The 56,645-nt window shown below is 64.7% G+C and carries 51 protein-coding genes (2 of these 51 cut by a window edge); 25 read left to right on the top strand and 26 right to left on the bottom strand.

What is annotated here, in order from left to right; genetic code table 11:
• Nucleotides 1–329, bottom strand: the start of a protein-coding gene (locus tag ABGN05_RS29335; RefSeq protein ID WP_367957586.1) for a hypothetical protein. It extends 349 nt beyond the left edge of the window; the window shows 329 of its 678 coding nt (coding positions 1–329); the start codon lies at nt 327–329; its stop codon lies beyond the left edge, outside the window.
• 166 nt (nt 330–495) lie between these two features.
• Between ABGN05_RS29335 and ABGN05_RS29330 the strand changes: the two genes are divergently transcribed.
• From ABGN05_RS29330 to ABGN05_RS29315, 4 genes are all read left to right on the top strand, one after another.
• Nucleotides 496–744, top strand: coding sequence for a DUF982 domain-containing protein (locus ABGN05_RS29330; protein ID WP_367957585.1), 249 nt, complete (start codon nt 496–498; stop codon nt 742–744).
• A gap of 298 nt (nt 745–1,042) precedes the next feature.
• Nucleotides 1,043–1,870 (top strand): type I methionyl aminopeptidase, encoded by an 828-nt coding sequence (gene map / locus ABGN05_RS29325; protein WP_367957584.1) that lies wholly within the window; start codon nt 1,043–1,045, stop codon nt 1,868–1,870.
• A gap of 36 nt (nt 1,871–1,906) precedes the next feature.
• Nucleotides 1,907–2,674 (top strand): RadC family protein, encoded by a 768-nt coding sequence (gene radC / locus ABGN05_RS29320; RefSeq protein ID WP_373695996.1) that lies wholly within the window; start codon nt 1,907–1,909, stop codon nt 2,672–2,674.
• Nucleotides 2,675–2,819: 145 nt separating this feature from the next.
• Nucleotides 2,820–3,545, top strand: a complete 726-nt coding sequence (locus ABGN05_RS29315) for a class I SAM-dependent methyltransferase (protein WP_367957583.1) — start codon at nt 2,820–2,822, stop codon at nt 3,543–3,545.
• Between the two features lie 22 nt (nt 3,546–3,567).
• Here the strand turns inward: ABGN05_RS29315 and ABGN05_RS29310 are convergent, their stop codons facing one another.
• The 6 genes from ABGN05_RS29310 to ABGN05_RS29285 all read right to left on the bottom strand — a co-directional run bounded on the left by ABGN05_RS29310 (nt 3,568) and on the right by ABGN05_RS29285 (nt 10,279).
• Nucleotides 3,568–3,960 (bottom strand): SUF system Fe-S cluster assembly protein, encoded by a 393-nt coding sequence (locus ABGN05_RS29310; protein WP_367957582.1) that lies wholly within the window; start codon nt 3,958–3,960, stop codon nt 3,568–3,570.
• A 5-nt stretch (nt 3,961–3,965) separates the two neighbouring features.
• Nucleotides 3,966–5,201 carry a cysteine desulfurase gene (locus tag ABGN05_RS29305; protein ID WP_367957581.1) on the bottom strand — a complete coding sequence of 412 codons (1,236 nt, stop codon included), beginning with the start codon at nt 5,199–5,201 and terminating at the stop codon, nt 3,966–3,968.
• Nucleotides 5,202–5,246: 45 nt separating this feature from the next.
• Nucleotides 5,247–6,512: a Fe-S cluster assembly protein SufD gene (sufD, locus tag ABGN05_RS29300; protein WP_367957580.1), complete on the bottom strand. Its 1,266-nt coding sequence runs from the start codon at nt 6,510–6,512 to the stop codon at nt 5,247–5,249.
• Between the two features lie 9 nt (nt 6,513–6,521).
• Nucleotides 6,522–7,277 carry a Fe-S cluster assembly ATPase SufC gene (sufC, locus tag ABGN05_RS29295; protein WP_367957579.1) on the bottom strand — a complete coding sequence of 252 codons (756 nt, stop codon included), beginning with the start codon at nt 7,275–7,277 and terminating at the stop codon, nt 6,522–6,524.
• A gap of 156 nt (nt 7,278–7,433) precedes the next feature.
• The gene (gene sufB, locus ABGN05_RS29290) at nt 7,434–8,957 is read right to left on the bottom strand and encodes a Fe-S cluster assembly protein SufB (RefSeq protein WP_367957578.1); all 1,524 of its coding nucleotides are present in this window, start codon (nt 8,955–8,957) and stop codon (nt 7,434–7,436) included.
• A gap of 158 nt (nt 8,958–9,115) precedes the next feature.
• Nucleotides 9,116–10,279, bottom strand: a complete 1,164-nt coding sequence (locus tag ABGN05_RS29285; protein WP_367957577.1) for a cysteine desulfurase family protein — start codon at nt 10,277–10,279, stop codon at nt 9,116–9,118.
• Nucleotides 10,280–10,498: 219 nt separating this feature from the next.
• On the opposite strand from ABGN05_RS29285, the gene ABGN05_RS29280 reads away from it, so the two are divergent.
• Both ABGN05_RS29280 and ABGN05_RS29275 read left to right on the top strand, forming a co-directional pair.
• Nucleotides 10,499–11,173: an alpha/beta hydrolase gene (locus tag ABGN05_RS29280; RefSeq protein WP_367957576.1), complete on the top strand. Its 675-nt coding sequence runs from the start codon at nt 10,499–10,501 to the stop codon at nt 11,171–11,173.
• An 8-nt stretch (nt 11,174–11,181) separates the two neighbouring features.
• On the top strand, nt 11,182–11,823 hold the full coding sequence (locus tag ABGN05_RS29275; RefSeq protein ID WP_367957575.1) for an FMN-binding negative transcriptional regulator: 642 nt from the start codon (nt 11,182–11,184) through the stop codon (nt 11,821–11,823).
• Here the strand turns inward: ABGN05_RS29275 and ABGN05_RS29270 are convergent.
• On the bottom strand, nt 11,820–12,950 hold the full coding sequence (locus tag ABGN05_RS29270; RefSeq protein ID WP_367957574.1) for an anhydro-N-acetylmuramic acid kinase: 1,131 nt from the start codon (nt 12,948–12,950) through the stop codon (nt 11,820–11,822). The two genes, ABGN05_RS29275 and ABGN05_RS29270, sit on opposite strands and share 4 nt — an antisense overlap.
• A gap of 101 nt (nt 12,951–13,051) precedes the next feature.
• Here ABGN05_RS29270 and tyrS point away from each other — a divergent pair, with 101 nt between their 5' ends.
• Nucleotides 13,052–14,305, top strand: coding sequence for a tyrosine--tRNA ligase (gene tyrS, locus ABGN05_RS29265; RefSeq protein WP_367957573.1), 1,254 nt, complete (start codon nt 13,052–13,054; stop codon nt 14,303–14,305).
• 30 nt (nt 14,306–14,335) lie between these two features.
• Here tyrS and ABGN05_RS29260 read toward each other — a convergent pair whose 3' ends face one another.
• The gene (locus ABGN05_RS29260; RefSeq protein WP_367957572.1) at nt 14,336–17,731 is read right to left on the bottom strand and encodes a YhdP family protein; all 3,396 of its coding nucleotides are present in this window, start codon (nt 17,729–17,731) and stop codon (nt 14,336–14,338) included.
• Nucleotides 17,732–17,826: 95 nt separating this feature from the next.
• Between ABGN05_RS29260 and ABGN05_RS29255 the strand changes: the two genes are divergently transcribed.
• From ABGN05_RS29255 to ABGN05_RS29245, 3 genes are all read left to right on the top strand, one after another.
• Nucleotides 17,827–18,294 (top strand): peroxiredoxin, encoded by a 468-nt coding sequence (locus ABGN05_RS29255; protein WP_367957571.1) that lies wholly within the window; start codon nt 17,827–17,829, stop codon nt 18,292–18,294.
• A 14-nt stretch (nt 18,295–18,308) separates the two neighbouring features.
• Complete coding sequence (locus ABGN05_RS29250) at nt 18,309–19,136, top strand: ferritin-like domain-containing protein (RefSeq protein WP_367957570.1); 828 nt, start codon at nt 18,309–18,311, stop codon at nt 19,134–19,136.
• A 92-nt stretch (nt 19,137–19,228) separates the two neighbouring features.
• Entirely contained in the window at nt 19,229–20,503 is a 1,275-nt protein-coding gene (locus tag ABGN05_RS29245; RefSeq protein WP_367957569.1) for a M23 family metallopeptidase, read from the top strand.
• 25 nt (nt 20,504–20,528) lie between these two features.
• Here the strand turns inward: ABGN05_RS29245 and prfB are convergent.
• The 3 genes from prfB to ABGN05_RS29230 form a co-directional block, all read right to left on the bottom strand.
• Nucleotides 20,529–21,657, bottom strand: a protein-coding gene (gene prfB / locus ABGN05_RS29240) for a peptide chain release factor 2 (RefSeq protein ID WP_367957568.1) whose coding sequence is annotated in 2 segments (ribosomal slippage) — nt 20,529–21,590 and nt 21,592–21,657 — 1,128 coding nt in all. Because the reading frame shifts where the segments join, the coding sequence is not laid out codon by codon here.
• Between the two features lie 110 nt (nt 21,658–21,767).
• Nucleotides 21,768–24,218 carry a penicillin-binding protein 1A gene (locus ABGN05_RS29235; RefSeq protein WP_367957567.1) on the bottom strand — a complete coding sequence of 817 codons (2,451 nt, stop codon included), beginning with the start codon at nt 24,216–24,218 and terminating at the stop codon, nt 21,768–21,770.
• A 187-nt stretch (nt 24,219–24,405) separates the two neighbouring features.
• On the bottom strand, nt 24,406–25,668 hold the full coding sequence (locus ABGN05_RS29230; protein WP_373695995.1) for an N-acetylmuramoyl-L-alanine amidase: 1,263 nt from the start codon (nt 25,666–25,668) through the stop codon (nt 24,406–24,408).
• Between the two features lie 606 nt (nt 25,669–26,274).
• Between ABGN05_RS29230 and ABGN05_RS29225 the strand changes: the two genes are divergently transcribed.
• On the top strand, nt 26,275–29,241 hold the full coding sequence (locus ABGN05_RS29225) for an Rne/Rng family ribonuclease (RefSeq protein ID WP_367957566.1): 2,967 nt from the start codon (nt 26,275–26,277) through the stop codon (nt 29,239–29,241).
• An 86-nt stretch (nt 29,242–29,327) separates the two neighbouring features.
• Here ABGN05_RS29225 and ABGN05_RS29220 read toward each other — a convergent pair whose 3' ends face one another.
• A complete protein-coding gene (locus tag ABGN05_RS29220; protein ID WP_367957565.1) occupies nt 29,328–30,257 on the bottom strand; it encodes a glutaminase in 930 nt (309 codons plus the stop codon).
• Nucleotides 30,258–30,259: 2 nt separating this feature from the next.
• Nucleotides 30,260–31,414, bottom strand: coding sequence for a pyridoxal phosphate-dependent aminotransferase (locus ABGN05_RS29215; RefSeq protein ID WP_367957564.1), 1,155 nt, complete (start codon nt 31,412–31,414; stop codon nt 30,260–30,262).
• Between the two features lie 130 nt (nt 31,415–31,544).
• On the opposite strand from ABGN05_RS29215, the gene ABGN05_RS29210 reads away from it, so the two are divergent.
• From ABGN05_RS29210 to aat, 5 genes are all read left to right on the top strand, one after another.
• Nucleotides 31,545–32,948 (top strand): M48 family metalloprotease, encoded by a 1,404-nt coding sequence (locus tag ABGN05_RS29210; RefSeq protein WP_367957563.1) that lies wholly within the window; start codon nt 31,545–31,547, stop codon nt 32,946–32,948.
• A 28-nt stretch (nt 32,949–32,976) separates the two neighbouring features.
• Nucleotides 32,977–33,777: a DsbA family protein gene (locus tag ABGN05_RS29205; RefSeq protein WP_367957562.1), complete on the top strand. Its 801-nt coding sequence runs from the start codon at nt 32,977–32,979 to the stop codon at nt 33,775–33,777.
• Nucleotides 33,778–34,017: 240 nt separating this feature from the next.
• Nucleotides 34,018–34,479 carry an acetyl-CoA carboxylase biotin carboxyl carrier protein gene (gene accB / locus ABGN05_RS29200; RefSeq protein WP_367957561.1) on the top strand — a complete coding sequence of 154 codons (462 nt, stop codon included), beginning with the start codon at nt 34,018–34,020 and terminating at the stop codon, nt 34,477–34,479.
• A 7-nt stretch (nt 34,480–34,486) separates the two neighbouring features.
• Entirely contained in the window at nt 34,487–35,830 is a 1,344-nt protein-coding gene (gene accC / locus ABGN05_RS29195; RefSeq protein ID WP_367957560.1) for an acetyl-CoA carboxylase biotin carboxylase subunit, read from the top strand.
• 14 nt (nt 35,831–35,844) lie between these two features.
• Complete coding sequence (aat, locus tag ABGN05_RS29190) at nt 35,845–36,462, top strand: leucyl/phenylalanyl-tRNA--protein transferase (RefSeq protein ID WP_367957559.1); 618 nt, start codon at nt 35,845–35,847, stop codon at nt 36,460–36,462.
• A 4-nt stretch (nt 36,463–36,466) separates the two neighbouring features.
• Here the strand turns inward: aat and ABGN05_RS29185 are convergent, their stop codons facing one another.
• Both ABGN05_RS29185 and ABGN05_RS29180 read right to left on the bottom strand, forming a co-directional pair.
• Nucleotides 36,467–36,967 (bottom strand): DUF2155 domain-containing protein, encoded by a 501-nt coding sequence (locus ABGN05_RS29185; protein ID WP_367957558.1) that lies wholly within the window; start codon nt 36,965–36,967, stop codon nt 36,467–36,469.
• A 118-nt stretch (nt 36,968–37,085) separates the two neighbouring features.
• Nucleotides 37,086–37,484, bottom strand: coding sequence for an NADH:ubiquinone oxidoreductase subunit NDUFA12 (locus tag ABGN05_RS29180; RefSeq protein WP_367957557.1), 399 nt, complete (start codon nt 37,482–37,484; stop codon nt 37,086–37,088).
• Nucleotides 37,485–37,685: 201 nt separating this feature from the next.
• Between ABGN05_RS29180 and ABGN05_RS29175 the strand changes: the two genes are divergently transcribed.
• Complete coding sequence (locus tag ABGN05_RS29175) at nt 37,686–38,429, top strand: methyltransferase family protein (protein ID WP_367957556.1); 744 nt, start codon at nt 37,686–37,688, stop codon at nt 38,427–38,429.
• A 36-nt stretch (nt 38,430–38,465) separates the two neighbouring features.
• Here the strand turns inward: ABGN05_RS29175 and ABGN05_RS29170 are convergent, their stop codons facing one another.
• Nucleotides 38,466–38,939 carry a GNAT family N-acetyltransferase gene (locus ABGN05_RS29170; protein ID WP_367957555.1) on the bottom strand — a complete coding sequence of 158 codons (474 nt, stop codon included), beginning with the start codon at nt 38,937–38,939 and terminating at the stop codon, nt 38,466–38,468.
• Between the two features lie 304 nt (nt 38,940–39,243).
• Here ABGN05_RS29170 and ABGN05_RS29165 point away from each other — a divergent pair, with 304 nt between their 5' ends.
• On the top strand, nt 39,244–40,239 hold the full coding sequence (locus ABGN05_RS29165; RefSeq protein ID WP_367957554.1) for a DMT family transporter: 996 nt from the start codon (nt 39,244–39,246) through the stop codon (nt 40,237–40,239).
• Here ABGN05_RS29165 and ABGN05_RS29160 read toward each other — a convergent pair whose 3' ends face one another.
• Together ABGN05_RS29160 and gatB are read right to left on the bottom strand one after the other, a co-directional pair.
• Nucleotides 40,240–40,731 (bottom strand): GNAT family N-acetyltransferase, encoded by a 492-nt coding sequence (locus ABGN05_RS29160; protein ID WP_367957603.1) that lies wholly within the window; start codon nt 40,729–40,731, stop codon nt 40,240–40,242.
• 2 nt (nt 40,732–40,733) lie between these two features.
• The gene (gene gatB / locus ABGN05_RS29155) at nt 40,734–42,233 is read right to left on the bottom strand and encodes an Asp-tRNA(Asn)/Glu-tRNA(Gln) amidotransferase subunit GatB (protein ID WP_367957553.1); all 1,500 of its coding nucleotides are present in this window, start codon (nt 42,231–42,233) and stop codon (nt 40,734–40,736) included.
• A 151-nt stretch (nt 42,234–42,384) separates the two neighbouring features.
• On the opposite strand from gatB, the gene ABGN05_RS29150 reads away from it, so the two are divergent.
• Nucleotides 42,385–42,642, top strand: a complete 258-nt coding sequence (locus ABGN05_RS29150) for a DUF6455 family protein (RefSeq protein ID WP_367957552.1) — start codon at nt 42,385–42,387, stop codon at nt 42,640–42,642.
• Nucleotides 42,643–42,731: 89 nt separating this feature from the next.
• Here ABGN05_RS29150 and ABGN05_RS29145 read toward each other — a convergent pair whose 3' ends face one another.
• Together ABGN05_RS29145 and ABGN05_RS29140 are read right to left on the bottom strand one after the other, a co-directional pair.
• Nucleotides 42,732–43,163 carry a CBS domain-containing protein gene (locus tag ABGN05_RS29145; protein ID WP_367957551.1) on the bottom strand — a complete coding sequence of 144 codons (432 nt, stop codon included), beginning with the start codon at nt 43,161–43,163 and terminating at the stop codon, nt 42,732–42,734.
• Nucleotides 43,164–43,254: 91 nt separating this feature from the next.
• Entirely contained in the window at nt 43,255–43,998 is a 744-nt protein-coding gene (locus ABGN05_RS29140; protein WP_367957550.1) for a rhomboid family intramembrane serine protease, read from the bottom strand.
• Between the two features lie 377 nt (nt 43,999–44,375).
• Between ABGN05_RS29140 and ABGN05_RS29135 the strand changes: the two genes are divergently transcribed.
• The 3 genes from ABGN05_RS29135 (at nt 44,376) to ABGN05_RS29125 (ending at nt 46,647) form a co-directional block, all read left to right on the top strand.
• Nucleotides 44,376–45,008, top strand: a complete 633-nt coding sequence (locus ABGN05_RS29135; protein WP_367957549.1) for a PAS domain-containing protein — start codon at nt 44,376–44,378, stop codon at nt 45,006–45,008.
• Nucleotides 45,009–45,142: 134 nt separating this feature from the next.
• Nucleotides 45,143–45,763, top strand: a complete 621-nt coding sequence (locus ABGN05_RS29130; RefSeq protein WP_367957548.1) for a PilZ domain-containing protein — start codon at nt 45,143–45,145, stop codon at nt 45,761–45,763.
• A gap of 287 nt (nt 45,764–46,050) precedes the next feature.
• Nucleotides 46,051–46,647 (top strand): transglutaminase-like cysteine peptidase, encoded by a 597-nt coding sequence (locus ABGN05_RS29125; RefSeq protein WP_367957547.1) that lies wholly within the window; start codon nt 46,051–46,053, stop codon nt 46,645–46,647.
• 106 nt (nt 46,648–46,753) lie between these two features.
• Here the strand turns inward: ABGN05_RS29125 and ABGN05_RS29120 are convergent, their stop codons facing one another.
• On the bottom strand, nt 46,754–47,281 hold the full coding sequence (locus tag ABGN05_RS29120; protein ID WP_367957546.1) for a gamma carbonic anhydrase family protein: 528 nt from the start codon (nt 47,279–47,281) through the stop codon (nt 46,754–46,756).
• Nucleotides 47,282–47,309: 28 nt separating this feature from the next.
• Nucleotides 47,310–47,642, bottom strand: a complete 333-nt coding sequence (locus tag ABGN05_RS29115; RefSeq protein ID WP_367957545.1) for a DUF6949 family protein — start codon at nt 47,640–47,642, stop codon at nt 47,310–47,312.
• Between the two features lie 107 nt (nt 47,643–47,749).
• Here ABGN05_RS29115 and ABGN05_RS29110 point away from each other — a divergent pair, with 107 nt between their 5' ends.
• Entirely contained in the window at nt 47,750–48,481 is a 732-nt protein-coding gene (locus ABGN05_RS29110; protein ID WP_367957544.1) for a hypothetical protein, read from the top strand.
• Nucleotides 48,482–48,493: 12 nt separating this feature from the next.
• Here the strand turns inward: ABGN05_RS29110 and ABGN05_RS29105 are convergent, their stop codons facing one another.
• Both ABGN05_RS29105 and cysE read right to left on the bottom strand, forming a co-directional pair.
• A complete protein-coding gene (locus ABGN05_RS29105; RefSeq protein WP_367957543.1) occupies nt 48,494–48,703 on the bottom strand; it encodes a DUF3126 family protein in 210 nt (69 codons plus the stop codon).
• A gap of 128 nt (nt 48,704–48,831) precedes the next feature.
• Nucleotides 48,832–49,650 carry a serine O-acetyltransferase gene (gene cysE / locus ABGN05_RS29100; protein WP_367957542.1) on the bottom strand — a complete coding sequence of 273 codons (819 nt, stop codon included), beginning with the start codon at nt 49,648–49,650 and terminating at the stop codon, nt 48,832–48,834.
• Between the two features lie 103 nt (nt 49,651–49,753).
• Here cysE and ABGN05_RS29095 point away from each other — a divergent pair, with 103 nt between their 5' ends.
• Entirely contained in the window at nt 49,754–50,560 is an 807-nt protein-coding gene (locus tag ABGN05_RS29095; protein WP_367957541.1) for an enoyl-CoA hydratase-related protein, read from the top strand.
• 607 nt (nt 50,561–51,167) lie between these two features.
• The gene (locus tag ABGN05_RS29090; protein WP_367957540.1) at nt 51,168–54,989 is read left to right on the top strand and encodes a vitamin B12-dependent ribonucleotide reductase; all 3,822 of its coding nucleotides are present in this window, start codon (nt 51,168–51,170) and stop codon (nt 54,987–54,989) included.
• Nucleotides 54,990–55,375: 386 nt separating this feature from the next.
• On the opposite strand, the gene ABGN05_RS29085 is transcribed toward ABGN05_RS29090, so the two are convergent.
• A protein-coding gene (locus tag ABGN05_RS29085) for a sigma-54-dependent transcriptional regulator (RefSeq protein ID WP_373695997.1) crosses the window boundary here: on the bottom strand, nt 55,376–56,645 show its 3' portion. It continues 53 nt past the right edge of the window; only the last 1,270 of its 1,323 coding nucleotides appear in the window; the start codon falls outside the window, past its right edge; its stop codon occupies nt 55,376–55,378.

Here is a 56,645-nt window from a genome sequence, read left to right as displayed (position 1 = left end):
ACCGTCTCCAACTCTTCGTCCGTCCTCAGAAGGAACATCGAAGGCGCTTCCATCCAGACTTCGGGATAGGAAACGAGCATGCCGACCAGCATGTCGTAGCGCTTCAGGTATGTTTCGTCGAAGCGGAAATAGACGGCGACCGCGTATGTTTTCATTCGTCCAACCTTCATGGCTCCAATGGAAGAATGCCCCTCACGCGCCTCACTGATTCTGTTTTTTCCTACCTTACGTGCGGGAAGCGTGTCCGTCGATCCAATTGCGAGGAAATATAGACACTCTCTTTGACAGTTTTGTCTCGCTTTCGTGAATTCCTGTTTGCTGGAGAACATGGCGGGCACCAAGACAGCACCCCCACCGGACCCTATCGGGGCCGCATTCCGGCAACCATTTCTTCGGACTCTGCCCGCCCCGCGCAGGCGGCGGTTCCTGCTGGTGGATGGAACCGACAGGGCCGTTAAGCATTGTTAAGGCCAGACAGTCCAGCGGAGCACGCCCATGAACTCGAGAACCCAGTTTCCCAAGCCCATCTGGCTGAGCAAGGGCCTCCATGGACCGATCGTGGAAGTCGACACCGCCGAGCGCGCCGCCGAACTCCTCGAGACATGGCCGAACGGCCGCGGCAAATGGTACATAGCCGCCTCGCGGGCTTGCCGCGCGGCAAGCAGCGGCAAGGCCTCCCCGATCATGGCACGCGAAATGTTCGTGCAGGCCGCTCTGGAAGCACAGCTTCCCATGGCGCAGTAGAATACCTCCGACCCTCCAGTCGGCCGGCCCTGCGGATCTGACCGATCCCAGGGCCGGTTTTTTCTGAGAAAGAACCGAAGAAAGCGTCACGCAGCATTCCGGTTTCAACGACGGATCTGGCGGCAGCGGGAGAGATCCGGCCAGCCAGAGCATTTCCCCTGACGCGAAGTTCGGCGGTTTCAGCACGTTGCCGTTTCGCATCTGCGCACTTGATGCGCGGCCGCATCGATGCCAAATCTCTCCTATTCATCTCGCCTCCGCCCGGCTCCACGCCCGAGGAGGATCACTGGACGGAACAATGGTCACATATCAGGAAGCGGCTGTCGCACCGTTGAAGAACACAGGGCAGATCAGGCTCTACGACGAGGCAGCATTCGCCGGCATGCGCAAGGCATGCCAACTTACGGCGCGCGCCCTCGACGAGCTTGCATCGCTCGTGCAGCCCGGCACGACGACCGAGGAGATAGACCGCTTCGTCTTCCAGTTCGGCATGGACCACGGCGCCATTCCGGCAACGCTCAACTATCGCGGATATACGAAATCGTCCTGCACCTCGGTGAACCACGTCGTCTGCCATGGCATACCGGATGCGAAGCCTCTGCGCGAGGGAGACATCGTCAACATCGACGTCACTTACATCCTCGACGGCTGGCACGGCGATTCCTCGCGAATGTATCCCGTCGGCAAGATCAAGCGGGCGGCGGAACGGTTGCTCGAGGTCACGCACGAGGCCATGATGCGCGGCATCGCCGCCGTCGAGCCCGGCGAGCGGACCGGCTCGATCGGTGCCGCCATCCAGTCCTACGCCGAGGCCGAGCGCTGCTCGGTCGTACGAGACTTCTGCGGCCATGGCGTCGGGCTGCTCTTCCACGACGCGCCCAACATCCTTCACTATGGCAGCCGCAACGAAGGCGTGGAGATGCGGCCCGGCATGATCTTCACCATCGAGCCGATGATCAATCTCGGCCGGCCGCATGTGAAGGTGCTGTCCGACGGGTGGACCGCGGTCACGCGCGACCGTTCGCTGTCGGCCCAGTACGAGCACACAGTAGGAGTTACGGAGACCGGCTGCGAAATATTCACGCTGTCGCCCGGAGGGCTCGACCGACCGGGGCTGCCGAACTAATCTCGACGCACAACTGGGCGTCGAAACGCCCGGACCATGCGTGGGGACGGCATGTCGGGAGAGGACGAGGACGAGCGCGGGTTCTTCGCCGAGCGGGCGGGTAAGGTACCATCCAGGACCGCGACGGAGATAAAGCCTCACTATGCCGGACATCGCGAACGACTGCGCGAGCGCTTCCTGACAGGGGGCGCCGGGTCGCTCGCCGACTACGAACTGCTCGAACTCCTGCTCTTCCGGTCCATTCCCCGGGCGGACACCAAGCCGGTCGCGAAGGCGCTGATCGCGCGGTTCGGATCCTTCGCAGAGGTACTCGGCGCGCCGATCCACCTCCTGACGGAGACCAAGGGTGTCGGCCGTTCCGTCGCCTTCGAGATAAAGCTCGCCGCCGCCGCCGCAGAACGCATGCTGAAGGGCAGCATTCGCGGTCAGCAGGTCCTGTCATCCTGGGGTTCGGTCCTCGACTATTGCCGCACGGCAATGGCGTTCGAGCCACGCGAGCAGTTCCGCATCCTCTTCCTCGACAAGAAGAACGCGCTGATCGCCGACGAGGTTCAGCAGACCGGGACGGTGGATCACACGCCCGTCTATCCGAGGGAGGTGGTCCGGCGCGCGCTGGAACTGTCGGCCACCGCGATCATCCTGGTGCACAACCATCCGTCCGGGGACCCGACCCCTTCCCGCGCGGACATCGAGATGACCAAGACCATCATCGATTCCGCCAAGCCGCTCGGCATCTCGGTGCACGACCACATCATCATAGGCAAGAGCGGCCATGCCAGCCTCAAGGGACTGCAGCTCATCTGATCGACGACATCCCTCCCCCTGCCGCTGCAAGAGCAATTTGATTAAAATTATACTCAAATCCCAACATTAACTTTGTTTTAACCTTTCGGTAACCTTACCACATCCATTTACGTTAACGTGCGGTCAATTCAGAAGGGGAACCAACATGCCGCACGCAACGATCACCGAACAAGCCTTCCTCGCGCCTGCGAAAGCCGACCCTTACCGGAACACGAACAGTCTGGAATTCGGCTTCCGCGCCAAGCGCTTCCGACATGTCCAGCGCCTGATCGAGACGATTCTAAGCGAGCGTGGAACGGCCGATATCCTCGATCTCGGCGGAACCGAGACCTACTGGAAGATCGGCGAGGACTTCATCAAGGCAAACCGCCACCGGCTCCGCTTCACCATCGTCAATACAGAGGACCAGGAGATCGAGCAGCGGGACGTCTTCGGCTTCCACAAGGACAGCGCAACGAACCCTTCCCTCTTCGAAGGAAGACGGTTCGACCTCGTGCATTCCAATTCCGTCATCGAGCATGTCGGAAGCTGGCTGGATATGGTGGACTTCGCCGAAAACACCCGCCGCCTCGCGCCGCGCTACTACATGCAGACGCCGAACTTCTGGTTTCCCTACGAGCCACATTTCCGGACCGCGGGTTTCCAGTACCTGCCGGCGCGGGTGCGCGAACGGCTGATCATGCGGTATTCGCTGGGCTTCTTCCGGCGGATCGGAACGATCGAAGAAGCGCGCGACATCATCTACCACCACCACTTGCTCTCGACGCGGGAGATCCGCAAGCTCTTCCCGGACGCCACCGTGCGCCACGAAAAGGTCGCGGGGCTGAACAAGTCGATCATCGCGATAAGGGACGTGCCGGCGGGCCGCTGAGGCCCGGAAGCGGGAAGCGCCGTCAGTACCAGCCGACGGCGACCTGCGCCTCCTCGGACATGCGGTCGGGGGTCCAGGGCGGATCGAACACCATCGACACGTCGACGCCCGAGACGCCCTCGACGGCACCGACCGCGTTTTCCACCCAGCCCGGCATTTCGCCTGCCACCGGGCAGCCCGGAGCGGTGAGCGTCATGTCGATCTTCACGGACCGGTCGTCCTCGATGTCGATCTTGTAGATCAGGCCGAGTTCGTAGATGTCGGCCGGGATCTCGGGATCGTAAACGGTCTTCAACGCGCTGACGATGTCGTCGGTCAACCGCGCCAGCTCATTGGCGGGAAGGACAGACGAGGCTTCGATCGTATCGGCAGGCGCTTGGGCGCCGTCGCGATTCCTGATTGTGTCGTCGTTCATGATCCTCACCCGAAAAACGTTCGCGCCTTCTCGAGCGCCTCGGCCAGCACGTCGATCTCGGCCCTGGTGTTGTACATGCCGAAGGACGCCCTGCATGTGGAGGTGACGCCGAAGCGTTTCAACAGCGGCTGGGCGCAGTGGGTGCCCGCCCGCACCGCGACGCCCGAGCGGTCGATCACCATCGAGACGTCGTGGGCGTGGATGCCCGCGAGTTCGAAGGATACGATGGCGCCCTTACCCGGCGCGTTGCCGAATATGCGCATCGAATTGATGCCACGCAGGCGCTCGTGCGCGTAGTCGCGCAACGTCGCCTCGTGCGCGGCGATCGCCTCGCGCCCAACCGACTCCATGTACTCGAGCGCGGCCCCCAGGCCGATTGCCTGGACGATCGGCGGAGTGCCGGCCTCGAAGCGGTGCGGCGGGTGGTTGTAGGTGACGTACTCCGTGGAGACGTCCTCTATCATTTCGCCGCCACCTTGGAAGGGCCGCGTCACCTCCAGCATCTCCATCCTGCCATAGAGGATGCCGATGCCGGACGGGCCGTAGACCTTGTGCCCGGTGAAGACGTAGAAATCGCAGCCGAGATCCTGCACGTCGACCGGCAGGTGCACGGCGCCCTGGCTGCCGTCGACGAGAACCTTGATGCCGCGCTCATGCGCAATGCGGCAGATCTCCCTGATCGGCGTGACGGTGCCGAGCGCGTTCGACATATGCGTGATGGCGACAAGTTTCGTACGCTCCGTCAGGCACTTCTCGAACTCCTCGATATGGAAGACACCATCGTCGTCCACCGGCGCCCAGACAAGCTTTGCGCCTTGCCGTTCGCGGATGAAATGCCAGGGCACGATGTTGGAATGGTGCTCCATGATGGAAAGCACGATCTCGTCGCCCTCGCCGATGTTCGGCATGCCCCAGCCGTAGGCAATCGTATTGATTGCCTCGGTGGCGTTCTTGGTGAAGACGATCTCGTCCACGCTCGCGGCATTCAGGAAACGCCGCGTCGTCTCGCGCGCCTTCTCGTAGGCGTCCGTCGCGGCATTGGACAGGAAATGAAGACCGCGATGCACGTTGGCGTATTCGCTCGAATAGGCGCGCGAAATCGCGTCGATCACGACCTGCGGCTTCTGTGCGGATGCGCCATTGTCGAGATAGACGAGAGGCTTGCCGTAGACTTCACGGGACAGGATCGGGAAATCGCGGCGGATCGCCTCGACGTCGTAGGCGGACGTCATCTGGTCCATGTCGAGACCTCCCCGCCGTCGCGGTTCGCGCGCCCAGCCATCATCTCACCCGTGCGCCGCAAACCAGCCGTCGAGCCTGGCTTCAAGCGCCGCGACAATCGCCTCGTCATCCAGTTCCTCGATGATCTCGGCCACGAAGGCCTTGACCAGAAGCCCGCGCGCCTCCTTCTCCGGGACGCCGCGCGCCATCAGGTAGAACAGGTGGTTGCGGTCGATCTCTGTCACCGTGGCGCCATGGCCGCAGGCAACGTCGTCGGCGAAGATCTCCAGTTCCGGCTTGGCCGAGAACTCGCCGTCGTCCGACAGGAGAAGCGTGTTGCACGACATCTTGGCGTCGGTCTTCTGCGCTTGCCGGTCGACCCGGATCTGGCCCTGGAAGACACCGTGGGCGCGTCCGGTCACAACGTTGCGGATCACCTCGGTCGACGTGGTGCATGGCGCGGAATGATCGAGCACCAAGGTCACGTCGGTGTGACTGTCGCCGGAAAGCAGGTTGACGCCTCGCAGGCGAAACTCGGCGTCCTCGCCCTTCGCGTCGACCCTGATCTCCTGGCGCACCAGCTTACCGCCGGCGTTCATGACGAAGAGAGTCAGCTTGGCGCCCTTGCCGATCCAGGCATTGAACTGGCCGAAATGCGTGGCGCCTTCCGGCTGCTCCTGCAGGATGATCCAGACGATCTCGGCACCCTCGCCGACCACAAGATGGCTGACCGAGGAAACCAGCGCGTCTCCGCTGCCAGTCTGGCGCTCGACGATCGTAGCCCTGGCCCCGGCGCCAACCTTCACCGGCAGGCGGACATGCGCCTGGCCGCCGGCCTGCACGTTCTGAATCTCGATCGGGGCCGCGATCTCGGCACCTTCCGCGATGTCGAGGTGCCAGCCATCGGCAACGAAAGCCGCGTTGAGCGGTCCGATCACGTCGGCGGGGTCGCCGGTGGTCAATGCCTGTGCGAAACTGCCATCGACGAGCTTTTCCTCCAGCCGCACAACCTTCACGCCGGCTACCTTCGGTGCCTCGGCCGCGACCCCGTTCAGGACCGGCAGGACCGTCGAGCTTTCCAGCAGAGCCGGCAAGGGCTTTGCAAGGAGGCTCGGATCATAGGCCGGAACCTTCGTGAAAAGGCGGCGCAGGTCGGTGTAGTGCCACGCCTCGACGCGGCGCGTCGGCAGGCCGGCCTTCAGCCGTTCGATCGCGTCCTCGCGCTGGCGGATCACCGCCTCGTTGCCGGGCAGATCCGATGCCCGCTCCTCGAACGCCTCTATCAGCGCCGTCTCGGCGGGTGTTCTCTGAGGATTGGAATGAATGTTCATGACGACCACCTAAGCGGCCTCGCCGACGATCCCGGCGTAGCCGTTCTGTTCGAGTTGCAGCGCCAGATCCTTGTCGCCGGACTTTATCACCCTGCCCCTGGAGAGCACGTGGACGGAATCGGGGACGATGTATTCGAGCAGTCGCTGGTAGTGGGTGATGACGATCATCGCGCGGTCGGGCGAGCGCAGCGCATTCACACCGTCGGCCACGACCTTGAGCGCGTCGATGTCGAGGCCGGAATCGGTCTCGTCGAGCACGCAGAGCTTCGGCTCGAGCAGGGTCATCTGCAGGATTTCGGCACGCTTCTTCTCGCCGCCCGAGAAGCCGACGTTCAACGGCCGCTTGAGCATCGCCATGTCCATCTTGAGGCGGCCGGCGGCTTCGCGCACCTTCCTGAGGAGGTCCGGGATCTTCAGTTCCGGTTCGCCGCGCGCGCGGCGCTGCGCATTGAGCGCGACCTTGAGGAACTCCATCGTCGCCACGCCGGGAATCTCCAGCGGATACTGGAAGGCGAGGAAGATGCCCTTGGCGGCGCGCTCGGCCGGGTCCATTCCCAGAATCGATTCGCCATTGTAGAGGATGTCGCCCTCGGTGACCTCGTAGTCCTCGCGCCCGGCGAGGATGTAGGAGAGCGTGGACTTACCCGAACCGTTCGGCCCCATGATGGCCGCGACTTCGCCGCCTTTGACGGTGAGGTTCAACCCGCGGATGATCTCCGTGCCGGTCTCGGCGATGCGGGCGTGGAGGTTTCTGATTTCAAGCATTTCTTCGTTCTTTCGCGTCTTCGTTGCCGGTCGGCTGGGCCCGCGGCAGCGATCAAAAGCCGTCGCTGGGGTCAGGCATCGGCAACATCTTTCACCGTTACGGCCTTGGACTCCGGGTTCCGCTTCGCGGCCCCGGAATGACGTCCGCCGCTGCAATCACCCCACGCTTCCCTCCAGACTGATGCCGATCAGCTTCTGCGCCTCGACCGCGAACTCCATCGGAAGTTCCTGGATCACCTCGCGCACGAAACCGCCGACAATCAGCGCCACGGCCTCCTCCTCGGGAATGCCGCGCTGCATGACGTAGAACAGCTGGTCCTCGGAGATCTTCGACGTCGTCGCCTCGTGCTCGAACTGCGCGGTGGCATTCTTGGCCTCGATGTAGGGCACGGTATGCGCGCCGCAGTCGTTGCCGATCAGAAGCGAGTCGCACTGCGTGAAGTTGCGCGCGTTGGTGGCCTTGCGGTGCGCCGAGACCTGGCCTCGGTAGGTGTTGTTGGAATGGCCGGCCGATATACCCTTCGAGATGATGCGGCTCGACGTGTTCTTGCCGAGATGGATCATCTTGGTGCCCGAGTCGATCTGCTGGTGGCCGTTCGACACCGCGATCGAGTAGAACTCGCCGCGCGAATCGTCGCCGCGCAGGATGCAGGACGGATACTTCCACGTGATCGCCGAGCCGGTCTCGACCTGGGTCCACGATATCTTCGAGCGGTCGCCGCGGCAGTCGCCGCGCTTGGTGACGAAGTTGTAGATGCCGCCCTTGCCGTCCTTGTCGCCCGGATACCAGTTCTGCACCGTCGAATACTTGATTTCGGCGTCGTCCAGCGCGACCAGTTCGACGACGGCCGCGTGCAGCTGGTTCTCGTCGCGCTGCGGCGCCGTGCAGCCTTCGAGGTAGGAGACGTAGGCGCCCTCCTCCGCGATGATCAGCGTGCGCTCGAACTGGCCGGTGTTCTTCTCGTTGATGCGGAAGTAGGTCGACAGCTCCATCGGGCAGCGCACGCCCTTGGGCACGAACACGAACGACCCGTCGGTGAAGACCGCGGAGTTCAGCGTCGCATAATAGTTGTCGCTCGTGGGGACCACAGAGCCGAGATACTTCTTGACCAGTTCCGGATGGTCACGGATCGCCTCCGAGATTGCGCAGAAGATGACACCGGCCTTGGCGAGTTCCTTCTTGAACGTCGTTACCACCGAAACGGAATCGAAGACGGCATCGACGGCCACGCGGCCCGACTTGTAGACGTTGTCGTTGGCCAGTTCGTCGTTTTCCCCTTCGACACCGGGCTTCTGCACGCCCGCCAGAATCTCCTGCTCCTTGAGCGGGATGCCGAGCTTCTCGTAGACCTTCAGGAGTTCCGGATCGACCTCGTCGAGCGACGTCGGACCCGCCTGCGTCTTCGGCGCGGCGTAGTAGTAGATGTCCTGGAAGTCGATCTTGGGGTAGTTCACCCGTGCCCAGGTCGGCTCCTCGAGCGTCAGCCAGCGCCGATAGGCACCGAGGCGCCATTCGAGCATCCACTCGGGCTCGCCCTTCTTGGCGGAAATGAAGCGGATCGTGTCTTCGCTCAGGCCCTTGGGAGCCTTGTCCATCTCGATGAACGATTCGAACCCGTACTTGTACTGGTCCACGTCGATCTTGCGGACCTGCTCGATCGTTTCCTGCACAGCAGGCATATCGCGTTCTCCATCCTTGCCGGGTTCAAGGCCCGGCAGTTTTCAAACTATAGCACCGCATTGTCGGCGTGTGCCTCATGTAGTGCATCCGGTCACCGAATTCACCCCGATCGCAGGGATGAATTGCCCGGATTTCTCCCCTTTGTCGCGCCTCCCTGTTACGCCGCGCGGCTCGCGCCGAACTGGCGCGCCACGATCGCAGCCAAGGCCTCCCGGAACGCCTCGACCTCACGATCGGTGGTCGAAATCCCGATCGAGACGCGCAGCGCGCTGGCATTCTCGCCGTATCCCATAGCCCTGAGAACGTGGCTCGGTCCGACCTTGCCGGACGAACAGGCCGAACCTGCCGACAGCGAAATACCCGCGAGATCGAAGGCGATCTGCGCCGTCTCGGCCTTCATGCCGGGCAATCCGAAGAAGACGGTGTTGGGCAGGCGCGGCGCGGCGCTTCCGAATATGGTCGCGCCGGGAGCAATTTCGAGCACCGCGGCCTCGATCGCGTCGCGCTTGCGCCCAATCTCGTGCATGGATCGAAGGTTTTCCGCCGCCTCCAGAGCCGCCGCGCCGAACCCGGCGATCGCCGCAACGTTTTCGGTGCCCGCCCGATGGCCCTTCTCCTGTCCGCCGCCGGAGACCAGCGGGCGCGGCATGAGGAGGTCGGAAGAGAAGACGATCGCGCCCGCGCCTTTCGGCCCGCCGATCTTGTGCGAGGACAGAATCAGGAAATCCGCCCAACCATCGGGGATGTCGAGCTTTGTGCGTCCCGCTGCCTGGACCGCGTCGAACACCGTCAGCGCTCCCGCGGCCTTTGCAATGCGACCGATCTCGGCCACCGGCTGAATGACGCCGGTTTCGTTATTGGCGACGTGGACCGCGACCATGGCGAGGCCGCTCGCACGGTCGTGCCCGGCCAGGGCGGCTTCCAGCGCGTCGAGATCGAGAAGGCCATTGCCGAGAACCGGCAACACGGTGACGTCTTCCGGCGCGAAGGAGCCGCCGCCGAGAATGCAGGGATGATCGGATGCGGCAACCAGAAGACGAGCGACACGGAGCGGTCCGCGCCCCATGCGCCAGTGCGGGGTGAGCAGCATGGACGCCGCTTCGGTCGCGCCGGAGGTGAACACCACGTGCTCCTCATTGGCGTTGACGAGTGCGGCTACCTCGCGCCGCGCCTTTTCCACGACCCGCCGTGCCGTCCGGCCTTCTGTATGAACCGAGGACGGGTTTCCCGGCAGGTCCATCGCCGCAAGCATCGATGCGCGCGCCGACGCCGCCAGCGGTGCGCTGGCGTTGTAGTCGAGATATGCGCGTTCTCTTGCCATCGGTGTGGGCGGTTCCGGATGAGGCGGGACGGCGGTTGTCGCAATTTCCTTGAAATCGCTGGGCCAGACGTCCTATTTAGCCGCTTCGTTCAGGTCGACGGAAGACCGCCGAGTTTTGAACTGTTCTAAACTAGGTTCTATGGAGGCATCGGCCCCGCGTCAAGGGCGGTCCTCCCTTGCCGGATCGAGCATCCGCGCCTCACTTAAACTGGAGTACCCATGCCCGAAGTCATCTTCGCCGGACCGGATGGCCGTCTCGAAGGCCGCTACCAGCCTTCGACGGAAAAGAACGCGCCGATCGCGCTCGTGCTGCATCCGCATCCCCAGTTCGGCGGGACCATGAACAACAAGATCGTCTACGATCTGTTCTACATGTTCCAGAAGCGGAATTTCACGACGCTGCGCTTCAACTTCCGCGGCATCGGCCGCAGCCAGGGCGAGTTCGACCATGGCGCGGGCGAACTGTCGGATGCCGCCGCCGCGCTCGACTGGGTACAATCGCTCCATCCGGATTCCAAGAGCTGCTGGGTGGCGGGTTATTCCTTCGGCGCCTGGATCGGCATGCAGCTCTTGATGCGGCGTCCAGAGATCGAGGGTTTCATCTCGATCGCGCCGCAGCCCAACATCTATGACTTCTCCTTCCTCGCGCCCTGTCCCTCCTCCGGCCTGATCATCCACGGGGACCAGGACAAGGTCGCGCCGCAGAAGGACGTCCAGGGTCTGGTCGACAAGCTCCACTCCCAGAAGGGCATCACGATCACGCAGAAAATCATGACCGGAGCGAACCACTTCTTCTCCAACGACGCCGAACTCCTGATCTCCGAGTGCTCGGACTATCTCGACCGGCGTCTTGCCGGCGAACTCGCCGATCCGCGGCCGAAGCGGCTGCGCTAGGGGCGCCCATGTACCAGCCGCCGCATTTTCGCGAGACGCGGCTGGACGTCCTGCACGGTCTCATCCGGTCCGAGCCGCTCGGCCTGCTGGTCATCAACGGGCCGGAGGGACCGGTCGCCAATCCGCTGCCGTTCCTTCTCGATGCCGACGGCTCTTCGAACGGCACGCTTCGCGCCCATTGCGCGCGGGCCAACCCCGTGTGGCGGGAGATCCAGGCCAGTCCCGAGGTCCCGGTGCTCGTCGTCTTCCAGGGCCCACAGGCCTATGTCACGCCGTCCTGGTACGCGACGAAAAAGGAGACCGGGAAGGTCGTTCCCACATGGAACTACGTGATCGTGCAGGCGCGCGGGCGTGCCGAGATTTTCGAGGATGCCGACTGGCTCTCAGGGCAAATCAGGAACCTCACCGAACGCCACGAGGCCACGCGCGAAAAACCCTGGGCGGTCGACGACGCGCCGCCGGAGTTCGTCGCCGCGCAGGTCCGCGGCATCGTCGGCATCCGCATCGAGATCGCCTCGCTCGAAGGCAAGTGGAAGATGAGCCAGAACCGGCCGGCCGAAGACCGCGCCCGTGTGGCCGCCGGCTATGACGATGCCATCCGCCCGGACATGGCATCCCTCGTGCGCCGGCTCGGGGCCGAACGCGGTTAGCCCTCCGGTTCGGGCCGCGCCAGAACGCCGCCCGTCACCGCCTCCCTGCATCCCGTGGTCGTCGGATATGTCAGCGGCAGGCCGCGCGCCGAGCGGATTGCCAGGTAGGCCCAGGCCTCGGCCTCCATGGCATCGCCATTGAACCCGGCATCTTCGGCGAGGATCACCTGCGCATCCGATTTTTCCGCGCCGGCCCTGAGATCGGCCACGATGTGCGGGTTCTTGCGTCCGCCGCCGCAGACGATCCAGAGTTTTGGCGCCTCCGGCATCTGCTCGGCCGCTTTCAGGATCGCCTCGGCCGAGACCGCCGCCAGTGTTCGCGCGCCGTCGGAGAGTTCGAGGCCGGCTGCTTCTTCGAGAGTAAAATCAAGCCGGTCGAGCGATTTCGGCGCACGGCGTGGGAAGAACGGGTTGTCCATGTAGCGGTCGACGACCGCCCGTACGACACCGCCCTCGCTGGCGATCATGCCGTCGGCATCGAACGGTACGCCGCCCTCGGAGGCGACCCATCGATCGATCAAGGCGTTGCCCGGTCCCGAATCGAAGGCGACTGGATCGCCTCGCTCCGGAACGAAGGTGATGTTGGAAATGCCGCCGATATTGACGAAGACAACCGGGAGGGCGTCTTGCCACACCGCCGGCAACGAGCGCGCCAGGGCCGAATGGTAGACGGGCACCAGGGGCGCCCCCTGCCCTCCGAACTCCATGTCCCTGGCCCGCATGTCGTACACGATGGCCACACCGGTTTCCCGCGCGAGCAGCGGCCCGTCGCCGAGCTGCACGGTCAGCGCCTTCTCCGGCCGGTGCAGCACCGTCTGGCCATGGAAGCCGACCAGGTCGATCGCCTGCGCCGGGAACTTTTTCCGGAACTCCTTCACCGCCTCGGCATGGCGCATCGTCAGGTCGCGTTCGAGCGCGGCCAGGTCCACCGGACGCTCATCCCGCCGCGAAATTTGCCTCGCGGTCTCCAGCCCAGCCTCGATCCGGCGCCGGAACGCGGCCTCGTAGGGCACGAACATGGACGGGCCACGCCGCACCTCGGCCTCGCCGTCGCTCTCGACCAGGGCGAGGTCGATGCCGTCCATCGAGGTGCCGCTCATCAGGCCGAGCGCGCGGATCAGGGCCATCGGCCATGCTCTTCTTGTGATTCCATCGTCCGCGATGCTAAAGCCCCGCAACCTCAAATGCCACGGCGCCCATGCCGCGCCACCCACCGGAAGCAATGACGATGACGGCCTTCAAATCCGATTTCCTGCGCACGCTGTCCGAGCGCGGCTTCATCCACCAGATTTCGGATGAGACCGGGCTCGACGACCTTTTCGCGAAGGAGACGGTCAGCGGCTATATCGGCTTCGACGCGACGGCGAAGAGCCTGCATGCCGGTTCGCTGATCCAGATCATGATGCTCTACTGGATGCAGCAGACCGGCCACCGGCCGATCGCGCTCATGGGCGGCGGCACGTCGATGATCGGCGATCCCTCCTTCAAGGACGAGGCGCGCAAGCTGCTTACGCCCGCCGACATCGAGGACAACCTGTCCGGCATCCGCAGGAACTTCGCCTCCTACCTTGCCTTCGGCGACGGTCCGAAGGACGCGCTGATGGTCAACAATGCCGACTGGCTGATGGGCATCAACTATGTCGAGTTCCTGCGCGACGTTGGCCGGCACTTCTCGGTCAACCGGATGCTGTCCTTCGACTCCGTCAAGCTCAGGCTCGACCGCGAGCAGTCGCTGTCGTTCCTCGAATTCAACTACATGATCCTGCAGGCCTACGACTTCGTGGAGCTCAACAGGCGCTACGGGTGCCGGCTGCAGATGGGCGGCTCCGACCAGTGGGGCAACATCGTCAACGGCATCGACCTCGGCCACCGGCTCGGCACGCCGCAGCTCTATTGCCTGACCTCGCCGCTCCTGACCACCTCGTCGGGCGCCAAGATGGGCAAGTCCGCGTCGGGCGCCGTCTGGCTGTCGCCGGAGATGCTGAGCCCCTACGAGTTCTGGCAGTACTGGCGCAACACCGAGGACGCCGACGTCGGCCGCTTCCTGAAGCTCTACACGACCATGCCGATGGACGAGATCGCGCGGCTCGCGGCATTGGCGGGCAGCGAAATCAACGAGGCCAAGAAGATCCTCGCGACGGAGGTCACGGCCATGCTGCACGGCCGCGACGCGGCGGAACAGGCGGCCGAGACCGCGCGCAAGACTTTCGAGGAAGGCGCGCTCGCCGAAAGCCTGCCGACGGTGGAGATTGTGGGAAGCGATCTCGATGCAGGAATCGGCATCCTCACACTCTTCGTGCGGGCAGGCCTGGCCGGCTCCAACGGCGAGGCGCGGCGCCATGTCCAGGGGGGCGCCGTGAGGCTGAACGACCAGCCGATCTCGGACGAGCGGAAGACGGTCGGAACTTCCGAATTGACGTCCGAAGGCGTGATCAAGCTGTCGCTCGGCAAGAAGAAGCACGTGCTGATCCGGCCCGTCTAGGACCGGATTCCTGCGGCGGCAGGCGCCTGCTCAGTCGAACTCGAAGATCGACCGGAAAATGCCCGGCGCGACCGCCGACAGCGGATTGACCTCCAGCCGCGGCTCCTTGGAATCGCCCGCCAGCCGGAAGGTAATGCCGATCAGCCCGCGGTCGCGGCCATTGCCGAGGATCTGGCCGAAGAGCGGTATCTCGCCGAAGATGCGGTTGATGCCGTAGGCCGGCATGAACGTGCCGGTCATGTTCATGTTGTCCTGCCTGTCATAGAAAGTGCCCTGGAACGTCGCGCCGATCGCCGGGCCTCTCAGCACGCCACGATCGATGGTGAGATACCCGTCGCCCTTCTCGATCAGGGCAAAGCCCCTCTCGAAGGTCGCGCGCCGGTCATCCAGGTCTCGTCGTACCGCCTGTGCCAGGCTGCGGCCGTCGCTTTCCGGCAACGGCGCGGAAATCAGCGAGCGGAGCCTCGGCTCGTTCACGATGGCGAAATTGCGTGCCTCGACTTGTCCCTTGAGCGGCCCGTTGGCGGTGGCCGCGAGCGCCACGCGGATCACGCCGCCCTGCATGTATTCGTAGATGTTCAGGAAGCGGACCAGCGCGCCCGCGTCGTCCGAATCGATGCGCACCGAGCGTCCGCCCGAATCCGTGTCGTTGACGATGCCGATCTTGCCTCCGCTCGCCGTGCGTGCCGATATCTGCAGGGTTCCGAGATCGGTTCCGGTCCCGCGAAGCTTCACATTGACATCGGACAGGACTTCCCTGCCGAATCCGGACGTTCGCGCGACGGCTGCATCGAGGGTGATTGGCACGGATTCGACGGCTTTTTCCGCCTTCTCGGTCTCCGCGAGATAAAGCTTGATAACGGAACGGGCGTCGAAGGCGGCGCCTTCCACCTTGATGGCGTAGCCGCCGCCCTGCTTCGTCAGCGACATCGTCGCATCGTCGCCGCGGTTCAGCGCCACCTTGCCGAAGCGCGCTTCCACGAGTTCCCCCCCGGCGAGACGGAGTTCGCCCTCCACCGCGAAGGTTTCTCCCCGCAGCTTGAAATCCGACAGCGCGATCCTGCCCTCGTCATTGGTCAGCGTGAAGGTCGCGGTGCCGGGGATGCCCTTGCCCTTGGTCCAGCCGACCCAGGGAAAGGAGAGCTGCGCCTCCTTGAGGTCCGCTTCCATCCGCTGCGCTCCGCCTTCCTCCAGGCTGACCGCGACCTTGACCGGGCCCGAGAGCATCTGATTGAGGCCAGGCGCGATTTTCGCGCGGGCGGCGTCGTCCAGGATCAGCGAGACCGCCCGGTTGCGCGCAGGTCCCTCTTCGCCGAGCGGCTCGGTCAACTTCAGCTCGGCAGGCATTCCGTTGAGCTTCGCTGACGCCTCGATGACGGCCTTGGCCGGATCGACCTTGATCGACCCTTTCGCCTGGGTGACCTCCTGACCCTCGAACGGCTGCGCGATCGACAGGTTGTCGTAGGTCAGGTCCACCTCCCAATCGAGGTGTTCGACAGGAAAATCCTTGCGCAGCGGAATGTCGGCCCGCACGTTGCCTGCCGCCTGACCCGAAAAATCCTCCGGCTTCAGGTGCAGATGCCGCATGGCATCGATCGGCTTGTACGAGGCAAACTCGACGACGGCGGGCGCCTCTCCCTTCACGTCGATGTCCATATAGCCGATGGTCGGCTTCGACTCGACGTTGCGGATGAGGAAGCTGCCGTTCTCGGCCGACAGGGTCCGTCCCGTCGGCATGAAGACGGTGCCCGACGAAAGGGCGACGTCGACGTCCGAACCGCGAAAATCGACGACGCCATATGCATCCCGGACGGCGGGCAGGTCGCCGGTGATGTCGAATCTGGTGTCGTCGATCTCGAAATGCCCGTTCACTTCCTCGCCGTTCAGCGCCACGCCGTTACCGAGCCGGCCGGCCGGAACGCGGAAGCGCAGCCGCGAATCGCGCACCGTTCCGCCGAAGACGTTCGCCAGAACCCAAGACCGCGCACCGGTCGCGGCCTCCGACGGCCACAGTTGCTTGGCGTGCGCGACCGGCATGCGCGGCACGTCGAGCGCCAGCGCGATGGCGGGCGCGCCGTTTCCGAACCCGATGGTCGCCTGCCCGACGAGTTCGCCCTGGCCGGTGCGCACGCCGATCTCGGTAGCGGCGACCACGCGGTTCTTCGGGTCGTAGGTGCCGGCGACCCTGGCGACGAAGGGAAGCGCCGGCTCCGGAACGTCCTGGGCGGCCACGCGCGATCCGTTCGAGACGAACTCCCATCTGTAGCCATGCGTGCCACCGGTTTCGCCCGCGGGCGCGGGGCCGATGGCGCCGTTGAAGAGCAAGGTGGACCGGCGCGTCGCCAGCCGGACGCGCTCGAATTCGACCTTGCCGGTCCCACTTGCCAGCAGTCCGCCGATCTCGACGTCGCCTACCAGCGGCTGCATCTCGGGGACGGCAATCACGAGGTCGTGCGAACGCGCCCTGAAGTGCAATCGCCCGGCTTCGCCCTCAAGCCTCACCCCCCGCAAAGACACTTCGGACCGGCCGGCCAGGATCGGCGTCCCAGAGGCCGGATCGGCGCCACGCTTTTCCAGCCCCACATCGGCGGTCAGCGCGAACCGCGTTCCGCCGTTGCGAGAGGCCGGTTGCGCTGTTCCCTTGATGCTCATCGGGCGCCCGTCGAACGCCAGCGCGGCGGAAAGCTGCAGCGCGCCCTCCTCGTTAGCCCAGGCTTCGGCGCTCTCGATCTCGAGCATTCGCGCAGAGTCACCCCTGCCGACAGACACGCTGACATCGTCCAGCGATATGCGTGGAGCCGACCTGCCGCGGAGCCCCGTCAAAGCGTTGTCGATCGCCCCGAAGACCTTCCCGACGATCAGATCCGGATCGAAGAGACCCCGCTCGTCGCGCAGGCCGGCCGACCAGTCGCCGCCGTCGTCGTTTGCAAGCGTCGCCGGCTCGATCGTGGCATCCGCCAGTCTGATCTCCGTCACCTGGAGATCGCCGCCGAGCAGCGGCCATATGGCGACACCGAAGCGGATGGCGCCGGCGCGCGCGAAGACGGTCCCGCCGGGCGGGGTGGCGAGCGTCACATCGGGGATCTCCAGCGCCAGCAGCCGCGAACTGCCGAGCGAAAAGCGCGCCGGTCCCGCCTGGACCTCGATCGGTGCTCCGGCCAAGGCGCTGATCGCCGCCGATGCCTCGCGCTTCAAGCGCTCGCTACCAAGTCCCGCCGTACCGGCGAGATAGAGCGTGCCGAGAGCGACTATGCACAGCAGGAAGAGGCCGGCCAAAGACAGCGCGACCGCGCGCAGCCAGACCCGCCCACGGCGCCGGGACGGTCTTGACGTGTCCATGGTATAGGCGGACGGATACTTCTCAAGAGCGGTGATTTCATCGCGCCTGAAACGGACCCGTTCGTGCCGTTCTGTTCTTTTCTCCACCGCCTGCCCGTCAGCGCGTGTGATCCATGGACGAATCCACGACGTTCATTATATGGCGAACCGGCTTGCGGTCACCGAGAAAGAAAGGATCGAAGATGCCCCTCCCGGAAATCGGACAGGACGCAGTGGATTTCGAACTCGCGCGCGATGGCGGCGGGACCATCAGTCTTTCGGCCCTGCGCGGGAGAAACGTCGTCCTGTTCTTCTACCCGAAGGACGACACCAGCGGATGCACCGCCGAATCCGTCGATTTCTCAGCCCTCCAGGCGGAATTCGACAAGGCCGGCGCGTCGATCGTCGGTATCTCGCCCGATAGCGCAAAAAGTCATGACAAATTCAAGGCGAAGCACGGATTGTCCGTGATACTCGCCTCGGACGAGGAGAAGTCCACGCTGGAGTCCTACGGCGTCTGGGTGGAGAAGAGCATGTACGGGCGCAAGTACATGGGCGTCGAGCGCACGACCGTGCTGGTCGGACCCGACGGAAAGGTGCGTCAGGTCTGGCCGAAGGTGAAGGTCCCGGGTCACGCGCAGGCCGTCCTAGACGCCGTCAGGGCGTCCTAATCGTCGCCGATATCATGGAGGACATCGCGTATCGTCCAGAAAGCCTGCGCGGCGGGTGTGTCGATGCCGTGTCCGCCGCCGACCTCGACCGCAAGACGGCGATCGTCCGCGCAGTTGCAGACCGCTGGTTCTCGCGATCGATCTCCATCCTGAGCCCACTCGATCCCCTTCCGCCGGACACGCCGGGGCGACCGGAGCGACCGGCACTCGTCGAGCCGCGCCACGTGCCCCGGCGCGGCCTGCACACGCAGAAGGGACGCATGGCGCTCATCCACGCGCTCTGCCACATCGAACTCAACGCGATCGACCTAGCGCTGGACATCGTGGCGCGATTCGCGGCGGAACGGCCGCCGGCGAGCTTCTTCGACGGCTGGATGGAGGTCGCATTCGAGGAGGCCAAGCACTTCACGCTGCTGCGCAACCGCCTGCGCGATCTCGGCGGCGACTATGGCGATCTGCCGGCGCATGGCGGGTTGTGGGAGGCGGCGCACCAGACCCGCAACGACCTCCACGCGCGGCTCGCGGTGGTGCCGCTGATCCTCGAGGCGCGCGGCCTCGACGTCACGCCTTCCCTGCTGGAAAAGATGGTCGAGACCGGCGATGAGGAAACCGCGGCGATCCTGCGTATCATCTACGAGGACGAAAAGAAGCACGTTGCGATCGGCGCCAAGTGGTTCCGCTTCTACTGCGCCCGGGAACGCATCAACCCCGCGCAGCGGTTCCAGGAACTGGTACGCGCGAACTTCCGGGGCGAATTGAAGCCGCCCTTCAACGATCGCGCGCGGTCGGAAGCCGGTCTCACCCCCCTCTTCTACTGCGCCCTGAGCGCGTCATCACGCTGAAGCCCGCCAGCGGCGCCGGCCCGAAAACCTTTCTTAACCCTAACGATGTCTAATCAGCTTCCGTAAAGTTTGCCCAATGGAAGCAGTATCCGGTGTCACAAACCCGCTCGTCGGCCGTCTTCGGAAAGCGCAAGGAACCCCACACGATCATCATCGCGCACGGCGATGATATCAGGCATTTCACGGTCCGGCCCTGGATGGCGGCCCTGTGCGGCTCTGTCCTTGCCGCCATCGCCATCGGCTACCTTCTCGCCACCTCCTACCTAGTGCTTCGCGACGATCTGATCGGTGCGACAGTCGCGCGGCAGGCGCGGCTGCAACAGGCCTATGAGGACCGCATCTCCGCGCTGCGGACCCAGGTCGACCGGATCACCAGCCGACAACTGCTCGACCAGCGGCTGATGGAAAGCAAGGTGGCCGAACTCCTGGACCGCCAGGAAGAACTGTCGGAGCGCAACGGACGCATGCTGCCGCTCCTCGAAAAGGCGGCGGGCGCCTCTGCCGGATCCGCCGACATCCCCATTCCTTCCGCAAAGCCGGAGGTTCGCGCCGATATCGCTCCCGCGAATGCCTATGCCGCGTCCGCCGTGACCAATTCCGCCGTCGCCGCACTGGCGCGAATCACAAAGGGAAGCACTGCGGGCAAAGCCGGATCCGCCTCGATCGCGGACAGGGCCGATCTCATGTTCCTGACGATCAACAAGTCCCTCCGGGAGATCGAGTCCCGTCAGCTCGAAAAGATCCGAACCCTCACAGAGAATGCCTACAAGACCGCCGACACGATCGTCGCCGCGCTGGAATCGGCCGGTCTCGAGATCGATGCGACCTACGGGTCGAGCGACGCCGGAGGGCCGCTGGTGCCGGTGACAGGAGCAGAGTCGTTCGACAGCGAGGTCGAGGAACTCGACGAGGCCCTGTCGAAACTCGACAGCGTGCGCGACGCCGCCACGAAGATGCCGATTGCCAATCCCGCGCCTGGCCGCGTCGTCACCAGCGGTTTCGGCGTCAGGCGCGATCCGCTCATCGGCAAGCCGGCCTTCCACGCCGGCATAGACTTTCGGGCATCGATCGGCCTGCCGGTCCATGCCACGGGAACGGGAACCGTTTCAAAGGCCGGCTGGAATGGCGGCTACGGGCGCATGGTCGAGATCGACCACGGCGACGGACTGACCACGCGGTTTGCCCATCTCAGCGAGATCAAGGTGACGGAGGGCCAGGCCATCGAGGTGGGCCAGCTTCTGGGCCTCGCCGGAAGCTCAGGACGTTCGACGGGACCCCACATCCACTATGAGATTCGCCGCGACGACAAGCCGCTGAACCCGGTGAAATTCCTCAAGGCCGGCAAGGCGATCGGCACGCTCCTGTAGCGCGTCGACTTATGTTTTTCTTCGCCTAATCCAGGTCGGCGACCTGTGTCGCCCCGCCGTCGATGCGCTGCGACAGCGACGCTTCCATGAATTCGTCGAGATCGCCGTCGAGCACGCCCTGCGGGTTGGTATTTTCCACGCCCGTCCTAAGGTCCTTCACGAGCTGGTAGGGCTGGAGAACGTAGGATCGGATCTGGTGTCCCCAGCCGATGTCGGACTTCGAAGCCTCGGTCGCGTTCGCCGCCTCTTCGCGCCTTTGCAGTTCCGCTTCGTAGAGGCGCGAACGCAGCATCTCCCAGGCCTTGGCCTTGTTCTTATGTTGTGAGCGCTCCTGCTGGCAGGCGACGGCAATGCCTGTCGCGAGGTGGGTGATGCGCACGGCCGAATCGGTCGTGTTGATGTGCTGGCCGCCCGAGCCCGACGCGCGATATGTGTCGATGCGCACGTCCGACTCAGAAACGTCGATCTCGATGCTGTCGTCGATCACCGGGTAAACCCAGACGCTGGCAAACGAGGTGTGCCGTCGCGCATTGCTGTCATACGGCGAAATGCGGACCAGGCGATGCACGCCCGATTCGGTCTTCAGCCAGCCATAGGCGTTGTGGCCCTTGATATGCAGCGTCGCGGACTTGATGCCCGCCTCCTCACCGTCGTGCAGTTCCAGCACTTCGACCTTGAACTTCCGCCGTTCGGCCCATCGCGTGTACATGCGTAGGAGCATGTTCGCCCAGTCCTGGCTCTCGGTTCCGCCGGCGCCGGCATGCACTTCGAGATAGGCGTCGTTCTTGTCCGCTTCGCCCGAGAGCATCGTCTCGATCTGGCGGGCGTCGATCTCCGACTTCAGGTCCCTGATCGAAGCCTCGGCTTCGTTGACGACGCCCTCGTCGCCCTCCTCCTCGCCAAGCTGGATCAGCCCGACGCCGTCGTCGAGGCTCGATGTGAGGCGCCTGATGGCGGCGATCTGGTCTTCGAGCGACTGGCGCTCGCGCATCAGATCCTGCGCTTTCTGAGGGTCGTTCCAGAGTTCGCCGTCCTCGGCGAGCACGTTCAGATAGTCGAGACGCTTGACGGCCTGATCCCAGTCAAAGATGCCTCCTCAGCAGGCCTATGCCCTGCTTGATTTCGTCGACCAGATACTGCGTTTCCGCGCGCATGGCAGCTTGCCTGCTCTTTCCGTTTCAAGGGTTGATGGATCGCGGCGGACCATAAGGGCATGGTCCGCGGCTGTAAAGAAATCACCACATAGGATGATGGCCGGCGAAGATCAATAAAGCCCGCCGCCGCCGGTCTGGATCGCCCGGCTGGCCGACGGCGAGATCGCCGCCCCGCCGCCCGAGGTGCCGAAATCGCCGCCGATGATGGAGTAGCTGTCGGCGGGCCCGGTGCCGGGCTTGAAGGCTTCCATGATCACGCCCGGCTGGCCCTCGGTCGCCTGCATGCCGGTCTGCCGGTTGATGGCGATCAGCTTCATGCCTTCCGGCACCTGGAAATCGACCGGACGCATGTCCTTCAGCGCCTCGGCCATGAACTCCTTGAAGATCGGCGCCGCGAGGCCGCCGCCGGTCGAGCCCTTGCCCATCGGCTTGGGCTGGTCGTAGCCCATGTAGACGCCGACCACGATGTCGGGCGTGAAGCCGACGAACCAGGCGTCCTTCTCCTCGTTGGTCGTCCCGGTCTTGCCGGCGATCGGGCGGCCGAGTTCGGAAACCGTGGTGGCGGTGCCACGCTGCACGACGCCTTCCATCATGGAAGTCATCTGGTAGGCAGTCATCGGATCGAGCACCTGTTCGGAATTGTCGATCAGTTCGGGTTCCGGCTGGCCGTTCCACGCGGTCGAGTTGCAGCCCTCGCAACCGCGCTCATCGTGCTTGTAGACGGTCTTGCCGTAGCGGTCCTGGATACGGTCGATGAGCGAGGGCTTGATCGACTTGCCGCCGTTGGCGAACACCGAATAGGCCGACACCATGCGCATGACGGTGGTCTCGCCCGATCCGAGCGACATCGCGATGTGTGGCGGCATCTTGTCATAGACGCCGAAGCGTTCGGCATATTCCGCGACCAGCGGCATTCCCATGTCGTTGGCAAGGCGCACCGTCATCAGGTTGCGAGAGCGCTCGATGCCGGCGCGCAGCGTAGAGGGACCCGCGGATTTGCCGCCGTAGTTCTTGGGCGACCAGACCTCGTTGCCGATGGTGATGGTGATCGGCGCGTCGAGCACCACCGATGCCGGCGTGTAGCCATTGTCGAGGGCGGCGGCATAGACGAACGGCTTGAAGGACGAACCGGGCTGCCTGTAGGCCTGCGTGGCGCGGTTGAACTCTGATTCCGCGTACGAGAAGCCGCCGACCATCGCCAGGACGCGGCCGGTATGGGGATCCATGGCCACGAGCCCGCCGCTGACCTGCGGCACCTGCCGCAGCATCCAGCCGTCGCCTTCCGGCTTCTTCTCCACATAGGCGACGTCGCCCGGCTTCAGCACGTCTGCCGGCGTGTCGGCCTTCAGGCGCTTGCCGTCGACGAGGTGGCTCATCGCCCACTTCATGTCGTCGGTCGGTACGGAAATCTTCTCGCGCTCCGCAACGACCTCGCCGGAAACCTCGCGCCCCGGCTGCAATCCAAGCGTCAGCCCATCCGCGCCCGCTTCCAGCACCACCGCGAGCTTCCATTCCGGCACGTCGCTCAACGCCGGAACCTCTGCAAGCGGAACGCCCCAGTCGCCGGAGATGTCGATCTGGGTCACCGGACCGCGATAGCCGCGCAGCGTGTCGTAGCGGATGAGGCCGTGCTGGAGCGCCTTGCGGGCGATGACCTGGAGCTTCGGATCGAGCGTCGTGCGGACCGACAGCCCGCCTTCGTAGAGCGCGTCCTCGCCGTAGCGATCCATGATCTCGCGGCGGACTTCCTCGGTGAAATATTCTCCGGCAAATAGATAGTTGCCGCGACTGCGGGGCTTGACGTTGAGGCCCTCCGCCTTGGCCTTCGCGCCTTCCGCGCCATCGACATAACCGTTGGCCACCATCTGGTCGATCACCCAGTCGCGGCGCTCGATCGCGCGCTCCGTGTGGCGGAAGGGATGGTAGTTCGACGGCCCCTTGGGCAGCGAGGCCAGATAGGCGGCCTCGCCGACGGTCAACTCGTTGACCGACTTGTCGTAATAAGCGAGCGCGGCGCCGGCGATCCCGTAGGACCCGAGGCCGAAGAAAATCTCGTTGAGATAGAGTTCGAAGATGCGGTCCTTGGAATAGGCCTGCTCGATGCGGAAGGCGAGGATCATCTCGCGGATCTTGCGGTCGTAGGTCTGCTTCGACGTCAACAGGAAGTTCTTCGCGACCTGCTGCGTGATCGTCGATGCGCCGACGGGACGGCGACCGGAGCCCATGTTCTGGACGTTGGTGATAACCGCGCGCGTGAGGCCGGTCAGGTCGATGCCGGGATGGGTGTAGAAGTTCTTGTCCTCGGCCGACAGGAATGCTGCCTTCACACGGTCCGGGACGGCCTGGATCGGCAGGTAAAGACGCCGCTCGCGCGCGAACTCGCCCATCAGCGCGCCATCGGCGGCATGGACGCGCGTCGTCACCGGGGGTTCGTATTTCGCGAGCACTTCGTAGTCGGGCAGATCGTTGGTCAACTCGCTGATGTAGATGCCGATACCGGCGGCCACGAGCAGGCCGAGCATGATCGCCACGCCGAAGAAATATCCAATCAGTCGAATCATACCCGCTCCAATCCGGACGCCCTGCATTCCCGCGCCGTTACCGACGCCCCCGTTGGAGTGCATTGCAGACCGACACCTCGAACCGTTCTTTGCGCGCTCGTTGTGAAGAAAATGCGGCAACCGTCCTTGACGGCCGCCGCGAAACCGTGTGCCCGGCCGGCCGCCGGACCGCATCTGCCCGAGGCTGTCAACCGCCCGCTCCCACCTTGGCGTCGGCGAAGATCGCGATCGCCGCGCCGATGCTCCTGGCCGCCTTCTCGCGCCATTCCGGGTCTTCCAGCTTGGCGACGTCCTTGGGATTGGAGAGATAGCCGAGTTCCACGAGCACCGAGGGAACGTCTGGCGCGCGCAGGACGCGGAAGCCGGCCGAGCGCTGCGGGTTGTTGATGAGTTCGATCGTGTCCGACAGTTCGCCGACCAGCGAGCGCGCGAAACTGACCGAGAAGCCGTGCGTCTCGCGCCGTACGAGGTCGAACAGGATGTCGGCGACCTGCTGGTTTTCCTCCGCGATCTCGATCCCCGCCATCGAATCGGCGAGGTTCTCGCGCTCGGCCGCCGCCTTGGCAAGGTTGTCGGATGCCTTCTCGGATATCGTGTAGACGGTCGCGCCGCTGATGTTCTTGATGTTGATCGTATCGGCGTGGATCGAGATGAAGAGGTCTGCCTCGTGCTGGCGGGCGATCCCCACCCTCTCGTCGAGCCGCAGGAACGTGTCATCGTCCCGCGTCAGGAACACGTTGTAACGGCCGCTCTGCTCGAGCTGTGCCTTCAGAACCTTCGAGAAGGTGAGCGTGATGTCCTTTTCGGCGGTCCCGTCGACCGCCCTGGCTCCACCGTCTATTCCACCGTGCCCAGGATCGATCACCACCGTGAACGGACGATCCGGCCGCTCCGGCGCGTCTCCCAGGCGGTCCTTCTTGTCCACGTTCACCGTCGAGCCGGTGGTCTCGGCCTGATCGGCGAGCGCCTGCTCGAAGGCCGCCTCCGAATCGGCCACCATGTCGACCATCAGACGGTAGCCCGGGGAATTCTCGTTCTGAAGCAGGGACAGCTTCTCGACAGTGAAGGGTCCCTTGGTGCTCAGGATCATCCGCGAACTGCCGTTCCCGAGATTTCCGTAGCGCACGCCGCCGATCAGCCCGCGTGGTTCGAGCGCCTCCGCGTCGAACGCGAACAGCGTTTCCGGCAGGTCGATCACGAGCCTGTGGGGAGCGCGAAGCATGAACCACTTCAGCTGCGGCTCCTTGTCGAACTCCATCACGACGCGTGCCCGCGATGCGTCTCCAGCCATGCGGTAGCCGCGCGCCATCATCGTCTCTTCCGCGTCGACCGGCGCCGCAGGTACGCCAACGACCGGCAGCATCAGCATAGCGGCCAGCACGACCGCGGACTTCGATCGCGCAGCGAATCCAAAGATTTTCTTCAGACCTCTCAAATCGACCTCGTCCATACCTTGCACGGTTTTCCAGAGACCCCCGGATCATCATACGTTAACGGATCGTATCCGCACGCGGTTAACCAAGCCTTGCCGGCACCGCGCCACGGTCCGCTCGGCTTTGCCGGCATCGGAATCGGGGGTTGCCTTCGACGCAGCCAAATCATAAAAGCGTCGTTGGGTTACTTCAACGCTCGGGCTCGCCCGCTGCCTCCCTTTTCCTTCCCGGAGGCGATCCGCGCAATCCAGCAACGGCTCGATTCTCGGCGCGTAGTGGTCCCTGAAGTTTTCGTCAAGGCATTCGCGGTCAACCGAATACCTTGGCTGATGAAAACGGCCGGAAGTGTTTTCCGCGCCGGCTCTGTATGAGCAAAGAGCTGGTCCGGCTCGCCCGGGCCTAGGTTGTAATGGTTCCGCCTGGAAACGCGATGGCTTTTGGCGCTTCAAGAACTGCATCCCCCCACACCCGCGCCGCTTCGGCTGCGGTCGGATGCGTTCCGGCGCTGGTCTCGTGCGTGAGGGTGGACGACAAATTGTCCGGCACGACTGTTCCGTCTGTCCTGCGGCGCGGCGCTACAACGCCACGGCCCCCGGTGGCGGCTGCCGGGGAGACATTCAATAATGCCCAACAAAATGCTTATAGACGCCTCCCACCGGGAGGAGACACGCGTTGTCGTAACACGCGGTAACCGCATCGAAGAATTCGACTTCGAGTCGCAAGACAAGAAACAGCTCAAGGGAAACATCTATCTCGCCCGGGTCACGCGGGTCGAACCGTCGCTCCAGGCGGCGTTCGTCGAGTATGGCGGGAACCGCCATGGTTTCCTTGCTTTCAGCGAGATTCATCCCGACTACTACCAGATCCCCTTCGCTGATCGACAGGCGCTGCTTCGCGCAGAAGCCGAGGCAGCAGACGAGGACGACGAGGACGACGAGGAGGAGCGCTCCGAACGCGGCAAGTCCAAGCGCCGCCGCGGAGGGCGCAGCCGCAGCCGCAACCGCAAGGACGCGGCAGGCTCCGACGGCGACGAGGCGTCGACGGAAAGCTGGGAGGATACGCCGGGCGAATCGTCCCCCGACGAGAGCGGAGCGGAGCAATCCGCATCCGCGCAGGAACGGCAGGAGGACGATCAGCCTTCCGGCGACCAGCACCCGAATGAAGATGATGACGACGGTTCGCCGCGCAACCCCGGAACCATCGCGGCCGCGGTCTCGGCCGACGTCGTCTCCGAACCGCTTTCGGACGACGACACGCAGGACGGGCCGGACCGCTCCCGCGGCCGGCGTCGGGGTGGCGATGCGCCGGGCAATGGCGACCATGACGACAACGGCGACGAACGCGACGAGGTCGAATCGGTCGGCGCCGAGGACGCGTTGGAGGAACTGCCGAACCGGCGCAAGGGATACCGCAAGCAGTACAAGATCCAGGAGGTCGTCAAGCGCCGCCAGATTCTGCTCGTCCAGGTCGTGAAGGAGGAGCGTGGCAACAAGGGCGCCGCGCTCACCACCTACCTGTCGCTTGCCGGCCGCTATTCCGTCCTGATGCCGAACACGGCGCGCGGCGGCGGCATCTCGCGCAAGATCACCAGCGCGCCCGACCGCAAGCGTCTGAAGGACGTCGTCAGGGAACTCGACGTGCCGCAGGGCATGGGCGTCATCCTGCGCACCGCCGGCGCCAACCGCACCAAGGCCGAGATCAAGCGCGACTACGAGTACCTGATGCGGCTGTGGGAGAACGTGCGCACGCTAACGCTGCAATCGACCGCCCCCTGCCTCGTCTACGAGGAAGGCTCGCTCATCAAGCGCTCGGTGCGCGACCTGTACAACAAGGATATCGACGAGATCCAGGTGGCCGGCGAGGAAGGCTACCGCGAGGCCAAGGACTTCATGCGCATGCTGATGCCCAGCCATGCCAAGGTGGTCCAGCCCTATCGCGACGTGATACCGATCTTCGCGCGCAACGGCATCGAGGCCCAACTCGACCGCATGCTGCAGCCGCAGGTGACGCTGAAGTCGGGCGGCTACATCATTATCAACCAGACCGAGGCGCTGGTCGCGATCGACGTCAACTCGGGACGCTCCACGAAGGAGCACTCCATCGAGGACACTGCCCTCCAGACCAACCTGGAGGCGGCCGAGGAAGTGGCGCGGCAGCTCAGGCTGCGCGACATGGCCGGCCTGATCGTCATCGACTTCATCGACATGGAGGAGAAGCGCAACAACCGCTCCGTCGAGAAGCGGCTGAAGGATCACCTCAAACAGGACCGCGCCCGCATCCAGGTCGGCCGCATCTCGCATTTCGGGCTTCTGGAAATGTCGCGCCAGCGCATCCGCGCCAGCGTGCTCGAATCGACGATGAAACCCTGCTCGCATTGCGGCGGCACCGGTCACGTGCGCTCCGATTCGTCGGTCGCGCTGCATGTCGTGCGTGCGATCGAGGAGTATCTGCTCAAGGACAACCGCAGCCACATCACGGTGCGCACGCCGGTCGCGACCGCGCTCTACGTCCTCAACCACAAGCGCAGCAACATCGTCGATCTGGAACAGCGTTTCGGGCTGACCATCACGATCGAGGCTGACGAGAGCATAGGCACACAGCACTACGCCATCACGCGCGGCGCAGCGGTCGAGAAGCCGGTGATCATACCCGTGCTTCCGACTTATCCGGAACCTGAGCCCGACACCTACGTCGAGGTCGAACCGGAGGCCGAGGACGAGCAGGAAGAGGTCGTCGAGACCGAAGCCCGCCCGCAGCAGCCGCGCCGCGACGACGGAGACGAGGGCCAGGGCCGCAAACGCCGCAGGCGCCGTCGGCGGCGCGGCGGGCGCGATCGCGACCAGACGGACGATGCTGGTCAGACGGCCGGAGCGGAAGACGACGGCGAGGAACCCTCCGGCGCGACCGCTGCCGACACCGAGACGGCTGCGGAAGCTGTCGCCGACATGACCGGCGAGGTTTCCACCTCAGAGACGGACGAGGGCGAGCCCAAGAAGCGGCGGCGGGGCAAGCGCGGCGGCCGCAAGAACCGTCGGGATGACGGCGAGACCGCGGAGGCCGGCGACGAGACGCCGGACGAAGCCGAGGCCCTTGCCGGCGCCGAGGAACCCGTGACGCCGCCGATGGCCGAGCCATCGGCCGAAGCTCCGGCGGAGGTTGCGACCGAGACGGGAGCCGGGGGTGAGGCTGAGGTGGCGGCGGAAGAGGCCCCTGCCAAGCCGAAACGCAAGCCCCGCAAGAGCACCAAGAAGGCGACCGCCGAAGCGGTTTCGGAAGCGCCTGCGGCCATCGAGGCCGAGGCGCCTCCAGCACTCGACGCGGCGGAGACGGTGGCCGATGCGTCCGCGGCAGCCGAGCCCGCAACGCCTATCCAGGTAGCGGAGCCGGCGAAGCCGGTGGAAGAGACTGAGCCGGCCGAGGCAGTTGCGACCGCCGAGGAAGCCGAAGCCGCCCGTCCCACGCGGCGCAAGCCCGGCAGTGCCGTGGCGACGGAACCCGTCGTCACTTCCACGGTGCCCGGCGAGCAGCCGGCCAGCGAGGAGGCCAAGCCGCGCAAGGCCGGCTGGTGGCAGCGGAAGAGCTTCTTCTGAAACTTTCTCCCGCGGAATTGACATGGGGCGCCGGATGCAATCCGGCGCCCCATTCCGTTTTCTGAGGTCGACCCCGGCGGCGTCCGTCAGGGGGCGAAGATCGACCAGTCCATGAGCTTGGCCAACCGCTCCAGTGCGAACGAGCCGAGCTTGGAGTTGCCGTTGGCGTTCAGCCCCGGCGACCAGACCGCGATCGAGGCGACGCCCGGCACCACGGCGAGGATGCCGCCGCCCACGCCGCTCTTGCCCGGAATTCCGACGCGGAAGGCGAACTCGCCCGATCCGTCATAGTGGCCGCAGGTCAGCATCAGCGCATTGATGCGGCGGGCCCGCTCCATCGAGATCACCGTATGCCCGGTTCCGGCGTGACGCCCGCCATTGGCGAGGTAGCGACCGGCCAGCGCGAGCTGTCGGCAGGTCATGGCAAAGGCGCAGTGGTGGAAGTAGACGCCGAGCGCCATCTCCGGCGCGTGCGTCAGATTGCCGAAGGAGCGCATATAGTTGGCGAGCGCGAAGTTGCGGAAGCCGGTGGCCTGCTCGGAGGCGGCGACGGACCTGTCGATATGGACGCTGTCGTCGTCGCACAGGAACTGCACGAAGCGCAGGATTTCGCCGATCGCCTCCCGCGGCTGGTGGCCAGCCAGAAGCACATCCGTCACGACGATCGCGCCCGCGTTGACGAACGGGTTGCGCGGTATCCCGTGCTCGTGTTCGAGCTGGACGATCGAATTGAACGGATTGCCCGACGGCTCCCGCCCAACCCGCTGCCAAAGCGCATCGCCGATCTTTCCCAGTGCGAGCGTCAGCGTGAAGACCTTCGAGACGCTCTGGATCGAGAAGGGCTCGTCCGCGTCGCCCTCGGCGAACACCCGCCCATCGTTCATGGCGACCGCGATGCCGAAGCGCTGCGGATCGACCTTGCCGAGCTGCGGGATGTAGGTCGCAACAGCGCCGCGGTCCTCGGCACTTGCCATTTCAGCAGCGATCTGCGCCAGCGCGGTCCCGATCTCCGCCATGGTCAGGCGCGCCCCAGCCAGCGCTCCAGCCGCTCCATGGCTTCCACCATGTCGGCGGGTGAGCCGGCATAGGAAAAGCGCATCGTCCGGTGGCCGTTCACGGGATCGAAGTCATGGCCGGGCGTCGCCGCCACATGTGCCTCTGCGATCATGCGGCGGGCGAAGTCCATGCTGTCGTTGGTATGCCGCGACACGTCGCAATAGGCGTAGAAGGCGCCGTCCGGCGGCGCCGCGATCCCGAAGCCGAGCCTGGGGAGGCGTTCAAGAAGCATCCTGCGGCTCTCCGCGTAGCGCGCCTTCACCGCCTCGAGTTCCCCGGTTGCCTCGAAGGCGCGGATGGCTGCATGCTGCGATATCTCGGGCGCGGAGATGTAGAGGCTCTGCTGGATCCGCTCGACCGGCCGCAACAGCTGTTCCGGCAGCACCATCCAGCCGATGCGCCAGCCGGTCATGCAATAGTATTTGGAGAAGGAGTTGATCACCACCGTGTCCGGGTCGAGGGCCAACGCCGTGGTGTCCGGCTGCTCGTAGGCGAGTCGGTGGTAGATCTCGTCGGAGATGACGGAGACGCCGAGGTCTTCCGCGGTCCGGAGAATTCGGGTGATCTCGGCGCGCGGGATGACGGAGCCCGTCGGATTTGCCGGGCTGGCGAACAGGAGCCCATCGAAGGTCCGCGACCGATGCGCCTCCTCCAGATGGCTCGCCTTCAGGTAGCCGGCGCTACCGAGGTCGATCTCGACCGCCTCGATGCCGAGGACCTTCAAGATGTTGCGATAGGCCGGATAGCCGGGCGCCGTGATCGCGACGCGGTCGCCGGCGTCGAACATGGCGAGGAACGCGAGGTTGAAGGCTGCGGACGATCCCGTGGTCGCGACGATCCGTTGCGGCGGTACCTCTATTCCATAGTGATCGACATAGTGGCGTGCGATCGCCTCACGCAGCGACATCAGCCCGAGAGCATCGGTGTAGCCGATCCTGCCATCGCGCACGACCCGCGCGGCGGCCTCGCGCACCGGCAGCGGTGCGGGATCGGACGGCTGGCCGACGGCCATGGAGATCACCGGCACGCCGGCCGCCTTCAGCCGGTTCGCCTCGGCCAGCACGTCCATCGCGTGGAACGGCTCGATATTGCTGCGTCTCGATATCGTCGCTTTCATCCGTTTCCATTCTCGAAGTGGCGATTCGCACCGACGCCGTACATTTGCCGGATTGCCATGCGGATCACAAAAGCATGAAAAAGGCAGCCACGCCTTCCACCGCTCGACAAGCTCGTCTACGAGTTGCGCAATGTCGCCATTCCTGAAATCGATCTCGCAGTTCGTCGGCCGCCCCTTGCGCGGAGTAGCCACATCGCTGGCTGTTCTGCAACTGGTGGCCGGAGCGACGATCGCCGCCCACGCCCAGCAGAGATCGCTGCCGGTCGTGCGCGACGCCGAAATCGAGACCTTGCTGCGCGACTATGCCAAGCCCATCTTCGCCGCAGCGGGGCTGCAGAACGCCGGCGTCGACATCGTGCTCGTCAACGACCCCAGCTTCAACGCCTTCGTCGCCGGCCGCCGCATGTTCATCAACACCGGCGCCCTTCTGACGGCGGAGACGCCCAGCGAAATCATCGGCGTCATCGCCCACGAGGCGGGCCATCTGGCCGGCGGTCATCAGGAACGGCTGCGCGACCAGTTGGCCCGCGCCCAGACGATGGCGGTAGTGGCGACGCTGCTCGGCCTCGGAGCGACCGTCGGCGGGGCGCTCGCCAACAATGGCGGCATCGCGCAATCGGGCGCCGGCATCGCCATGGGCGGAGCGGAGATCGCGCGGCGCAGCCTGCTCGGCTACCAGCGAACCGAGGAACTGGCCGCCGACCGATCCGCGTTGGAATATCTGCGCAAGACGAACCAATCGGCCGAGGGCATGCTGAAGACCTTCAGCCGCTTCGCCAGCGCGCTCGCCCTTTCGGGCGCGCGGGTAGACCCATACCAGGTCAGCCACCCGATGCCGCGCGAACGTATCGCCAATCTCGAAGTGGTGGCGCGCGAGAGTCCCTATTTCGACAGCAAGGATCCAGCGACGCTGCAGGCACGCCACGACCTGATGCGCGCCAAGATCGCGGCGTACACGGAAGGACCTTCCGCCACCGCGCGGCTCTTCCGGTACGATCCGGTCGGTTTGCCGGCGCGGTACGCCGATGTCGTCAACACGCACCTGCGCGGCAGCCCGACGAATGCCTTGTCCAAGGTCGACGCGCTTCTGAAGGATTACCCCAAGAACCCGTATTTCCACGAGATGCGCGGCGAGATCCTGATGCGCGCCAACAAGCCGTCGGAAGCCGCAAAAGCCTATTCCACGGCCCTATCGCTCTCCCCCGGCAAGCAAGAACTCATCCAGATCCAGCGCGGCAAGGCCCTGATCGCGACCGGCGATGATGCAGCCATACGCCAGGCGGTGAAGGAAATCCGGGAGGCGCTGCGCCGCGACGGCGACAATCCAGACGCCTACTTCCACCTTGCGCAAGCCTACGGCCGCCTCGGAGACGTGGCGGAGGCCGAACTCGCGACCGCGGAAGCGCACTTCTATTCCGCCTCGTACAAGGAAGCGCGCATCTTCGCCGCGCGGGCGCAGCAGAAATTCAAGACGGGCGCCCCGGGTTGGGTCCGCGCCCAGGACATCATCAACATGAAGCCGCCTCGCAAATGACGGGCAGCGTCGGTCGGAAAGGGTGACCATGAGGAAGTTTCTCGGTTTCAGCGTTGGGAGGTTCGCCGTCGCGGCGGCAATCCTCGTCCTCGGCTCCGTCCCGGGTCCGCAATCCGTCATCGCGGCGGAAACGGCGGCGAACGCACCCGCCCCCATCGACCGCGCAGCTATCGAGGCGATCATCCGCGACTACCTCCTTTCCAACCCGGAAGTGCTGCTCGAAGCGCAGGCAGCGCTCGAGGCCAAGCAGAAGGAAGAGCAGCGCGTCGCACAGCTGGAGACGATCCGGAGCGCGAACGAGCACATCTTCTCGTCCGAGCACGACGGCATCTACGGGAATCCCGAGGCGAAATACACGCTGGTCGAGTTCTTCGACTACAATTGCGGCTACTGCAAACGGGCGATGGGCGACATGCTTGCCATGACGGAAGCCAATCCGGACGTGCGCTTCGTGCTGAAGGAATTCCCCATCCTGGGGCCTGACTCGATGAAGGCGCACGTGGTCTCGATGGCCTTTCACAAGCTGATGCCCGAAAAATACGGCGAGTTCCACGCCGAACTCCTCGGCGGCGCCGCCAAGGCGGACGAAGACAGTGCGATGAAAATCGCCCTGTCGCTCGGTGCCGACGAAGCGGCTTTGCGCGAAGCCATGAAGGACCCCGCCATCAACGAAACGTTCAGCCAGACCTACGAACTGGCGAACCAGCTCGGCATCTCGGGCACGCCTTCCTACGTAGTGGGCGAGGAAGTGATTTACGGCGCGCTTGGCCGGCAAGTGCTGGAGGAGAAGGTCGCCAATCTCGGTCAATGCGGCGAGGCGACCTGCTGAAGCGCCTCGCGCCACATGCGGACGCTCCGAAGGCTGTGCAGAGCGCAAGATAGGCACTTGCACACTTTCGCTTGCGTCCTATGGCTACTATAGAGGGTCCCGCCGTGTCATAGCAGGCGCGCATGGCTCCTGCGAGCCTCGCAGCCGGCGTACCACGTGCGGTTCGCACCCTGGCCGGAAAAGCCCATCCGGCGGCTTTGCGGACTGCGGCGCGACAAGTTTGGAAGGAACGAACGTTCGATGGCGACAAAGCACCCCGTCGTGGACCAGCAGCTCATTCGAGATCTCGCAGGCATCCTGAACGAGACGAACCTCTCGGAAATCGAGGTCGAGCAGGGCGATCTTCGCGTGCGGGTTTCGCGCCAGAACGGGCCGGTCCACGCGTACTCGGCGGCGCCGCAGTACCAGGAACACCCGTCCGGCGCGTCGCAGCCCGCGCCGGTCGCGACGGCACCGGCGCCGCCTTCCGACAAGATCGTCCCCTCGCCCATGGTCGGAACGGCCTATGCGGCCCCCTCGCCCGGCTCGCCGCCCTTCGTGGAGATCGGCCAGAAGGTGAGGGAGGGGCAGACGTTGCTCATCATCGAGGCGATGAAGACGATGAACCAGATTCCGTCACCGCGCGCGGGCACCGTCACGCAGATCCTGTTCGAGGACACCCAGCCGGTCGAATATGGCGAACCGCTCGTCGTGATCGAGTAGGGGCCGCATGTTCCAGAAGATCCTCATCGCCAATCGCGGGGAAATCGCCCTAAGAGTGCTTCGCGCGGCAAAGGAACTCGGCATTCAGACGGTCGCCGTGCATTCGACCGCCGACGCCGACGCCATGCATGTGCGCCTCGCCGACGAGAGCGTGTGCATCGGACCTCCGCCCTCGCGCGACAGCTACCTCAACATCCACCAGATCGTCGCGGCCTGCGAGATCACCGGCGCGGACGCCATCCATCCGGGCTACGGCTTCCTGTCCGAGAACTCCCGGTTCGCCGACATCCTGGCCGCACACAACATCACCTTCATCGGCCCCTCCGGCGACCACATCCGCATCATGGGCGACAAGATCGAGGCCAAACGCACCGCCAAGCGGCTCGGCATTCCCGTCGTGCCGGGTTCCGAGGGTGCGGTGACCGAAGAGAAGGACGCCAAGCGCATCGCGGCCGAGATCGGCTATCCGGTCATCATCAAGGCCTCGGCAGGCGGCGGCGGGCGCGGCATGAAGGTCGCGCGCACCGAGGACGATCTCGTGGTGGCGCTTGCCACCGCGCGTTCGGAAGCGGGCGCGGCCTTCGGCGACGACGCGGTCTACATCGAGAAGTATCTGGAGAAGCCGCGCCACATCGAGGTGCAGGTCATGGGAGACGGGCGGGGCGGCGGCATCCATCTCGGCGAGCGCGACTGTTCGCTCCAGCGCCGCCATCAGAAGGTCTGGGAAGAGGCCAATTCGCCCGCCCTCAACGCGGAAGAACGCGCGCGCATCGGCAGCATCTGTGCCAACGCCATCGCCGACCTCGGCTATTCGGGCGCCGGCACGATCGAATTCCTCTACGAGAACGGCGAATTCTTCTTCATCGAGATGAACACGCGCCTGCAGGTCGAGCATCCCGTGACGGAGGCAATCACGGGAATCGATCTCGTACACGAGCAGATCCGCGTCGCGTCCGGCGGCGGTCTGTCGGTGAAGCAGGAGGACGTGAGGTTCCAGGGGCACGCCATCGAGTGCCGCATCAATGCAGAGGATCCGCGCACCTTCACGCCTTCACCCGGCACGATCACCCATTTCCACACCCCGGGCGGTCTCGGGATCCGCGTGGATTCGGCGGTCTATTCCGGCTATCGAATTCCCCCCTACTACGACAGCCTGATCGGCAAGCTGATCGTGCACGGCCGCAACCGCGTCGAATGCATGATGCGGCTGAGGCGCGCGTTGGACGAGTTCGTCGTGGACGGCATCAATACGACGCTGCCGCTGTTCAGAGACCTCGTCGGCAACAGCGACATCGCCAATGGCGACTACGACATCCACTGGCTCGAAAAGTACCTGGCGGCCAAGGACTGACCGAAGGTTCCGCGATGGAGCGCCCCTTCGCACCCGGCTACCGCATTCCGCCGGATCTCTTGCTCAAGGCATACTCCACGGGCGTCTTTCCGATGGCCGAGAGCGCCGACGACCCGGAAGTCTTCTGGGTCCGGCCCGAAATCCGGGGCATCATCCCGCTCGACGGTTTCCACGTGCCGAAGAGCCTGCGCAAGACCCTGCGCAAGGGCCACCTCGCGATCGATTTCGACCGCGATTTCGACGCCGTCATCGCCGGTTGCGCGGAGGCGAGGCAGGGCCGCCCCAGCACCTGGATCAACGCACCGATCCGCGAGGCCTACGCCCAACTCTTCGAACGCGGCCACTGCCACACGGTCGAGGCGCGGTCGGGGGAGCGTCTCGTCGGAGGCCTCTACGGCGTGACGCTGGGACGGACATTCTTCGGTGAGAGCATGTTCTCGCGCGAACCCGACGCCTCAAAGGTCTGCCTCGTGGCGCTGGTCGAGCGCCTGCGCGAACGCGGCTTCATCCTCCTCGACACGCAGTTCACGACCGAGCACCTGAAGCGCTTCGGCGCCATGGACGTGCCACGGCGCCGGTACGAGAGGATGCTGGCGGCGGCGATCGAGGGAGAGGCGACGTTCAGCCCCTAAGCCCTCAGTCCGCGCTCGCGGCCTCCGGTGCCGGTACTTCGGACTCCTGCTTGCACTCCTTCAGCCAGACGTCATAGACGGCGTGCTCGACGGCGTTGAGGCCGGGGCTTTCGGCGAACATCCAGCCCGAGAAGATGCGCCTGATCTTGCGGTCGAGGGTGATCTCGTCGACCTCCACGAAGGAATCCGTCTTCGCTTCCGCAGTGTCGGGGCTGGAATAGCAGACCCGCGGCGTCACCTGGAGGGCGCCGAACTGGACCGTCTCGTCGACGTAGACGTCGAAATTGATGATGCGCCCGGTGATCTTGTCGATCCCGGTGAACTCGGCGACGGGATTGGTGATCCGCGCGGGCGGAGCCGGTTCGGCCGCCGGCTCGCTCTCGGACGAGGCGGGGAAGTTCTCCTGAATGGTGATCGACTGGGCCGGCGCGGCGGCCGTCAGGACCGATACGATCGCAACACAGCCGAGCGAACGCAGCAGGGACGAGAATGCCGTCTGTGTCATGAGCCTTCGACCGTATCCTCTGCGCCACGTTTGCGAGGGCCGCCATGATGGCCCCGCCCGATCAATATCCGGTTAACCAAGGATTGTGGCAACAACAGACCCGCCGGTACGCGCTGCGTCAGCCGCCGGGCGTCCAGGCATCGTAGTCGCCGGTTACGTGGGGCCGGTCGCCTGGGCGCAGCACCGAACCCTTCGGGCGATAGGCCTTCCAGGTGCCGGTGTGGTTCGGCTCGTGCGGCTTCTGCCACTCGTGCGGCTTGTAGTCCTCCGCCGTCGGAGGCGTGTCGATGCGGTGATGCATCCAGCCGTACCAGCCCGGCGGGATTCGCGTCGCTTCCGAGAGGCCGTTGTAGATCACCCAGCGGCGCGCGCGGCCTTCGGAGTCCGTGCCGCCCTGGTAGTACATGTTGCCCTCTTCGTCCTTGCCGACGAAGGTTCCCTTGCGCCAGGTGTGGAGGCGCGTGCCGAGCGTCTGGCCGTGCCACCAGGTGAACAGCTGCAGGAGAAAGTTCTTCATCGGATACCTCGCGGGGGCATGCGGGCCTTATGGCGTCGGGCGAAAGCGAACGCAAGGGGCGCGTCGCGCGGCCTCTGCAAAGCCGTCCCTCCAATGCGACGAAAAGTCTCCCTCATTGTCGATGAACATCAATGTTCCGCCCCAGTCGCGCCGCTATTGAGGCCAATCTGCTCGATTGCAGCATCTGTGAGGGATACGCGCATGGTTTCCGATCTCCTGGCCCGACAGGGAAACTGGCTCTTCAGGTGGCGGAGCTACTTCCTGCTCGGCCTTGCTCCGCTGTTCCTCATCGCCCTCTCCAAGCCGGAGGTCGTCGAGGTCGAATTCGGATCCTTTTTCGACTCCGTCTTCGAGGGCGCTTGCATCGCGTTCGCCTTCGCCGGGCTCGCGGTCAGGGGCTTCACCGTCGGCTACGTTCCGGGCGGCACGTCCGGGCGCAACACCCGCGGACAGCTTGCCGAAACGCTCAACACCACCGGGCTCTATTCGCTGACCCGCAACCCTCTGTACCTCGGCAACGCGGTCATCTACATGGCGATCGCCGCCTTTACCCAGGATGTCTTCGTGTTCGTCATCATGGGCCTTTTCCTATGGCTCTATCTGGAGCGCATCATCGCGGCCGAGGAAGCGTTTCTCGCGGAGAAGTTCGGCAAACCCTACCTTGCCTGGGCCTCGCAGACTCCCGTCTTCCTGCCGCGCCTTACGGGCTGGCGCGCGCCGGTCCTCCCATTCTCGGTTCGCAACGTCCTGCGCAGGGAATATTCGGGGTTCTTCGCAATCGTGGCATCGTTCTTCATCATCGACCAGTTGCACGAGTACCTGACGGAACACCCCGAACACATCGACCTGGCATGGGCGCTCACGCTCGCGGGCGGAGCGGTACTCTACCTTTTCCTGCGAACCCTGAAGAAGCGCACACGGCTCCTCGACGTGGCCGGCCGTTAGCTCTCGGCCTCAGGCGAACTGCGTACAGCCCGCCTTTCAGTCGAGCTTCATCTTGAAGCCGTAGTGGCTGCGCGCAAAGCCCAGCCGCTCGTAGAAGCGGTGCGCGGCCTCGCGATCCCTGTTCGAGGAGAGCTGCACGAGGCCCGCGCCGGCCTGTCGCGCAATTTTGATCGCGGCCCGCATCATGGTGGCTCCTATCCCCCGCCCGCGCATGTCGGCACGGGTCTGCACCGCCTCGATCGTCATGACGAGACGCCCCCGTCCCGTCACCATCGGCGTCAGCGTCGTCTGGAACGTTCCGACGATCTCGCCGCCGAGTTCGGCCACGTAGAGGGAGTCGCAGGGGCTGGCCGATATCCTGCGGAACGCCGCGAGATAGGAGGGATAGGCCGATTCGTCGACCGTATCGCCGTGGCCGCCAATGGAATCGGCGGCAAAGAGCGCTACCAGCGAGCGTATGTCTTCCTCCCGTGCCTCCCGGATCAGGGGGACATCAGACGCCTGTTTCAATTTCCGCTTCTCCGGCTATTGTGCGCCCGACTCTCCGGGCCGCCCCGGCTCTAGCTGCAAGTACGAGGAAATTCGAGATGGCTTCGCGCGTCGCATTCGCCGCCCTGGCGATGCCGACCTATTCTTCCGGCGCGCGCGCAGGCGCAGGGTCCGGTCGGCAACGCCTTCGTCGAAGCTGCGGAGGTCAGTTGCGACGCGAGCTTCAACGAACTTCCGATCGAATGCGCGGCGGTGCGCGTGTGTGATCCCCGGGGCGCGGAGACAGACATGCAATGAACTCCGCAAGTCTCACGGCAGCGTCGGCGTGACCGGCCGCGGGGATGCCGCGCCGGGCGCCGACGGCCGATTCGGCGCCAACATTGCCGGCATCTTATGCGCGATGGGCGCCGCGACGGCCTTTTCCCTGAACGACGTCGCCATCAAGTGGCTGTCGGGCGACTATCCCCTGCACGAGATCACGTTCTTCCGCAGCCTCTTCGCGATCTGCATCACGCTCGCAGTCTTCGTGCCGCTCGAGGGATCCTACCGGAACCTGCTCACCAAGCGCCTGCGGTTTCATACGCTGCGCGGCGCGATCGTGGTTACCGCGAACATGGCCTTCTACACCGGCCTGGCGACCCTGCCGCTTGGCGAGGCGACGGCGATCTACTTCGTCGCGCCGCTGTTCATCACGGCGCTTTCGGTGCTGCTGCTTGGCGAAACGGTCGGTCCGCGCCGCTGGGTCGCCGTGCTGGTCGGGTTGGCGGGCGTCGTCATCATCATCCGTCCGGGCGGCTCGGCCTTCCAGTATGCGGCTCTCCTGCCGCTCTTCTCGGCATTCTTCTATGCCCTGCTCCAGATCACGACGCGCAAGATCGGCGTGACGGAGAAGGCCTCGACGCTGACCTTCTACCTGAACTTCATCTTCATCCTTTTTTCGGGCACGATCGGGCTGGTGTTCGGCGACGGCCGATTCAGCGGCTCCGGCAACGCCAATCTCGAGTTCCTGCTGCGCGCCTGGATATGGCCGCCGACATCCGACTTCCTCCTGCTCGCCGGCATCGGCGTCCTCGGCTCGATCGGCGGCTATCTCGTCAGCCAGGCCTATCGGATCTCGCAGGCTGGGCTCATCGCGCCATTCGAATACGTCGCCATGCCGCTCGCAATCCTCTGGAGCATCGCGCTCTGGGGCGACTGGCCGGACGCGATCGCCTGGCTCGGCATCGTTCTGATCGCTGGCGCGGGACTTTTCGTCTTCCTGAGGGAAATGGCGCTCGGCAATCCCCTGCGCTGGAAGGCTGCCCTGCGCCGGGGGCGGTGATCAGACGAGCTTGCGTTCGAAGATCAGCGCCGGGATGCCCGAATCCTGCCTGCCGCAGTTCTGCGTGCTGCCCGCTTCGACGAACCCTTCCGCCGTGTAGAAGCCGATCGCTCGGGCGTTCGCCGCCTCCACCTCGAGCCGGACGGTGTCCGCATCGGGAAAGCTGTCGATGATCTCGTCGAGCAGCATGCCGCCTATGCCGCGGCCTTGGCGGCCCTGGCGCACGTAGAGCTGGTGCAACACCACCGTCTTGCCTTCATCGGAAGCGCTGGCGAAGGCCATTCCGGCGATCTCGGACCCGTCGTCGGCGACGATGAATTCGGCGTCCAGGCGGTCGAGCCGCGCCTTAAGCGAAGCGAGCGCGTGCCAGTCGTCGTTGATGGCGGCCACGCGGTCCGCCCCGTAGATGGCATCGTAGGTCGCGTGCCAGGTCTCCACCAAGAGATCGCGGATAGCCGGCAGGTCGAGGACGCCTGCGGTGCGGACGAACATGCTCACTCGACCCCGAGCTTTTCCTTCACCAGCGCATTGACCGCCTGGGGATTGGCCTTGCCGCCGGTGGCCTTCATCACCTGGCCGACGAACCAGCCGGCCATGCTCGGCTTCGCCTTCGCCTGTTCGACCTTGTCCGGGTTGGCCGAAATGACCTCGTCCACCGCCTTCTCGATCGCGCCGGTGTCGGTAACCTGCTTCATGCCGCGGCTCTCGACCAGCGCGCGCGGGTCCCCGCCCTCGTTCCACACGAGTTCGAAGAGGTCCTTGGCGATCTTGCCGGAGATCGTGCCCTCCCGGATCAGGTCGATGATCGCGCCGAGCTGGGCGGCCGAAACCGGAGTCGCTTCAATATCCTTGCCGGATTTGTTCAAGGCTCCCAGGAGGTCGTTGATGACCCAGTTCGCCGCCGTCTTGCCGTCGCGGCCCGCTGCGACCTTCTCGAAGAAGTCGGCCGTCGCCTTCTCGGCCACCAGCACGGAGGCGTCGTAGGCCGACAGCCCCATCTCCTTGACGAAGCGCTGCTTCTTCTGGTCGGGAAGCTCGGGCAGGCCTTCGGCGAGCGCATCGACATAGGCCTGGTCGAACTCCAGCGGCAAGAGATCAGGATCGGGGAAATAGCGGTAGTCGTGCGCCTCTTCCTTGGAGCGCATCGAACGCGTCTCCCCCTTCACGGGGTCGAAGAGCCGAGTTTCCTGGTCGATCGTGCCGCCGTCCTCGATGATCGCGATCTGGCGCCGTGCTTCGGATTCGATCGCCTGGCCGATAAAACGGATCGAGTTGACGTTCTTTATCTCGCAGCGCGTGCCGAACTCGCCGCCGGGCTTGCGCACCGAGACGTTGACGTCGGCGCGCAGCGAGCCCTCGTCCATGTTGCCGTCGCAAGTGCCGAGGTAGCGCATGATGGTGCGCAGCTTGGTCACGTAGGCCCTTGCCTCGTCGGCGGAGCGGATGTCGGGCTTCGACACGATCTCCATCAGCGCGACGCCCGAGCGGTTCAGGTCGACATAGGACATGGTCGGGTGCTGGTCGTGCAGGGATTTCCCCGCGTCCTGTTCCAGATGGAGACGTTCGATCCCAACCTCGATGTCCTCGAAATTGCCCTGGCGGTCCGGACCGACCGAAACCACCACCTTGCCCTCGCCGACGATCGGCTGCTTGTACTGCGAGATCTGGTAGCCCTGCGGCAGGTCGGGATAGAAATAGTTCTTCCGGTCGAACACAGAGCGGAGGTTGATCTGCGCCTTCAGCCCCAGCCCGGTGCGGATCGCCTGTTTCACGCACTCCTCGTTGATCACCGGCAGCATGCCGGGCATGGCCGCGTCGACCAGGCTGACGTTTGCGTTGGGCGCGGCGCCGAAGTCGGTCGAGGCGCCAGAGAAGAGCTTGGAGTTCGAGGTCACCTGCGCGTGCACCTCCAGCCCGACGATGATCTCCCAATCGCCGGTCGCGCCGGAAATCAGCCGCTTCGGATCGGGCGTGCGCGTGTCGATGATGCTCATTGCGGCTCGAAAACCTCGAAAATCGGGACTTGGCCGTTGGCTAGAACAATCCCTGCGGCGTGGCAAGGCTTGCCGCGCTTGATCCATGTCAAGGCGTGCGGTCGCCGACGGATCGATATTTGTTTTCAGATTCTCGCGGAGGCACAGCGTCATGGGATACTTCAATATTCTCGACCGCATTTCGAACCGGGCCGATCTCATGGAGCGCATGATGCGCAAGCTCGACGTGCGCGAGGCGGTGACGCAAATGCCGGATGCGCCGTCGGTCATGCGCAACGCCACGTTCCGCTGCCTCTCGTGCGGCCACGCGGAGGAATGCGCCTCCTGGCTCGACAAGGCCGCCGCTCCGGCGCATGCCCCCGGCTACTGCCGCAACCGCGAACTCTTCGATTTCGTCGCCGACGCGTAGCCTCAATCCACGCTTTCCATAGGTGGAGGCGCGAAAGGTGGCGGCCGTGGAGCGGCCACCAGATTCGCAGCCTCAGTCGAGCTTCCGCGCTATGCAGTAGCGATGTAGTTGCGGATTTCCTGCGCCTCGTGCTCGACCTCCTCGATGCGCTTCTTGACAACGTCGCCGATCGAGATGATGCCGACGAGCTTGCCGTCGCGTTCCACTGGTAGGTGCCGGAAGCGCCCGGCGGTCATGATTTCCATCACCTCGTTGATCGTGTTCTCCTCGTGACAGACCTTCACCTTCGAGGTCATCGCCGAAGAGAGCGGCTTCTCAAGCATGGAAGGTCCCTCCGCGCTCAGCATGCGCACGATGTCGCGCTCGGAAAGGATGCCGCCTATGCGGCCTCCTCCCCTGGTGACGACGATGGCGCCGATGCGCTTTTCCGCCAGGAGCTCCACTGCCTGCGCGAGCGAACTCTCCGGATCGATGGTGACGACGTCATTCCCCTTTTCGGCGAGAATGTTCTTGACGAGCATGTACGTCCTCCTTCCGCGGCCATTCGGCGTCTCACCCCCGCCTGCCGCTGAACTGCATCGTGCTATCGGAATCGGTCCAATGCAAGAAGGATCAGGACCGTCTCGTTCTGCGGTCGAACAGGCGGATGCCAAGGAAACCCGCGAGGAAGCCGCCAATATGCGCCTCCCATGCGATCATGCCGTCGGCTCCCGGAATCCCGCTGGCGAGCCCTGTCGCGAGGTTCACGATCATCCACACCGCGAGGAAGGTGACGACCGCCCGGGACCGGAAAGTCTCGACGATCGACAGCAGCGGTCCCGAAAAGGTCGACGTGCCCCTGCCGCGTTCGGTCCTGAAGCCGAAACGGGCGGCAGCGCCCATCATGCCGGAGATCGCGCCCGATGCTCCGACCAGCGGCGCCTGGCTGTCCATGTGCAGCACGTAGTGCAGCCCTACGGCCGCCAGCGAGGTCGCGCACCAGAAAAGGACGAACCGCCCTGCCCCCAGCCGCGTCGCGAGCGGCGATCCGAAGGCCGCCAGCCAGATCATGTTGATGGCGAGATGCGCCACGCTGCCATGGAGGAGCGAATAGGTAAGGGGGCTCGTCACCGCCCATATCTCGAACAGATACTGACCGGAGTAGCGGACGGGAATGAATGCCCCCGCGATGATCAACTCGAGATCCTGCTGCGGCGACAGCACGTAGAGCCGCACGAGGTGGATGGCCACGCAGGCGGCGATGAAGGCGAGCACGACGCGGGGAATATTGAAGGCCGGCTCACGCCTTTGCGGCGGCGGCGGCGGCCCGTCCGGCTCGTGGCGTCCGGTCGTGTCTTCGAGTGGATTGGCTGTCACTTTCGATGCTCCGGTCTGGCCGCCATATAGGGCCGGCAAGGCGGATGCTCCAATGCCCGACGGACATGCAAAGCGTTAAGAAAAAAAGCCGCCCAGGGTTTCCCCTGGACGGCCGGCCGAGTCCCTACCCAAATCCCCGAGCTAGTCCCAAGCCGAAATTCTGCTTTGAAACAGTGACTTCTGGAGTCCACTTCTTCTCTCACGGCTTGCGCTTGGGATCAATCGAAAGGTTTCGTTAACCTTAACGGCTCCGAGCCGTGAACAATCGTTAATGAGGCTGGCATGCAACCTGCTCAGTCCTGCATGTAGCACACCGGAGGTCGCCCCGTTGTGCGCAGTTGAGACAAAAAAGCGAATGCAGGCATGAGTGGGGACGTATGAAACAGACATCGACGGTCGCCCTGTTCCAGTACTGGGACAGGTTGCGCAACGGACGAACGGCACCGAAGAGGACGGAGATCGAGCCGGCCGACATCAAGACGATGCTGGCCGACACGTTCATCCTGGAACGGGACCTGCGTGGGGACGCGGTCTTCCGTCTGGCCGGGACGCGGCTGTGCGCCGCCTTCGGGCGCGAGCTGAAGGGTTTCGCCTTCGCATCTCTCTTTGGTCATGCCGACCAGGGCATGGCGGCCGAACTCGCGCGGGGCGGGTTCTCGAAGAAGTCCGTTTCGGTCGCCATAGTCCAGGGTATGACGAAGCAGGGCCGATCGCTGGAATTCGAACTCCTGCTCCTGCCGCTGGACGGCGGTACCGAAAATCCGCGCGCCCTCGGGTCGATCTGTCCGTTCGAGAAGCCCTACTGGCTCGGCGCCGATCCCGTGGTGGAGTGCTCGATCGCGACCACCAGGGTGGTCGATCCCGACAACGAGGCGCGCTTCCTTCCGCCCGAAGCGGTCGTGGCGGCCCCTCCCCTCGTGCCGACCGACGAAAGCCTTTCTTCGCATGAGGGCACGCGGCGGCGCCGGTTCCGCCATCTCGTGGTCATCGAGGGTGGCCGAGGCGGGTGACGCGTCTTGCCTAACGAACCGTTTCTTTTCGTGCAATCGGGGCTTGCGGCTTACCGACTGTTAACTCATGCGGCGATAGAGTGATGGTAGCCCTTCTCGGCCAGGCACAGCGGAACAGGTAGGCGATCATCGAGATGACGTTAGCGGCGACAGATATCACGCCGTCCAGGGCCGAGCGGCGCTATTTCCAGCGCGTGCGCGTCAAGATCTACGGGCGCTTCATGCTGGAAGATCGCACGGAGCACCCTTGCCAGGTCATTGACATGTCGCCGGGCAACGCCCTGCTTCGTGCCGACCGCATGGGCGAACTCGGCGAGAAGGTCATCGCCTATATCGACCACATCGGACGGATCGAAGGCGTCGTCACACGGCAGGTCGAGGACGGCTTCGCAATGACGATCATTGCGTCCGACCGCAAGAAGGACAAGCTTGCCGCACAACTGACCTGGCTTGCCAACAAGCACGAACTCGACCTGCCCGAGGATCGCCGCCACGAGCGCGTATCACCGCGCAACCCGGTGAGCGAGCTGCACCTTATGGATGGCCGCCAGTACCAGTGCCGTATCGTCGATCTCTCGCTCTCGGGAGCCGCCGTTGAGATCGACGTGAAACCGGCACTCGGAACGCCCGTAACCCTGGGCACGATGCGCGGTCGCGTTGTCCGTCACTTCGAGGACGGCGTGGCCGTCGAATTCGCATCCCTCCAGCGTCCCGACACGCTCGAGACGGAATTCAGTTCCTCCACGCATCCCTAGGCGCCGCGCCATCATCACGCGACCGTTGCTGCGACAGCCGCGGGATGCGGGCGCGCGCTCATTCCACCCTCTGAACGCCTCACGCCGCTGCCGCGGCGGCCTTCCCGCGCCCCTTCCCGGCGCGCCATATGCACTTTCGTACAATTTTACACAATTTCTATTCTATTTTTATTCTTGTTTCAATCAGATCAAAACAGGTCTTTACTTAAATCTGAGCGCCCTGCTTCGCGTCAAATAAATCCGTATCTGCCATTCTACTCTCGGAACGGGGAGAAGAGGCGATGGGAATGCGGGGACACAAGCTGGCGCTCTGGACGGCGGCCCTATGGATTGCGGGAAGCTTCGGTGCCACAGCGAGCGAGCCATTCATGGCCACCGGTGGCCGCACCACCCAACCGGTCGGCCACTACGAGTTCTGCCGCCGGCTACCGGACGAATGCGCCGTCCGCACGGAGCGCCTACATCCGGTGGAACTGACCCGGAAGCTCTGGAAGGACATCGTTCAGGTCAACCATGCCGTCAATACGTCGGTTGCACCCCGCACGGACTACGAGATGTGGGGCCGCGAGGAATACTGGTCCTATCCCGAGACCGTCGGCGACTGCGAGGACTACGTGCTCGAGAAGCGGCGGCGGCTGATGCAGGCGGGCGTGCCCGCTTCCAATCTCCTGGTCACCGTCGTGCGCCAACCGAATGGTGACGGCCATGCCGTGCTGACCGTCGAGACGCATCTCGGCGACTTCGTCCTCGACAATCTCGAACCGCTCGTCCTGCCATGGGCCGAGACCAACTACAGTTTCCTGAAACGCCAGTCGTCCCGCAACTCGGGCGAGTGGGTTTCCATCCAGGACGGGCGCAGCACATCCGTCGCCAGCGTCCAGTAGACAGAGAGGTTCCCGGTCGAGTCCCCACCCTCCCCGTCCCCAACGACCGGGCACACGGAGCCGGCCCTTTGTCCCCAGGGCCGGCTCCACCTTTTTCAAGGCATCGTCAGGCCGCAGTCAGGCCCTTCAGGAAACGTCGCCCGTTCTCGACGTAATGCGCGGCCGACCAGCGCAGCAGTTCCACCGCCTTATCGTCGAGTTGCCGTATCGCCTTCGCCGGCGAGCCCACGATCAGCGAACGCGGCGGGAACACCTTTCCCTCGGTCACGAGCGCCCCGGCCCCGACCAGCGAGTCTTCCGCGATACGGGCACCGTTGAGCACGATGGCGCCCATGCCTATCAGGCTGTTGTCACCGACGGTGCAGCCATGCAGCAGGGCACGGTGGCCGATGGTGCATCCCTTCCCGACCCGGAGCGGAAATCCGATGTCGGTGTGCATGACCGTGTGTTCCTGCACATTGCTGTCCTCGCCGATCTCGATCGCCTCGTTGTCGCCGCGCAGCACGGCCCCGAACCAGATGCCGGCATTGCGTCCAAGCCTGACCTTGCCGATCAGCGTCGCGTCCGGTGCGATCCAGTTCGATTGCCGGTCGTCGAACTGCGGAGTATTCCCGTCGATTGCATAGATCGGCATGCCGCCATTCTCCCGTCTTCCGTGAATGTCAGGCCTTAAAGAGCAGATCGGACAGGAAGAATGCAACGTCCAGCACGACGATGCCGGTCAGAAAGACCCATGTGAGGGAAAGCAGCACGCAGCTGAACAGGGAGGGAACGCCGATCCTTCGCGCGCGCAAGGCCGTCGCCGCCTCGTTGACCAGCATGAAGGGTCCGGAAATGGCCGTCATCCAGAGCGACCGAAACATGTGTTGTCGCGAGACGAAGGGATCGGCGAAGGCGAGCCTGCGGCCGCCCCATATCTCGAGCACGGTCCCGCCCAGGCCGGAGAACACGAGGCCGGAGAGGAACACGAAGGAGACCAGCCAGACACCCGCCATTTTTACCGTCCCTTTACCATAGCAGTCCCAAGGTCATGCGACTCGCAAGATCCATGCCGCCGGACCGTCCCGGTTCGGCACTCGCAAAACCGCTCGGGAAAGCCAAGTTGCCGACAGCCGCTTCCGACACGCAATCCACAGCCGCTTTCGGCGAAGGCTTCATTTTGAAGGTGTTCGCGGTCTTTGCCGCGATGGCCGTCCTGTCAGCCCTGATCAGCATCGGCGGCAAGTATGCCGGACGCTCCATCGCGCTCGGCGGCCACACCGAGGACCAGACGCTGCGCGAGATCGTGATCGGCAACAACGTCCTTGTCGTGCCGGCCAATGCCATCCGCTTCGAGAACGAGAGACGGCACGGCGTCGCGGCGGGGCTGCACCTCTACCTGAAATGGCCGGAGATGAAGGGGTATCGAGCCGACCTGCGCGACGACTTCAACCATGCGGGCGGCGCCCGCAACATCCTGTTCCTGTCGTTCGAGCCGAGGATGATGTCGCGCGACATGAGCGGACGGCTGGAGCCGATCTACAGATCGCTCATCCGCTCCCCCGGCAAGGCGGGATCGGCGGGACTGACGAACTACGAATTCATCGAAAAATCAGGCTATATGAACGAGATGCTGGTCGTCGGTCCGGATGAGACTGGTGCCGGGACTTTCGTGGCGCGCTGCCTGACGGGGGCGGTTGCGGAAAAGTCGCTGGCCGACTGCGAACGCGACGTCTTCGTCGGCGACGATCTCGCACTGGTCTACCGCTTTCCCTCAAGTCTGCTCGCGGCCTGGAGGAGGATCGATGCCGCCGTCCTGGCCTACTCGAAAGCCACGATCAAGACCGGCACCTGATCGGGGCCGGCCTTACTGCAGATCGACGTCCAGGATTGCCATCGAGAAGTTGTAGGAAAGCTCGCCTTCTTCCTCATCCTTGAAGATGATGCCGAGGAACTCGTCACCGACGTAGAGTTCGCAGGAATCGTCCTTGCGCGGGCGCGCCTTCACCTGGAGCGTGGGGTTCTGGAACGTGCGTTTGAAATAGGCGTCTAGCTTCCTGATCTCTTCGGCTTTCAATCGACGTCTCCCGGTCGCTGGGGCTGGCGCGGCGTCGGGCCGCATTGGCGGCGCTTCTGGCACGCGCAGTTCGACGATGTAAACCCCAAACGCCCCGAAAGGCTCCGTCCGAACTTTCCGCCCGCGGATCAGTCCTCGCTGGAAAGCAGTTGGTCCATCGCGCGAGATGGCTCGTCGCATCCGGCTTCGCCGACGATCCGCGCCGGAACGCCGGCCACCGTCTTGTTGTTGGGCACCGGCTTCAGGACGACCGAGCCAGCCGCCACCTTGCTGCAATGGCCGATCTCGATATTGCCGAGAATCTTTGCACCCGTGCCGATCAGCACTCCACGCCGGATTTTGGGGTGGCGATCCCCGGTCACCTTGCCGGTCCCGCCCAGGGTCACGCCGTTCAGGATCGACACGTTGTCTTCCACGACCGCCGTCTCGCCGATCACCAGATCGGTGGCATGGTCGATGAAGATGCCCTTGCCCAGCTTCGCGGCCGGATTGATATCGGTCTGGAAGATGGCCGACGAACGGCTCTGCAGGTAGAGTGCGAAGTCCCGGCGTCCCTCGTTCCAGAGCCAGTGCGCCAGGCGATGCGTCTGGATGGCGTGAAAGCCCTTGAAATAGAGCACCGGCATGATGAACCGGTCGCAGGCAGGGTCGCGGTCGTAGTAGGCCTGGATGTCGACCCGGACGATCGCGCTCCACCCGGGATTGGCCCGATGCATGGTCTCGAAGGTCTGCCCGATCAAATTGGCGGGCAGGTCGTTGTGCCCGAGTCGCTCGGCGATACGGTGGATGACCGCGCCTTCGAGCGTATCGTGGTTGAGAATGGTCGAATAAAGAAAGGCGGCCATCAGCGGGTCACGCTGGACGGCTGCCTCGGCCTCCTGGCGGACCGAATCCCAGATGGGATCGACGGGATGGATCTCGCTGGACCGGATGCTGCGTGTGCTCATGCCTTCGCTCCCTTGGCGCCCGGCTTGTCGAGGCGCGGAACTTACGCCAGAACCGCTTGCCATAGAACCGCAATTTCCTCAACGCTTCTTCAATTGGATTGAAATGGCCGAGAATCAAGCCGCCCTGGATCGCCGGATCGCGGTACATCGCGACGATAACGGTGTCGTTACCGTCACGATCGACAGGCCGGAGAAGAAAAACGCGCTGACGTTCGACATGTGGCGTGCACTGGCCGAGGCGATCCTGGCATATGGCGGAGATACGGCGACGCGGGCGATCGTCCTTCGCGGCGCCGGCCGCGACTTTTCCGCCGGAGCCGACATCGGCGAATTTTCCGAGTTGCGCGGCGACGCCGCCACCGCGCGCCGCTACGAGGCGGCGAATTCGGCGGCCTTCGCGGCCATACGCAATGCGCACGTTCCCACCATCGCGGCGATCTCGGGCATCTGCTTCGGCGGCGGCCTGGGCATCGCGGCCGCCTGCGACATCAGGATCGCCACGGAAGACGCGCTGTTTTGCGTCCCCGCGGCACGGCTCGGCCTCGCCTATCCGGTCGACGCCATGCAGGACATCGTGCATTCCGCCGGCATACAGATGGCGTGCTATCTCGCCTACTCGACCGACCGCCTCGGCGCGGTGGACGCGAAGCGGGCGGGTTTCCTGCTCGAAACGGTCGGCGATCTCGCGCAACTCGAAGCACGCGCCGCGGAGATCGCCGGCAACATCGCCCGCAACGCTCCGCTTTCGGTGCGAGCGTCGAAGGCCGCGATCCGCGCGGTCCTGTCGAGAGAGCCGGCCGACGTCGAACAGGCCCTGGAACTCGGCAACCTCACCTTCGGCAGCGACGACTACCGCGAAGGCCGCGAAGCCTTCCGGCAGAAACGCCCGCCGCGCTTCGAAGGCAGATAGCACCGCAGGACCGCCCCGGGCATGCCTTCCGGATCGGCAAGCGTCCGAATTGCCGCATCCCCGCTATCCACACCCAAGCCCACAACATCTAGCGTCACGAAGCTGTCGCGAAACGAATCCTTGACGCTTCGGGACGAGTCGGTTTTTGTTGGCCATGCGCTCGCGTTTCGAGGGCGCGGCCGGTGCGTCAGAGGCCGGTCAATTTTCCTGATTTTGGTGCGTCGGGTCCGTTTTCCGCCTGTTGCGAGGCTGGCGGGAGGGTGGCCTTGCTGCCTGTATCGAGGCGATGAGGGGCGAATTTTAGAGGTGGCGTAAATCTCCTGTTAACACTATATTTAGTGTTTGCGCCCACCCTTGGTACTAGATACGGTGATCTCCGCTTCCAGAGCGAGAATCGTATCAAGCGTAACATCGGGACCCGCGAGGGTTCGTCGGAGGCTGGGACGGCGCGAGAGTAGAGGCGGTGTCCATGTCGATCAGGCGACAAATCGCGCAAGGAGAGCCGGGCGTCCTCATGGGGGCCCGGATGCGGCGGACATTTGCCTTCGAAACGGCCATGGATGGCCTGTGGAAAAGGCTCTATATTTAGGGATCAGAGGGACAACAGATGCGCATCGAACGGCGGTTCACGAAGGAAAGTCATGGCGAGCGGGCGGCCTATGCGGAGATCGACTTCCGCAAGGCAGTCAGCGAGATCCGCAACCCGGACGGCTCGATCGTATTCCGCCTGGCCGACATCGACGTCCCGGCGCAGTTCAGCCAGGTCGCGACCGACGTGCTGGCACAGAAATATTTCCGCAAGGCTGGTGTCCCCGCTCGCCTGAAGAAGGTCGAGGAGACCTCCGTCCCTTCCTTCCTGTGGCGTTCCGTCGCCGACGAGGCCGAACTCGCCAAGCTCCCCGAGAACGAGCGCTACGTCTCCGAGACCGACGCCCGCCAGGTCTTCGACCGTCTCGCCGGCACCTGGACCTACTGGGGCTGGAAGGGCGGCTATTTCGCCTCCGAGGACGACGCGCGCGCCTTCCGTGACGAACTCGCCTACATGCTGGCCACCCAGCGCGTCGCGCCCAACTCGCCGCAGTGGTTCAACACCGGCCTGCACTGGGCTTACGGCATCGACGGCCCCGGCCAGGGCCACTATTACGTCGACCCGTTCACCGGCAAGCTGACCAAGTCGAAGTCGGCTTACGAGCATCCGCAGCCGCATGCCTGCTTCATCCAGTCGGTCGCCGACGACCTCGTCAACGAGGGCGGCATCATGGACCTGTGGGTGCGCGAGGCACGCCTGTTCAAGTACGGCTCGGGCACTGGCTCCAACTTCTCCCACCTGCGCGGAGAGGGCGAAAAGCTGTCGGGCGGCGGCAGGTCGTCGGGATTGATGAGCTTCCTCAAGATCGGCGACCGGGCAGCCGGCGCGATCAAGTCCGGTGGCACGACGCGGCGCGCGGCCAAGATGGTCGTGGTCGACATCGACCATCCCGACATCGAGGACTACATCGACTGGAAGGTGAAGGAGGAGCAGAAGGTCGCCTCGCTCGTCACCGGATCGAAAATTGTCAAGAAGCACATGACCGCCGTCATGAAGGCCTGCATCAACTGCGAAGGGCCGGACGGCGATTGCTACGACCCCAACCGCAACCCGGCGCTGAAGCGCGCAGTCAAGGACGCCAAGCGGGACGGCGTGCCGGAAAACTACGTCCAGCGCGTCATCCAGTTCGCCCGCCAGGGCTACACGGCCATCGAGTTCAAGACCTACGACACGGACTGGGATTCGGAAGCCTACCTTACGGTCTCGGGCCAGAACTCCAACAACTCCGTCTCGCTCAAGGACGACTTCCTGCGCGCGGTGGAGACCGACGGCGACTGGAACCTGACCGCCCGCAAGGACGGCAAGGTGATGAAGACGCTGAAGGCCCGCGACCTGTGGGAGAAGATCGGCTACGCCGCCTGGGCGTCCGCCGATCCGGGCCTGCACTTCAACACCACGATGAACGACTGGCACACCTGCGCGTCGGCCGGCGCCATCCGCGCGTCGAACCCGTGCTCGGAGTACATGTTCCTCGACGACACGGCCTGCAACCTCGCCTCCATCAACCTGCTGCCCTACCGGCAGCATGGCGGCGACATCGACATCGCGGCCTACGAGCACACGGTGCGGCTGTGGACCATCGTGCTCGAGATCTCGGTCATGATGGCGCAGTTCCCCTCCAAGGAGATCGCACGGCTTTCCTACGAATACCGCACGCTCGGCCTCGGCTATGCCAACATCGGCGGGTTGCTGATGACGTCGGGCATTCCCTATGATTCCGCCGAGGGCCGCGCCATCTGCGCAGCGCTCACCGCGATCATGACCGGCGTCGCCTACGCCACCTCGGCCGAGATGGCCGGCGAACTCGGCGCTTTCCCCGACTACGACCGCAATGCGGGCAACATGCTGCGCGTGATGCGCAACCACCGCCGCGCCGCCTATGGCGAACGCGACGGCTACGAGAAGCTGTCGGTCCACCCCGTCCCGCTCGTCGCCTCCGACCTCACCCAGCCCGCGCTGGTCGAGCACGCGAAAGCCGCCTGGGACCGCGCCATCGAGCTCGGCGAGGAGCACGGCTACCGCAACGCCCAGGCGACCGTCGTCGCGCCGACCGGCACGATCGGCCTCGTCATGGACTGCGACACCACCGGGATCGAGCCCGACTTCGCGCTGGTGAAGTTCAAGAAGCTCGCCGGCGGCGGCTACTTCAAGATCATCAACCGCGCGGTTCCGGAGGCGCTGCGCACGCTGGGCTACTCGGAGGCGCAGATCGCCGAGATCGAGGCCTATGCCGTCGGCCATGGCAACCTGAATCAGGCTCCGGCCGTAAACCCTTCATCGCTCAAGGCAAAAGGCTTCACCGACGACAAGATCGCGGTGCTCAACGGCGCGCTGAAGAGTGCCTTCGACATCAAGTTCGTCTTCAACCAGTGGACGCTCGGCGCCGACTGGGTGAAGGAGACCTTCGGCTTTACCGACGAGCAGCTCTCCGACGTCTCCTTCGAGATGCTCGCCGCGCTCGGCTTTTCCCGCAAGGACATCGAGGCCGCCAACATCCACGTCTGCGGGGCGATGACGCTGGAAGGCGCGCCGCACCTCAAGGCCGAGCACCTGCCCGTCTTCGACTGCGCCAATCCCTGCGGCAAGGTCGGCAAGCGCTTCCTGTCGGTCGACAGCCACATCCGCATGATGGCCGCCGCGCAGCCCTTCATTTCGGGCGCCATCTCCAAGACGATCAATATGCCCAACGACGCGACCGTCGAGGATTGCAAGTCGGCCTACATGCTCTCCTGGAAGCTGGCGCTGAAGGCCAACGCGCTCTACCGCGACGGCTCCAAGCTCTCGCAGCCGCTCAATTCCTCGCTGATCGCCGACGAGGACGACGAGGAGGATCTGGTCGACGAACTGGTCGCGGCCCCCACCGCCGCACGCGCGGCGATCGTCACGGAGAAGATCGTCGAGCGCGTGGTCGAGCGGCTCTACCGCGACCGTGAAAAGCTGCCCAACCGCCGCAAGGGCTACACCCAGAAGGCCGTGGTCGGCGGGCACAAGGTCTACCTGCGCACCGGCGAGTTCGACGACGGGCGGCTCGGCGAGATCTTCATCGACATGCACAAGGAGGGCGCCGCCTTCCGGGCGATGATGAATAACTTCGCCATCGCGATCTCGCTCGGCCTGCAATACGGCGTGCCGCTGGAAGAGTATGTCGAGGCGTTCACGTTCACGAAGTTCGAGCCGGCCGGCATGGTGCAGGGCAACGATGCCATCAAGAACGCCACGTCGATCCTCGACTACGTGTTCCGGGAACTCGCCGTCTCCTACCTGTCGCGCCACGACCTCGCGCATGTCGACATGTCCGACTTCTCCAACACCGCGCTCGGCAAGGGGATTTCGGAAGGCAAGTCGACGCCCTTCTCCAAGGGCCTGATGCGCGGCGCCTCGCCGCTCAAGGTGGTATCGGGCTCCGGCTCCGACCCCAAGGGTTCTGCCGCCGCCGCCCCACAGCCGGCGCGCTCGGCCCCGACCGCCTTTTCGGGCTCCAACGTCAGGGCGATCTCGTCGGCCGCCGCCACCGTCACTGCCCTGAAGCCCGCCGTCTCCGAACTGCGCCAGGAGGCGGTCGCCTTCAAGCGCGACTACGAGGAGCGGGCGAAGGAACTGGCCGAGGACCTGGCATTCGAGGAAACCGCCAACGCGGCATCCGCCACCGGCGAACTCTTCACCGATGCCGCGGCCAAGGAAGCCGCCGAAGCCAAGGCGCTCGCCGCCGAACGCCGCGCCAAGGCGGTCATGCAAGGCTACACCGGCAACATGTGCTCGGAGTGCCAGAACTTCACCATGGTGCGGAACGGGACCTGCGAGAAGTGCGACACGTGCGGAAGCACGAGCGGGTGTAGTTGAGGGGGAGAACGGCAACGTTCCGCCCGCGCAACCCGCGCGGGCGCCGAGTAGCGACGGCACCCCTGCCTTCGTCATCCCAGGGCCGAGCAGCCGCGATGCGGCGTCGCGCAGACCCTGGGATTCATGCCCGAGCATACCGTCAGCTTGAGGCGCTGCAGGGAACCGCCCTCTCCGCCACCTTACCCGTCACCGCCTCTCAGGCATGGATCCTCGGCTCTCCTTCCGCTGCACTTCGGTCGGCAGAGGATGACGAAGCGGATGGGATAGCGCTGGGGGGCGTCTGTTCCAGCAACTTGGGTCAAGCGGTCGCGACCGCCCTGCCCTGCCGGTCTCGGAGTTGGCACGGCTCACAACTCTCGATAACGCCGAGAACCAGCGAGTGTGTCTCACGCTCGAACCCCGAGGCGCGTCATCTTCTCCCACAGCGTCGAGCGGCCGATGCCCAGCAGTTCGGCGGCCTTGATGACCTGGCCGTCGGTCTGTTCGAGCGCACGCTCGATCTGCCGGCGCTCGGCCGCATCGCGGACGTCGGCCAGCGGGAGGAAGCCCGGTCTGGCTTGCGTTCCCGGTCGATCGGGAAAGAGGTCGCCCGGCATGATCCACTCGGACGCGGTCAGCGCCACCGCCCGGTCGACGCGGTTGCGCAGCTCGCGCACGTTGCCGGGCCACGGGTGCGCCAGGGCTGCTTCCTCCGTCAGGGCGCTGAAGCCGCGGATGCAAGCGTCCGAGCGTGCCGCGGCATTCTCCAGAAAGTGGTCGAGCAGCCAGACGATGTCCTCCGGCCGCTGCCTGAGCGGCGGTATGTCGACCGGGAGAACGGCGAGCCGGAAGTAGAGATCCTCGCGGAAGCCCGACGACTGACCGGGCGCGAGGTTGCGGTGGGTGGCCGCGACGATGCGCGCACGGAAGGGTACCGCCGCTTCGCCGCCGAGGCGGGTGAAGGATTCGCTCTCGATCAGGCGCAGCAGCTTGGCCTGAAGCGCGGCCGGCATGTCGCCGATCTCGTCGAGGAAGAGCGTGCCGCCCCTGGCGCGCTCGGCATAGCCGAGATGGCGCTGATGAGCGCCGGTGAAGGCGCCCTTCTCGTGGCCGAAGAGTTCGCTTTCCAGGAGATCGGCGGGGATTGCGGCGCAGTTTACCGCGACGAAGGGCTGCTCCGCGCGCGCCGAAACCTGATGCAGGAGCCGCGCCGCGACCTCCTTGCCCGATCCGGTCTCTCCGGTGATCAGCACCGGCAGGTCATGCGCCGCGTAGCGATCGATGAGGTCTTCGGCGTGCTGGATCGCGGGCGACCGGCCGAGCATGTATTCCTTCAGCCGCGCGCCCCCGCGCGTGCTGCGGCGGCCGGTGGCAATCCGCTTCAGGAAATCCTCCATGGCGAAGGGTTTGGTCATGAAGTCGACCGCGCCGGAGCGCATGAGGCGGACGGCCTGGTCGATCTCGGCGAAGCCCGTGACGAACAGGAACGGCGGCGTGTTCGGCTGCCGGGCCATTTGCTCGAACACCGCCTCGCCGGACATGTCCGGCAGGCGAATGTCGCAGATCACGAGGTCGAGCGCGCCGGCGACGCGGCCTAGTCCGGCAACGGCCTCGTGGCCCGTCTGCCACCAGCACACGTCCCAGCCTTCGAGTTCCAGCCGCTGGACGATGGAGCCG

Origin of the sequence: Aquibium pacificum (assembly GCF_040839445.1) — a bacterium.
In the GTDB taxonomy this organism is placed as follows: Bacteria; Pseudomonadota; Alphaproteobacteria; order Rhizobiales; family Rhizobiaceae; genus Aquibium; species Aquibium pacificus.
This window is presented reverse-complemented; position numbering and strand designations above follow the sequence as displayed.

Bases quoted from the DNA above. Each gene is read 5' to 3' on its own strand.
- ABGN05_RS29330 (WP_367957585.1), top strand. From the start codon at position 496: ATGAACTCGAGAACCCAGTTTCCCAAGCCCATCTGGCTGAGCAAGGGC.
- map (WP_367957584.1), top strand. From the start codon at position 1,043: ATGGTCACATATCAGGAAGCGGCTGTCGCACCGTTGAAGAACACAGGG.
- radC (WP_373695996.1), top strand. From the start codon at position 1,907: ATGCGTGGGGACGGCATGTCGGGAGAGGACGAGGACGAGCGCGGGTTC.
- ABGN05_RS29315 (WP_367957583.1), top strand. From the start codon at position 2,820: ATGCCGCACGCAACGATCACCGAACAAGCCTTCCTCGCGCCTGCGAAA.
- ABGN05_RS29310 (WP_367957582.1), bottom strand. From the start codon at position 3,960: ATGAACGACGACACAATCAGGAATCGCGACGGCGCCCAAGCGCCTGCC.
- ABGN05_RS29305 (WP_367957581.1), bottom strand. From the start codon at position 5,201: ATGGACCAGATGACGTCCGCCTACGACGTCGAGGCGATCCGCCGCGAT.
- sufD (WP_367957580.1), bottom strand. From the start codon at position 6,512: ATGAACATTCATTCCAATCCTCAGAGAACACCCGCCGAGACGGCGCTG.
- sufC (WP_367957579.1), bottom strand. From the start codon at position 7,277: ATGCTTGAAATCAGAAACCTCCACGCCCGCATCGCCGAGACCGGCACG.
- sufB (WP_367957578.1), bottom strand. From the start codon at position 8,957: ATGCCTGCTGTGCAGGAAACGATCGAGCAGGTCCGCAAGATCGACGTG.
- ABGN05_RS29285 (WP_367957577.1), bottom strand. From the start codon at position 10,279: ATGGCAAGAGAACGCGCATATCTCGACTACAACGCCAGCGCACCGCTG.
- ABGN05_RS29280 (WP_367957576.1), top strand. From the start codon at position 10,499: ATGCCCGAAGTCATCTTCGCCGGACCGGATGGCCGTCTCGAAGGCCGC.
- ABGN05_RS29275 (WP_367957575.1), top strand. From the start codon at position 11,182: ATGTACCAGCCGCCGCATTTTCGCGAGACGCGGCTGGACGTCCTGCAC.
- ABGN05_RS29270 (WP_367957574.1), bottom strand. From the start codon at position 12,950: ATGGCCCTGATCCGCGCGCTCGGCCTGATGAGCGGCACCTCGATGGAC.
- tyrS (WP_367957573.1), top strand. From the start codon at position 13,052: ATGACGGCCTTCAAATCCGATTTCCTGCGCACGCTGTCCGAGCGCGGC.
- ABGN05_RS29255 (WP_367957571.1), top strand. From the start codon at position 17,827: ATGCCCCTCCCGGAAATCGGACAGGACGCAGTGGATTTCGAACTCGCG.
- ABGN05_RS29250 (WP_367957570.1), top strand. From the start codon at position 18,309: ATGGAGGACATCGCGTATCGTCCAGAAAGCCTGCGCGGCGGGTGTGTC.
- ABGN05_RS29235 (WP_367957567.1), bottom strand. From the start codon at position 24,218: ATGATTCGACTGATTGGATATTTCTTCGGCGTGGCGATCATGCTCGGC.
- ABGN05_RS29230 (WP_373695995.1), bottom strand. From the start codon at position 25,668: ATGGACGAGGTCGATTTGAGAGGTCTGAAGAAAATCTTTGGATTCGCT.
- ABGN05_RS29225 (WP_367957566.1), top strand. From the start codon at position 26,275: ATGCCCAACAAAATGCTTATAGACGCCTCCCACCGGGAGGAGACACGC.
- ABGN05_RS29220 (WP_367957565.1), bottom strand. From the start codon at position 30,257: ATGGCGGAGATCGGGACCGCGCTGGCGCAGATCGCTGCTGAAATGGCA.
- ABGN05_RS29215 (WP_367957564.1), bottom strand. From the start codon at position 31,414: ATGAAAGCGACGATATCGAGACGCAGCAATATCGAGCCGTTCCACGCG.
- ABGN05_RS29210 (WP_367957563.1), top strand. From the start codon at position 31,545: ATGTCGCCATTCCTGAAATCGATCTCGCAGTTCGTCGGCCGCCCCTTG.
- ABGN05_RS29205 (WP_367957562.1), top strand. From the start codon at position 32,977: ATGAGGAAGTTTCTCGGTTTCAGCGTTGGGAGGTTCGCCGTCGCGGCG.
- accB (WP_367957561.1), top strand. From the start codon at position 34,018: ATGGCGACAAAGCACCCCGTCGTGGACCAGCAGCTCATTCGAGATCTC.
- accC (WP_367957560.1), top strand. From the start codon at position 34,487: ATGTTCCAGAAGATCCTCATCGCCAATCGCGGGGAAATCGCCCTAAGA.
- aat (WP_367957559.1), top strand. From the start codon at position 35,845: ATGGAGCGCCCCTTCGCACCCGGCTACCGCATTCCGCCGGATCTCTTG.
- ABGN05_RS29185 (WP_367957558.1), bottom strand. From the start codon at position 36,967: ATGACACAGACGGCATTCTCGTCCCTGCTGCGTTCGCTCGGCTGTGTT.
- ABGN05_RS29180 (WP_367957557.1), bottom strand. From the start codon at position 37,484: ATGAAGAACTTTCTCCTGCAGCTGTTCACCTGGTGGCACGGCCAGACG.
- ABGN05_RS29175 (WP_367957556.1), top strand. From the start codon at position 37,686: ATGGTTTCCGATCTCCTGGCCCGACAGGGAAACTGGCTCTTCAGGTGG.
- ABGN05_RS29160 (WP_367957603.1), bottom strand. From the start codon at position 40,731: ATGTTCGTCCGCACCGCAGGCGTCCTCGACCTGCCGGCTATCCGCGAT.
- gatB (WP_367957553.1), bottom strand. From the start codon at position 42,233: ATGAGCATCATCGACACGCGCACGCCCGATCCGAAGCGGCTGATTTCC.
- ABGN05_RS29150 (WP_367957552.1), top strand. From the start codon at position 42,385: ATGGGATACTTCAATATTCTCGACCGCATTTCGAACCGGGCCGATCTC.
- ABGN05_RS29145 (WP_367957551.1), bottom strand. From the start codon at position 43,163: ATGCTCGTCAAGAACATTCTCGCCGAAAAGGGGAATGACGTCGTCACC.
- ABGN05_RS29135 (WP_367957549.1), top strand. From the start codon at position 44,376: ATGAAACAGACATCGACGGTCGCCCTGTTCCAGTACTGGGACAGGTTG.
- ABGN05_RS29130 (WP_367957548.1), top strand. From the start codon at position 45,143: ATGACGTTAGCGGCGACAGATATCACGCCGTCCAGGGCCGAGCGGCGC.
- ABGN05_RS29125 (WP_367957547.1), top strand. From the start codon at position 46,051: ATGCGGGGACACAAGCTGGCGCTCTGGACGGCGGCCCTATGGATTGCG.
- ABGN05_RS29120 (WP_367957546.1), bottom strand. From the start codon at position 47,281: ATGCCGATCTATGCAATCGACGGGAATACTCCGCAGTTCGACGACCGG.
- ABGN05_RS29115 (WP_367957545.1), bottom strand. From the start codon at position 47,642: ATGGCGGGTGTCTGGCTGGTCTCCTTCGTGTTCCTCTCCGGCCTCGTG.
- cysE (WP_367957542.1), bottom strand. From the start codon at position 49,650: ATGAGCACACGCAGCATCCGGTCCAGCGAGATCCATCCCGTCGATCCC.
- ABGN05_RS29095 (WP_367957541.1), top strand. From the start codon at position 49,754: ATGGCCGAGAATCAAGCCGCCCTGGATCGCCGGATCGCGGTACATCGC.
- ABGN05_RS29090 (WP_367957540.1), top strand. From the start codon at position 51,168: ATGCGCATCGAACGGCGGTTCACGAAGGAAAGTCATGGCGAGCGGGCG.